At 42.0% G+C, this 57671-nt stretch carries 48 protein-coding genes (1 of these 48 running past the window's edge); 24 read left to right on the top strand and 24 right to left on the bottom strand.

The window, feature by feature from the left end; genetic code table 11:
- The 8 genes from PseudUWO311_RS17640 to PseudUWO311_RS17605 all read left to right on the top strand — a co-directional run.
- A protein-coding gene (locus tag PseudUWO311_RS17640) for a response regulator (protein WP_142656546.1) crosses the window boundary here: on the top strand, nucleotides 1-866 show its 3' portion. It extends 676 nt beyond the left edge of the window; only the last 866 of its 1542 coding nucleotides appear in the window; the start codon falls outside the window, past its left edge; it ends in the stop codon at nucleotides 864-866.
- 274 nt (nucleotides 867-1140) lie between these two features.
- Nucleotides 1141-1881: a phycocyanobilin:ferredoxin oxidoreductase gene (locus PseudUWO311_RS17635; protein WP_142656545.1), complete on the top strand. Its 741-nt coding sequence runs from the start codon at nucleotides 1141-1143 to the stop codon at nucleotides 1879-1881.
- 474 nt (nucleotides 1882-2355) lie between these two features.
- On the top strand, nucleotides 2356-3627 hold the full coding sequence (locus PseudUWO311_RS17630; protein WP_190303550.1) for a choice-of-anchor I domain-containing protein: 1272 nt from the start codon (nucleotides 2356-2358) through the stop codon (nucleotides 3625-3627).
- A 926-nt stretch (nucleotides 3628-4553) separates the two neighbouring features.
- A complete protein-coding gene (locus tag PseudUWO311_RS17625) occupies nucleotides 4554-5072 on the top strand; it encodes a phycocyanin subunit beta (RefSeq protein ID WP_142656543.1) in 519 nt (172 codons plus the stop codon).
- An 83-nt stretch (nucleotides 5073-5155) separates the two neighbouring features.
- A complete protein-coding gene (cpcA, locus tag PseudUWO311_RS17620) occupies nucleotides 5156-5644 on the top strand; it encodes a phycocyanin subunit alpha (RefSeq protein ID WP_103667082.1) in 489 nt (162 codons plus the stop codon).
- 218 nt (nucleotides 5645-5862) lie between these two features.
- A complete protein-coding gene (locus tag PseudUWO311_RS17615) occupies nucleotides 5863-6681 on the top strand; it encodes a phycobilisome linker polypeptide (RefSeq protein ID WP_142656542.1) in 819 nt (272 codons plus the stop codon).
- 95 nt (nucleotides 6682-6776) lie between these two features.
- Nucleotides 6777-7640: a phycobilisome linker polypeptide gene (locus PseudUWO311_RS17610; protein WP_142656541.1), complete on the top strand. Its 864-nt coding sequence runs from the start codon at nucleotides 6777-6779 to the stop codon at nucleotides 7638-7640.
- Between the two features lie 131 nt (nucleotides 7641-7771).
- Complete coding sequence (locus PseudUWO311_RS17605; RefSeq protein WP_142656540.1) at nucleotides 7772-8002, top strand: phycobilisome linker polypeptide; 231 nt, start codon at nucleotides 7772-7774, stop codon at nucleotides 8000-8002.
- A 190-nt stretch (nucleotides 8003-8192) separates the two neighbouring features.
- Here PseudUWO311_RS17605 and PseudUWO311_RS17600 read toward each other — a convergent pair whose 3' ends face one another.
- Nucleotides 8193-8639, bottom strand: a complete 447-nt coding sequence (locus PseudUWO311_RS17600) for a hypothetical protein (RefSeq protein WP_142656539.1) — start codon at nucleotides 8637-8639, stop codon at nucleotides 8193-8195.
- A 214-nt stretch (nucleotides 8640-8853) separates the two neighbouring features.
- Between PseudUWO311_RS17600 and pyrE the strand changes: the two genes are divergently transcribed.
- Nucleotides 8854-9414, top strand: coding sequence for an orotate phosphoribosyltransferase (gene pyrE / locus PseudUWO311_RS17595; RefSeq protein WP_142656538.1), 561 nt, complete (start codon nucleotides 8854-8856; stop codon nucleotides 9412-9414).
- 61 nt (nucleotides 9415-9475) lie between these two features.
- Here pyrE and PseudUWO311_RS17590 read toward each other — a convergent pair whose 3' ends face one another.
- Nucleotides 9476-10285 carry a prohibitin family protein gene (locus tag PseudUWO311_RS17590; RefSeq protein WP_142656537.1) on the bottom strand — a complete coding sequence of 270 codons (810 nt, stop codon included), beginning with the start codon at nucleotides 10283-10285 and terminating at the stop codon, nucleotides 9476-9478.
- 140 nt (nucleotides 10286-10425) lie between these two features.
- The gene (locus tag PseudUWO311_RS17585; RefSeq protein ID WP_142656536.1) at nucleotides 10426-15393 is read right to left on the bottom strand and encodes an AAA family ATPase; all 4968 of its coding nucleotides are present in this window, start codon (nucleotides 15391-15393) and stop codon (nucleotides 10426-10428) included.
- Nucleotides 15394-15735: 342 nt separating this feature from the next.
- Between PseudUWO311_RS17585 and PseudUWO311_RS17580 the strand changes: the two genes are divergently transcribed.
- Together PseudUWO311_RS17580 and PseudUWO311_RS17575 are read left to right on the top strand one after the other, a co-directional pair.
- Nucleotides 15736-16227 carry a DUF4079 domain-containing protein gene (locus tag PseudUWO311_RS17580; RefSeq protein ID WP_142656535.1) on the top strand — a complete coding sequence of 164 codons (492 nt, stop codon included), beginning with the start codon at nucleotides 15736-15738 and terminating at the stop codon, nucleotides 16225-16227.
- Nucleotides 16228-16485: 258 nt separating this feature from the next.
- Nucleotides 16486-18951, top strand: a complete 2466-nt coding sequence (locus tag PseudUWO311_RS17575) for a hypothetical protein (RefSeq protein ID WP_142656534.1) — start codon at nucleotides 16486-16488, stop codon at nucleotides 18949-18951.
- 47 nt (nucleotides 18952-18998) lie between these two features.
- Here the strand turns inward: PseudUWO311_RS17575 and psb32 are convergent, their stop codons facing one another.
- The gene (psb32, locus tag PseudUWO311_RS17570) at nucleotides 18999-19712 is read right to left on the bottom strand and encodes a photosystem II repair protein Psb32 (protein ID WP_142656533.1); all 714 of its coding nucleotides are present in this window, start codon (nucleotides 19710-19712) and stop codon (nucleotides 18999-19001) included.
- A 956-nt stretch (nucleotides 19713-20668) separates the two neighbouring features.
- Here psb32 and dnaN point away from each other — a divergent pair.
- A complete protein-coding gene (gene dnaN, locus PseudUWO311_RS17565; protein ID WP_142656532.1) occupies nucleotides 20669-21823 on the top strand; it encodes a DNA polymerase III subunit beta in 1155 nt (384 codons plus the stop codon).
- A 104-nt stretch (nucleotides 21824-21927) separates the two neighbouring features.
- Nucleotides 21928-23955 (top strand): DUF3769 domain-containing protein, encoded by a 2028-nt coding sequence (locus tag PseudUWO311_RS17560; RefSeq protein WP_142656531.1) that lies wholly within the window; start codon nucleotides 21928-21930, stop codon nucleotides 23953-23955.
- A gap of 144 nt (nucleotides 23956-24099) precedes the next feature.
- Here the strand turns inward: PseudUWO311_RS17560 and PseudUWO311_RS17555 are convergent, their stop codons facing one another.
- Nucleotides 24100-24339, bottom strand: coding sequence for a hypothetical protein (locus tag PseudUWO311_RS17555; protein ID WP_142656530.1), 240 nt, complete (start codon nucleotides 24337-24339; stop codon nucleotides 24100-24102).
- Between the two features lie 242 nt (nucleotides 24340-24581).
- Here PseudUWO311_RS17555 and PseudUWO311_RS17550 point away from each other — a divergent pair, with 242 nt between their 5' ends.
- Complete coding sequence (locus PseudUWO311_RS17550; RefSeq protein WP_142656529.1) at nucleotides 24582-25442, top strand: Rpn family recombination-promoting nuclease/putative transposase; 861 nt, start codon at nucleotides 24582-24584, stop codon at nucleotides 25440-25442.
- A 213-nt stretch (nucleotides 25443-25655) separates the two neighbouring features.
- Here the strand turns inward: PseudUWO311_RS17550 and PseudUWO311_RS17545 are convergent, their stop codons facing one another.
- Complete coding sequence (locus PseudUWO311_RS17545) at nucleotides 25656-30065, bottom strand: CHAT domain-containing protein (protein WP_142656528.1); 4410 nt, start codon at nucleotides 30063-30065, stop codon at nucleotides 25656-25658.
- 266 nt (nucleotides 30066-30331) lie between these two features.
- On the opposite strand from PseudUWO311_RS17545, the gene PseudUWO311_RS17540 reads away from it, so the two are divergent.
- Nucleotides 30332-32050, top strand: a complete 1719-nt coding sequence (locus PseudUWO311_RS17540; protein WP_190303549.1) for a ShlB/FhaC/HecB family hemolysin secretion/activation protein — start codon at nucleotides 30332-30334, stop codon at nucleotides 32048-32050.
- Between the two features lie 86 nt (nucleotides 32051-32136).
- On the opposite strand, the gene msrB is transcribed toward PseudUWO311_RS17540, so the two are convergent.
- From msrB to PseudUWO311_RS17525, 3 genes are all read right to left on the bottom strand, one after another.
- The gene (gene msrB, locus PseudUWO311_RS17535; protein ID WP_142656527.1) at nucleotides 32137-32661 is read right to left on the bottom strand and encodes a peptide-methionine (R)-S-oxide reductase MsrB; all 525 of its coding nucleotides are present in this window, start codon (nucleotides 32659-32661) and stop codon (nucleotides 32137-32139) included.
- A gap of 210 nt (nucleotides 32662-32871) precedes the next feature.
- Nucleotides 32872-33357, bottom strand: coding sequence for an allophycocyanin subunit alpha-B (gene apcD / locus PseudUWO311_RS17530; protein WP_142656564.1), 486 nt, complete (start codon nucleotides 33355-33357; stop codon nucleotides 32872-32874).
- 129 nt (nucleotides 33358-33486) lie between these two features.
- Nucleotides 33487-35805 (bottom strand): DUF3488 and DUF4129 domain-containing transglutaminase family protein, encoded by a 2319-nt coding sequence (locus tag PseudUWO311_RS17525; protein WP_142656526.1) that lies wholly within the window; start codon nucleotides 35803-35805, stop codon nucleotides 33487-33489.
- Between the two features lie 334 nt (nucleotides 35806-36139).
- On the opposite strand from PseudUWO311_RS17525, the gene PseudUWO311_RS17520 reads away from it, so the two are divergent.
- The 7 genes from PseudUWO311_RS17520 (at nucleotide 36140) to PseudUWO311_RS17490 (ending at nucleotide 40693) form a co-directional block, all read left to right on the top strand.
- Complete coding sequence (locus tag PseudUWO311_RS17520; RefSeq protein ID WP_223807622.1) at nucleotides 36140-36631, top strand: DUF1772 domain-containing protein; 492 nt, start codon at nucleotides 36140-36142, stop codon at nucleotides 36629-36631.
- Entirely contained in the window at nucleotides 36624-37874 is a 1251-nt protein-coding gene (locus PseudUWO311_RS17515; RefSeq protein ID WP_142656525.1) for an RNA polymerase sigma factor, read from the top strand. Before PseudUWO311_RS17520 ends, PseudUWO311_RS17515 begins: the two co-directional genes overlap by 8 nt.
- A gap of 137 nt (nucleotides 37875-38011) precedes the next feature.
- Entirely contained in the window at nucleotides 38012-38389 is a 378-nt protein-coding gene (locus PseudUWO311_RS17510; RefSeq protein WP_142656562.1) for a YciI family protein, read from the top strand.
- 56 nt (nucleotides 38390-38445) lie between these two features.
- Nucleotides 38446-38925 carry a DUF1579 domain-containing protein gene (locus tag PseudUWO311_RS17505; protein WP_142656524.1) on the top strand — a complete coding sequence of 160 codons (480 nt, stop codon included), beginning with the start codon at nucleotides 38446-38448 and terminating at the stop codon, nucleotides 38923-38925.
- Nucleotides 38926-39027: 102 nt separating this feature from the next.
- Entirely contained in the window at nucleotides 39028-39384 is a 357-nt protein-coding gene (locus PseudUWO311_RS17500) for a YciI family protein (RefSeq protein WP_142656523.1), read from the top strand.
- Between the two features lie 270 nt (nucleotides 39385-39654).
- On the top strand, nucleotides 39655-40086 hold the full coding sequence (locus PseudUWO311_RS17495) for a YciI family protein (protein WP_142656522.1): 432 nt from the start codon (nucleotides 39655-39657) through the stop codon (nucleotides 40084-40086).
- Between the two features lie 196 nt (nucleotides 40087-40282).
- Nucleotides 40283-40693 (top strand): VOC family protein, encoded by a 411-nt coding sequence (locus PseudUWO311_RS17490; protein WP_142656521.1) that lies wholly within the window; start codon nucleotides 40283-40285, stop codon nucleotides 40691-40693.
- 83 nt (nucleotides 40694-40776) lie between these two features.
- On the opposite strand, the gene PseudUWO311_RS17485 is transcribed toward PseudUWO311_RS17490, so the two are convergent.
- From PseudUWO311_RS17485 to PseudUWO311_RS17465, 5 genes are all read right to left on the bottom strand, one after another.
- Complete coding sequence (locus PseudUWO311_RS17485) at nucleotides 40777-41235, bottom strand: glutaredoxin family protein (protein ID WP_190303548.1); 459 nt, start codon at nucleotides 41233-41235, stop codon at nucleotides 40777-40779.
- 284 nt (nucleotides 41236-41519) lie between these two features.
- Nucleotides 41520-41966, bottom strand: a complete 447-nt coding sequence (locus tag PseudUWO311_RS17480; protein WP_142656519.1) for an HNH endonuclease — start codon at nucleotides 41964-41966, stop codon at nucleotides 41520-41522.
- Nucleotide 41967: 1 nt separating this feature from the next.
- On the bottom strand, nucleotides 41968-42228 hold the full coding sequence (locus PseudUWO311_RS17475) for a hypothetical protein (RefSeq protein ID WP_142656518.1): 261 nt from the start codon (nucleotides 42226-42228) through the stop codon (nucleotides 41968-41970).
- A 225-nt stretch (nucleotides 42229-42453) separates the two neighbouring features.
- On the bottom strand, nucleotides 42454-42636 hold the full coding sequence (locus tag PseudUWO311_RS24925; protein WP_142656561.1) for a DUF4926 domain-containing protein: 183 nt from the start codon (nucleotides 42634-42636) through the stop codon (nucleotides 42454-42456).
- 39 nt (nucleotides 42637-42675) lie between these two features.
- Nucleotides 42676-42927 carry a type II toxin-antitoxin system Phd/YefM family antitoxin gene (locus tag PseudUWO311_RS17465; protein ID WP_142656517.1) on the bottom strand — a complete coding sequence of 84 codons (252 nt, stop codon included), beginning with the start codon at nucleotides 42925-42927 and terminating at the stop codon, nucleotides 42676-42678.
- A 196-nt stretch (nucleotides 42928-43123) separates the two neighbouring features.
- Here PseudUWO311_RS17465 and PseudUWO311_RS17460 point away from each other — a divergent pair, with 196 nt between their 5' ends.
- On the top strand, nucleotides 43124-43366 hold the full coding sequence (locus PseudUWO311_RS17460) for a type II toxin-antitoxin system ParD family antitoxin (protein WP_142656516.1): 243 nt from the start codon (nucleotides 43124-43126) through the stop codon (nucleotides 43364-43366).
- A 168-nt stretch (nucleotides 43367-43534) separates the two neighbouring features.
- On the top strand, nucleotides 43535-44308 hold the full coding sequence (locus PseudUWO311_RS17455) for an Rpn family recombination-promoting nuclease/putative transposase (RefSeq protein ID WP_142656515.1): 774 nt from the start codon (nucleotides 43535-43537) through the stop codon (nucleotides 44306-44308).
- On the opposite strand, the gene PseudUWO311_RS17450 is transcribed toward PseudUWO311_RS17455, so the two are convergent.
- From PseudUWO311_RS17450 to PseudUWO311_RS17405, 10 genes are all read right to left on the bottom strand, one after another.
- On the bottom strand, nucleotides 44303-44536 hold the full coding sequence (locus PseudUWO311_RS17450; RefSeq protein ID WP_142656514.1) for a tetratricopeptide repeat protein: 234 nt from the start codon (nucleotides 44534-44536) through the stop codon (nucleotides 44303-44305). The genes PseudUWO311_RS17455 and PseudUWO311_RS17450 overlap by 6 nt on opposite strands.
- Nucleotides 44537-44635: 99 nt before the next feature.
- The gene (locus tag PseudUWO311_RS17445) at nucleotides 44636-45220 is read right to left on the bottom strand and encodes a glycine zipper family protein (protein WP_142656513.1); all 585 of its coding nucleotides are present in this window, start codon (nucleotides 45218-45220) and stop codon (nucleotides 44636-44638) included.
- A 292-nt stretch (nucleotides 45221-45512) separates the two neighbouring features.
- Nucleotides 45513-47843 (bottom strand): GTPase, encoded by a 2331-nt coding sequence (locus PseudUWO311_RS17440; RefSeq protein WP_142656512.1) that lies wholly within the window; start codon nucleotides 47841-47843, stop codon nucleotides 45513-45515.
- Complete coding sequence (locus tag PseudUWO311_RS17435) at nucleotides 47840-48271, bottom strand: DUF29 family protein (RefSeq protein ID WP_142656511.1); 432 nt, start codon at nucleotides 48269-48271, stop codon at nucleotides 47840-47842. Before PseudUWO311_RS17435 ends, PseudUWO311_RS17440 begins: the two co-directional genes overlap by 4 nt.
- Nucleotides 48272-48274: 3 nt before the next feature.
- Nucleotides 48275-48799: a hypothetical protein gene (locus PseudUWO311_RS17430; RefSeq protein WP_142656510.1), complete on the bottom strand. Its 525-nt coding sequence runs from the start codon at nucleotides 48797-48799 to the stop codon at nucleotides 48275-48277.
- A 141-nt stretch (nucleotides 48800-48940) separates the two neighbouring features.
- Nucleotides 48941-51757, bottom strand: coding sequence for a cyclic nucleotide-binding domain-containing protein (locus tag PseudUWO311_RS17425; protein ID WP_142656509.1), 2817 nt, complete (start codon nucleotides 51755-51757; stop codon nucleotides 48941-48943).
- Nucleotides 51758-51846: 89 nt separating this feature from the next.
- A complete protein-coding gene (locus PseudUWO311_RS17420) occupies nucleotides 51847-52299 on the bottom strand; it encodes a fasciclin domain-containing protein (RefSeq protein WP_142656508.1) in 453 nt (150 codons plus the stop codon).
- A 180-nt stretch (nucleotides 52300-52479) separates the two neighbouring features.
- On the bottom strand, nucleotides 52480-53796 hold the full coding sequence (locus tag PseudUWO311_RS17415) for a CO2 hydration protein (protein ID WP_142656507.1): 1317 nt from the start codon (nucleotides 53794-53796) through the stop codon (nucleotides 52480-52482).
- Between the two features lie 88 nt (nucleotides 53797-53884).
- Entirely contained in the window at nucleotides 53885-55408 is a 1524-nt protein-coding gene (locus PseudUWO311_RS17410; protein WP_142656506.1) for an NADH-quinone oxidoreductase subunit M, read from the bottom strand.
- A gap of 174 nt (nucleotides 55409-55582) precedes the next feature.
- On the bottom strand, nucleotides 55583-57418 hold the full coding sequence (locus tag PseudUWO311_RS17405) for an NAD(P)H-quinone oxidoreductase subunit F (protein ID WP_142656505.1): 1836 nt from the start codon (nucleotides 57416-57418) through the stop codon (nucleotides 55583-55585).
- Between the last annotated feature and the right edge of the window lie 253 nt (nucleotides 57419-57671).

Below are 57671 nucleotides of genomic sequence, written 5' to 3'. Positions count from 1 at the left end.
AGGTAGACGATGTCGTGATGCCAAGCCAAATTGAGTCTGCTAGCCGCAATTTACCTAAATTATCACAAGCAAAGTCTCAAGATAATCAACAGAAGCAGTATTTAGAATTCTTAAACCAAATTTGGATAGACACCAAGCCGAAAAGTCTTGAACAATTAGAAGTATTATTTGAAGCTGTCAGGAAATTAAAATCTGGCAAACTAGATCCACAATTACAAGCACAGGCTCAACAGGTAGCTCACAAATTAGCGGGAACTTTGGGAACCCTTGGCTTAACGATGGCAATGCAATTAGCGCGTCAATTAGAAAATTTGCTTACTAGCCAACCTTTACTAAAAAAACAACAGTTAGAAATTTTAGAAACATTGGTAACTTCTTTAGAAGAGTCAATTCAAAATACGCATCGAATTCAAAGCGCCCCCATCGCCGCGATCGCAGATATATCATCTTCAAGATTTGAGCTAGATCATTCTCAAATTGGAACTAAGGTGATGATTGTTGATGATGATGTCGATTGTTTGCGATCGCTACCTAAGCTACTGAAGCCTTGGGGATTTAAAGTAACGACTTTGGCAGATCCACAGGACTTTTGGACGGTGTTGCAATCAGTATTGCCTGATGTCTTGGTGTTGGATGTTAATATGCCTGAAATCAATGGATTTGAGCTCTGTCAATCTCTAAGGAGCAATCTCGACTGGCAGCGGTTACCAATTTTATTTCTGAGTGTGATGACAGATGTTAATACTCAAAATCTCGCTTTTAGTGTTGGCGCAGATGACTATCTATGCAAACCAATCGTGGGCATCGATCTAGCAAGTCGCATTCATAATCGACTACAACGAGTTAAAGCTTACCAAAATAGATAAATAGTTCGCAAAGCAAACCATTTATTGCTGTAAAAGCCCAATATTGGCAAAGCGGACTTCGCCAGTCTTTCCAATATTGGGCTTTTACAGCAATTTTCGATCAAATGAACCAAAAGAAAGTTTTTAAAAGTGTTGCTTCGCAACACTTTTAAAAACTTTCTTGGTTTGGGTTTGAGCGCAAAGCACTGTAATTGCACATATTTTGCACAAAAAATCAGTCATGGTCAGACAATAAATACTTTTTTTAAATTCACATATATTGAGATAAAATCGCATGACTCAAGCCACACAAGCGTCGCTGCGAGAGCAACAGTATCCCCTCATTCACGATTTAGCTAATTGTATCGAATCTGTATGGCGGGAAAACTTAGATTTATCGGATTATCAAGTTCCAGAAGATCTTGGCTATGTTGAGGGTGCATTAGAAGGTGAGCGCCTAGTAATTGAAAATCACTGCTACAGCACACCTCAATTCCGGAAGTTGCATTTAGAGCTAGCCAGAGTTGGCAGTGGCTTAGATATTTTGCACTGTGTGATGTTTCCTAATCCTGAATATGGCATTCCCATATTCGGAGCCGATTTAGTCGGAGGACGTGGCAGTATTAGCGCCGCGATCGCAGATCTATCTCCTGTCCATCCTGAACGCGCATTACCTCGTAGCTACCACAACGCTTTGTCAAGTTTACCTGAGATGCATTTTGAGCAGACTCGTGAGCTACCACAGTGGGGCGATATTTTTTCCGATTTCTGTTTGTTTGTGCGTCCAATGGGAGAGAAAGAAGAGGCGAACTTCCTGCAACGTGTGCGCGAATATTTGACTTTGCACTGTCAGCTAGCGGTGGCAACGGAGCCGTTAACGACTTCTGTGGAAATCGATCAGATTTTGGCGGGTCAGCGCTATTACTGCGAGAAGCAACAACAGAACGATAAAACTCGGCGGGTTCTAGAGAAGTCTTTTGGCACAGAATGGACTGAGCGTTACATGACGACAATGTTGTTTGATTTCGCCGCCTAAATCTAGAGCATAGCAGTCAATATTTTTGCAGCAAGTCTTAAAAGTCCTATTGCTAAAAGAACTCTTAGTCCGCTTCGACAAAAGAATCCTGCAATCTTTGCTTAATTGGACTTTCTGCACCTCACTAGGCGCAATCAGTGCCTTCATTCTTCAAATCAGAGATATCTGAATGTTGGTATAACGGTCTAGCTGAGACGCTATAGTCATGTGTGCATTTACAGATCCGAATCAGTATTTGAGATTAGCCAAAAATAGTTTGACTAAAGAAAAAACGGGTGCGTTAAATTTCATTAACGCACCCTACAAGATCCGTGATCGCTGTGTAATTCCTAAATACGATTGAATCGCTGAAACGTAGTGAAATGAATCATTTTCAGCGCCAGAAACTAAGAATCTGAAACAAGCTTAATCTTTGCTTAAGATTTGTCTTGTAGTATTTAGCAGTCTACCATTAGCAATAATTTACTCAACTCCATGTACGGATTGCGTTCTGCATACATACTGCCTGCTATGGCTCTAGTAGCCTTTACTACCGCTACCGCAGCGATCGCTCAACCTGAAGCTAAGCTTTCATCTATAGTGCGATTCAAACCCCCTGGCTCTGCCCCAGAAATTGTTGCAGCTAGTCGCGATGGTAATAGAATTGTCTATGTCAACTCCAAAGAGAATGATATAGGATTTGTCAATATTCAAGACCCTAGCAAGCCGAAGATGCTTGGTGTGGTTAGTGTTGCCAATGTGGGTGAACCAACTTCTGTAGTAATTACCCCCGATGCGAAGTATGCGATCGTGTCTATTTTTGTCAAAGAAAAACCAGGTCAACTCCTATTCTTTAACATGAGCGATCGCAAGCAAGTAGCTAGTCTTACCCTCCCTGGTATTGGTCCTGATAGCATTGCCATTACCCCTGATGGGAAGAAATTAGTAGTTGCGATTGAAGATGAAGAAAATACCGATAAGTTGCCAGGTAAAAGACCGGGAACAGTTGCGATCGTTACCCTCGATTACAATAACTTATCCAAGTCATCCATTCAAAACATCGCCATCAACCTCAAGGGGATTTCTGGGGTGAATTTCCCTAGCGATCCTCAGCCAGAATACGTGGCAATTTCTCCCGATGGCAAAATGGCTGCTGTAACCTTACAAGAAAATAATGCGATCGCCTTGATTGATATTAAATCAGCCAGCGTAACTCGGATTTTTTCAGCTCGCACAGTTACTCAACTTGCAGACCTGAGCGACGATGACAAAGCTAGCTTGACAGAGAAATTCACTGGTCGGCGCGAACCCGATGGGATTGCTTTTACCGCTGATGGTCTTTTTTTGGTTACTGCCAATGAGGGAGATACGGAGCGCAAAACTTTTGGGGATAAAGTCTATTCTGGTGGACGCGGCTGGACTATTTTTGATCTACAAGGTGCAGTCGTTTATGAAAGCGGCAACTCTGTAGAAGCGATCGCTATTAAAAATAGTTTTTATCCTCTCAAACGCTCTTCAAAGAGAGGTATTGAATTGGAAGGGGCAGTAGTTTCAGTTGTAGACGGCAAACAGGTTGCTTTTCTAACCTCGGAGCGTGGCAACTTCTTGGTTGCTTATGACATTTCGTCTATTCGTATGCCGGTTCTTTTAGGGGTTGTGCCGACTGGCAAAAATCCAGAAGGATTAGTAGTGATTCCTAGTCGGAATTTGGTTTTAACTGCCAATGAAGCGGACGGTACAATCGATATCATTAAGATCAAGCCATAGATATAGCAATGTAAGCTTTGCTTAGGACATAAAACCCAAAAGATGGCAGAGCTTCGCTCTGCCATCTTTTGGGTTTTGAATTGTCCTATCTATCTCTTACGTTGCTATATATAAGGCTTTAAGTTAAATCATAGACAGAGGAACTGGTAGATCTAAACATTGAAAGTTTCTCTGTTTCTTTATCTATACTTTGCTTCTTGGTCAAGGATGACTCTGCTGAACGGATACTCACGAAACCATCGCCCAGCACTAAGAATCTGCTTTTTAAAGATTTTTAGTGCTGCCATTCTCAATAGTTGCCACCAGATCAAGACAAAGTTTTCATAATGAGAATTACTGGTAGATGACGAATTACCACCCAATAATAAATAATTGTTAAGCAGATTATGTCGCAATGTTCTTAACAATTACCGATCTATTGGTTTGATTTTTAATTTCCGAAAGCGAAGTCACACCTCGCAAATTGGCATTACGGACAATTCTAATAAATGAGAATGGCTAAAAATATTAGTTTGTTATCAATCTTTATATTAAGAAATAAGATCAAATAAAACGAATACTTTACAATTGCCGATTAGGTAGAAATCCCTAGAGTGATTTGCTGATAAAGGCTTGCATAACTTCTCCAAATTTTAAATTAACGCCTTAAACATCACTTCTTGATTTGCACAAAATCTGCACAAATTAGTTGTTTTAATCAATTCAATCCCAAAGCCATTTGAACAACTTCAACTGGCAAACAGTTAAGTTTTCGCTCTCTTAAGTAAATTGGATAGATTGGTTATCGTTTAATCAATTAAAACTTAGGAATCTATATATTTTGAAGATATTAATTGCAGATATTAATTGCAGTTCGATATCACAAAGTAATAGAAGGGTTGGGAGTCATAACAAAACTTATATATTAAACAAGGAGATTCTTTAGAATGCTAGATGCTTTTACTAAAGTAGTTGCCCAAGCCGACACACGTGGCGCTTTTGTATCTGATTCTCAAATTGATGCATTGAAACAATTAGTTTCTGATGGCACAAAGCGTTTGGATGTGGTTAACCGCATCACCGCTAGCTCTTCATCCATTGTTACCGACGCAGCTCGTGCTTTGTTTGACGAACAGCCTCAATTGATCGCTCCTGGTGGAAATGCATACACCCATCGTCGTATCGCTGCATGTATGCGCGACATGGACATCATTCTTCGCTATGTAACCTACGCAGTATTCTCTGGCGATGCAAGCGTTTTGGAAGATCGTTGCCTCAATGGCTTGCGTGAAACCTACAGCGCATTGGGCGTACCTGGTGGATCGGTTGCAGTTGGCATCGAAAAAATGAAATCAGCAGCGATCGCACTTGCTAACGATCCTAACGGCGTAACCCGTGGCGATTGTAGCGCTTTGATGTCTGAACTCGCTAGCTACTTCGACAAAGCCGCCGCCGCCGTAGGCTAATCGATTAATTTCTTAAATTAATTTTTCCCTTTTCCCTTTTCCCTTTTCCCTTTTCCTTTTAAAATCCTAGAGGTACATTAAGTATGAAAACTCCTTTAACAGAAGCCGTCTCTACAGCCGATTCCCAAGGTCGCTATCTTGGCGTTCCTGAAATGCAAGCTGCCTTTGGTCGTTTACGCACAGCGGCTGCTAGCCTTGATGCTGCTAAAGGATTGAGCGCTAAAGCTTCCAGCTTGGCCGAAGGTGCAGCAAATGCTGTTTACCAAAAATATCCCTACACCACCCAACAGTCTGGCAACAACTTCGCTTCCACCCCTCGCGGTAAAGCAAAGTGCGTTCGTGACATCGGCTACTATGTCCGCATGATCACCTACTGCTTGATTGCTGGTAGCACTGGTCCTATGGATGACTATCTAGTAAGTGGTTTGACCGAAATCAACCGTGCTTTCGATCTTTCTCCTAGCTGGTATGTTGAAGCTTTGAAATCAATCAAGGCTAATCATGGCTTGAGTGGAGATGCAGCTTTGGAAGCTAATTCCTACATCGACTATGCAATCAATGCCCTAAGCTAATCGGTTTTCTTCTAGAGATAATGATCGGCAAAGCGAATCGCCGCCGATCATTATCCTAAAATGTTAAAGCATATGAAAACCCCGAAAACGGTAAGTACGCCCTGCGGGGAGTGCTTACCGTTTTCTTTATTCAATAGGATATTTGTAGAACTTCACCAAATATCCTATTGAATAAAAGCATTTAAAAAAAATTGTTAAAAAAATTTGGGAGCTTAAATATGACAAGTTCTTCGGCGGCAACCCGTTTAGGGTTCGAGCCTTTTGTGAATACTTCTCCTGTAGAGTTGAGACCTAACTGGACTGGAGCTGATGTCATCGCCGTAATTACTGCGGCTAATCGGCAGGTTTTTGGTAACGATCATTTGATGGCATCAGAACGACTAGTTGGTGCTGAGTCATTGCTTGCTAGTGGCAATATCTCGGTACGCGATTTTGTTCGGGCTCTAGCGCAGTCAGACCTTTATCGGACAAAGTTCTTTTCCACTGTTCCAAATACTCGTTTTATTGAGTTGAACTTCAAACATCTTTTGGGACGTGCTCCCAATGATGAAGCAGAGATCACAGAGCATCTCGATCGCTACATTGAACATGGATATGAAGCAGAAATCAATTCATATATTGATTCAGCTGAATATCAAGATAATTTTGGCGAGTCGATTGTTCCCTATTTCCGAGGGTTTGCATACCAAACTGGACAGAGAACCGTAGGGTTTACTCGCATGTTCCAGATTTATCGTGGCTATGCCAATAGCGATCGCACTCAATCCAAAAACAAATCAACTTGGCTAAATGAGGGGCTTGCACAGAATACAGCCAATCCAATTCGTACGCCTCACTATGGTCAAGCGCTGACTGGTACTACTGGTGATGATCGCGGACAGATGTATCGTGTACGCGCTATCCAAGCTGATAACGGACGGACTACCCAAATTCGCCGTAGTGTTAGTGAGTACGTGGTTTCCTATGACCAACTTTCACCAACTCTACAAAGGTTGAATAAACGGGACAGCCGCATTACGCAGATTTCTTTAGCTTAATGCATTAACCGAATTTGTTAAAATTACTGCTTAGCAGTAATTTTAACAAATTCGGTTAGATTTCTATTTGCTTAAATATTAAAGGAGAATAAAATATAGTGATTACCAATGCTGCTTCCCGTTTGGGAATTTCTGCTTATAGCGATAGCAGTCCAACAGAACTCCGTCCTAACTGGACTCCAGAAAATGCCAAGATTGTTATTAATGCTGTCTATCGCCATGTGTTGGGCAATGACTACATCATGGCATCAGAGCGTTTAACCGCCCTTGAGTCCCTGTTAAATAATGGTCAAATCACCGTTCGTGATTTTGTGCGTGCAGTAGCAAAGTCGGAATTGTACAAAAACAAGTTTCTCTATCCTAACTTTCATACCCGTGTGATTGAGTTGAACTTCAAGCATCTATTGGGACGAGCTCCTTATAATGAAGCTGAAGTCGTCGAGCATCTTGATCGCTATCAAAACGAAGGCTATGACGCTGATATCGATTCTTATATTGATTCAGCCGAGTATGAAGCCAATTTTGGCGATTCGACCGTACCTTATTATCGCGGTTTCGAGAACAAAGTTGGCGATCAAACTACTGGATTTACCAGAATGTTCCGCCTCTATCGTGGCTATGCCAACAGCGATCGCTCTCAAATTGAAGGCAATAATTCCAGATTAGCGGCTGAACTTGCTCAAAACAGTGCTTCTGCGATCGTTGGAGCTTCTGGTAGCAACGATGGCTGGGCATATCGTTCTGCAAAGGGTGCAATGGCTACTCGTGCATTTGGTCGCTCTTCTACAGGTTCAGGCGATCGTCTTTACCGCATCGAAGTTGCCGCAGTTTCTCTGCCTCGATACCCTAAAGTACGCCGCAGTAACCGTGAGTACATCGTGTCCTATGAGCAGTTGAATAGCACTTTGCAACGCATCAATAAAATGGGTGGCAAAGTTGCCAGTGTAACGACTGTTTAAACAAAAAGTAATCCTATTAGGGTTTTGAGTTTTCATTTTGTCTACTGCAAAATGAAAACTTCAATAGTATGTGTATCTAAAAGGTACATATATTAATCAATTTCAACAATCTATATTGAAAATTTGTTTTTATGATACCTTCCCCTTCCGCCTCAGATAATCGCTACTTTGTCTATGAAGTAGCGGGGCTTAATCGCTACCAACAACCCGACAATAGTAATTATGTTATCCGCCCTAGCGATAATGTTTTTATGCAAGTTCCTTATAATCGCATGAATGAAAAAATGCGAAGTATCGCCCGTCTCGGTGGCACAATTGTGAGCATCCGTCCACTCAATGAGCATTTGTCTCAAGGCGAGTAACTTATAGCTCTTTGGAAATAAAGCCAAAAAGAGTAATGGCGGCGCAAAGCGCCGCCATTACTCTTTTTGGCTTTGAGCAAAAAGTGCCAAAATCCCCAACAATAAAGGCAGCGCTAGAGGCGCTGCCTTTATTGTTGGGGATTTTATTTTAGACTCAACACAAAAAACTTAATTAGGGTAACTAAACCAATTACCACAAAGCAGGAACAGGACGCGATGGTACTGTTGGCTCAAATCTAGGCGTAGGAACCGCAGCAGCAGGTTCTTCAGGAGCAGCACAAGCATTAAAACCTTCACTCAGCAAAGATGAGCAATAAGGACTTGGCAAATCACGAGTGCGAATAGTCGCATCGCTAAGAGTTTGCAAATCCATCATTTCTCGATTCATCGCTCTAAAAGCGTTTGCTTGACGCTCAATCCATTGATCCCTAAAGGGTGCTTGAATATAAGCGTTAGGCAGATTAGGATCAGAAGTCATATCCAAAACTTTGTTCTGTGCCTGAGGATAGGTAGCAGGAAAGTTTCGAGGAAATTGCTCTTGATCCGTAAATGTGGGGTCAGCTAAAGCAGCACCACTAGCCAGCAGCGTCGAAGCTGCAACTAATGATGAGGCAAGCCACGAGAACTTAGTACTCATATAAATATGCATCCTCACAGTTGGACGCTGACTAATGTAGCAGATCCAGTCATAAATTGACTGGTTTTAGAAAATTGGGCGTGAAATACAAAACTCAAAAAGAGTTGGAGACGCTTCGTGCCAACAACTCTTTTTAGGTTTTGTATTTTTATATGTTAAGCGATCGCTATACACTACAAAAGTATTTATTAAGCTCAAAAACAGAATCAAAATTGTGGAACATCCAAATCGCAAAAAGTTACTGGATCTCTTTTGTCGTCTTGCTTACAAGAGCGGCGACTTTACCCTATCGTCTGGACAAAAAAGCACCTATTACATCAATGGAAAGTTAGTCACACTACATCCATTCGGTGGTTTGTGGACTGGACAGGTGTTATTGGAGATGTTGCCAATAGGAACAGGTGCAGTAGCAGGACTGACATTGGGTGCTGATCCAATTGTTAGCGCGGTAAGCGTCGTCTCAGCCTATGAAAACAAGCCAATTCCTGCGTTGATTATTCGGAAGCAACCGAAAGGGCATGGGACAGCAGCATGGATTGAGGGGCCAGAGCTTGCGCCAAATACAAATGTAGTAGTACTAGAGGATGTAGTCACCACGGGGCAGTCAGCGTTATTTGCAGTCGAAAAGTTACGTGATGCAGGTTATACAGTAACCCACGTATTAACACTAGTCGATCGCCAACAGGGTGGGGCTGAGCTTTATGCCAAAGAGGGACTAAAGTTTGGCTCAGTATTTGATATCAGCGAAATTCAGAGTTACGCGAAGGGGCTGTAATTACAGCGCTTGACGCTCAAAAGTAATCAAAAAAGGGGGCGCGAAGCGCCCCCTTTTTTGATTACTTTTGAGATTTTGTAATATCTAGATTAAGAAATGGAACTGCACCATTTCCACCCAGTACTTGGGGAAACTTGCCATCCCATTTTTCGATCGCTTGTTTTTGTAACAACTCGGATGTCAGTGTTTCACGCAACAGTCGCTGCGCTTCAGCCTGTCCCTTGGCGCGGTTGATGGTAGCTTCAGCTTCTTGTTCGGCTTCTCTCGCAATATACACAGCTCGCTGAGCGCGTTGCTCGGCAATTTGCTTTTCTTCTACCGCCTTAGAAAACTCAGTCGAGAAATTTAAATCAACGACACTGGTATCTAAAACAATAATGCCGTACTTACTTAAGCGCTGACTTAAAGCTTCATCAAAATCTAGCTTTAGCTCATCACGCTTAGTGATCGCCTCTTCGACAGTACGCCTTGCTGCGGCGACTTTAAAAGATTCTTGAGTTTGCGGTGCAATAATTTTAGAAACAATATTTTGCAAAGTACCTTGAGTACGACGAATAGTCACGACTTCAATCGGATCAAGGCGAAAGTTAATCGCAAAACTTGCCGTAAGCTGTTGCAAATCCTTGGTCGAGCTTTGGGCTGGGACTTCAAACTTCTGCACAGTCAAATCATAAACATCGACTTGAGAAATTACAGGCGGCTTAAAATGCACTCCTTCCAGCAATACACCATCCTTGGCTTTTCCCAATATGCTCAACACGCCTGCTTCGCCAGGATTGATAATTATAAATGAGTTAAAACTGATAACCGCGAGAATTCCTAATATGGCAACTAGGACTAAGGACTGCCAGCTAGTTTCTTGGTCTTGCATTACTTTTTCCTATGATCTATGGCTTTCGATCATATCTCATTATAAAAATTGGTTTTGTTGAAAGTACACCTGCGGAGTACTTTCAACAAAATTGCAGCGCCAAAGGCACTACAAACACCAAATTAGTCAAATTAGTTTTTTTATTGCTTACAGATTTGTTTTTGCTCTAGAGGCAATGTGGGTGTGGATTCAAGATAGTTATCAAGTAAGTTACAACCCCTCTGCACTAATTCGTTAAAATTTAATATCTCCGCATTCCATAATTTCAGGGTATTGTCTCGACTCGCAGAAACAATATTTTTACTATCAGGGCTGTATGTTAGAGCATAAACTTCCGCTGTGTGACCAGATAGGGTTTTGAGTAGCTTGCCACTGGCTCTATCCATAATTTTGATAGTCTTATCGGCATTTGCCGCCGCGATCGCCTTACCATCAGGACTAAAAGTCATCCCATAGATCCAAGAATCAGCCGTAACCGTAATCACCTGTTCTAGAACGCCTGTTTGAGCGTTCCATAGTTTTAATTTGCCATCTTTACCAGCCGATCCAATTTGTTTGCCATCGGGGCTATAGGCAACGGCAAGCCCTCCATTGCGATGCGCCTCCATCGTATAGATATTCTGACCATTGTTCACATCCCAAATTTTCACCGTTTGATCGTTACTCGTCGAGGCTAGTGACTGATTATCGGGACTAAAGGCGATCGACCAAACAGTTCCCGTATGTCCTTCCAGTACATGCAATAATTGCGGATTATCATCATCATTCCATTTCCATAGTTTAATTTTTTTATCCCATCCCAGTGTCGCTAAAATCTTTTGATCTGGGCTAAATGTGGCATAGATCAACTTCGCTCCATGAATATTTAGTGAATGTAATAGCTTGCCTGTGGCACTATTCCAAATCTTTACAGTTTTATCATCACTTGCCGTGACTAGCTTCGTTCCATCATTATTAAAACTCACACCATAGACTGTGTCTTCATGCCCTTTGAGTTCCTGTCTGTAAGTCCCATCAGCATTCCAAAGACGTACTGTCTTATCAACGCTGCCAGATGCAAACATTTTTCCGTCAGGACTAAATGCAACTGACCAAATACTACTTGTATGCCCATAGAGATTATTGAGTAATGTGGCCTTAAGATCCCAGAGGCGCACTGTGCGATCTTTACTAGCAGATAGAAGATATTGACCATCAGGACTAAAGTTAACGTCAAAAATACCATCGGTATGTCCACCTAACTTCATTTCTAATGTTCCATCAGAATTAAGGATTTGGATCGAACTATCTTGAGCACCAAGCGCAATCCGATCGCCATCAGCACTGAAATTTAAGCTCAAGATATCAGTTGACGTTCCTTTCAAGGCCCGCACAAATTGAATTTGACGATTCTGATCTTTAATTTGCCAGAGCTTCACGGTTTCATCTCTACCCGAAGTTAACAGTTGCTGACCATCGGGATGAAACTTCACGGTAAAAAGTTCTTGATCGTGGGCGATCGCACTTGTGAGTAAATTACCTTGCAAATCCCAGAGTGCAATCGTGGTGTTTTTAGCCGTCACAATCAAGTTGCCATCGGGGCTAAAACTTGTATCTTGAATAGAGCCTGCTTCTTTCTCAGAAGATTTATTGCCAACATTTTTAGGGTTTAATGTCAGCAGCTCAATGCCGCGATCGCTATCCCAAAGTTTTACTGTGCCATCCTTACTGCCAGTCAGTAATCTTTTACCATCAGGATGAAAGTTTACCCTCAATATGTCATCTTGGTGAGCATAGAACTTGCTAATCAACTTACCAGACTCACTATCCCAAATCCGCACACTTTTGCCTTGCCCTGTGGATGCAATTTTTTTGCCATCAGGACTAAAACTTAAACCTCGAATATCCCTTGCCTGCAAACCAACTAACTGCGTGATCAATTTACCATTACGTTGATATAGATCTACGCTGCCATCAAAACTACCAAGGGCGAGAATATTACCGTCGGGGCTAAATTTCGCAGCATAAAATGGAGCATCTCTTTTTTTGGAAAAAAATCGATAGCGCTCACGGATATTATAGATAATGGTTTGCAGGTTTTCAAAGGTTGACTGAGTAATTCTAGTTTTGTCAGTTCCATCATCCGTATACTTTAACTTTTTCGCAGATTGGATAATTGTCGCTAGTGATTCCAATTGACGGTTGAGCAAAAAGCTAGAGTTTGCGGAAGAAATCAAAGCTTCGATTTCACCAAACTCTGCAAGTTGACGCTGACGATTTGCCTGAAATGCCAAACCTGCCATCACAAATAAGCCCACAACTGTCCCCACTAGAGCACCCTTAGTAAGGCGGCTAAGATTGGCTTGGCTACGTTGAGCCGAAAATTGGACTTTGCGTAACTCATTTAGCAAGCCAGTTTCTTGGTTAGCCCGAATAAATGAAACTAGGTAGTCATGGACAAGTTGATATCGATTACTCGGCACTTCAGACAATTGGAAGATTAAGCCTGAACCAATTAAAATCTCTAAAACTAGATCGAGCTCTTCAGTATTACTTGAATAAGACAATAGCCCCGCTCGCAATTCATTGTAAGTACGCAATGGGCGTTTACCTTGCTCATCAGTCAGCAAAATCAATACCTGTTGAGCAATAAAGGACGCATTACCACAAGATTGAATTACTTCTTCGACTGATTGCTCAACAAGACTCTGCTTAGATCCCGCAGCCTGATAAGCCGAGAGGGTGGTGATATTGCGATCTTGGAGTTGAGAGCCAACTAGTTGCAGTTCAATTGGGCGTACTGATCCGCGATCGCCTGCGAGATCGCGCACCAACTCATCCACAAGAATCGGCTCAAGAGTAAAATTGGCATGTTCGGTAAGATTTTCGATTAGTGATTTAGCATCAGAGGGAGAAAGATTACCTAAGGCATAGCGAAAATTGCGGCTTAAGATATCAACTTCTGGATAGGCTGATTCTAGTTCTAGAAGCAAATAGAGATAGTCTTCACGGAGTGAAATCACTATTTTCAGCAAAGGAATTTTTAGACAATTTTGCCAAAAGTCAATAAAAACTTGTCTTTCATGCGATTGAGTACAAGTAGAAAAGAACTCTTCAAATTGGTCAAAAATTAAAACAACCTGAGTACCATTAGCTGCTAGTTGTCTCAGTTTGTGTAATAGATGTACGACATCGCGATCGCCATTCTTACGACGATCTTTCCATTCATTCGATAGTAGATCTGCTTTCTGGAAAACATTGGTGTCAGGAATGAGATTTTTGTGAATGGCAAGAAAGATAGCATTGATCCAGTTTGTATAAACATAAATTTTGATTGGCATTAATTCTTGACCTGCCAAAGATCGCTGCAATAATGCAGGAATTAGTCCAGCGTTGACTAGTGAACTTTTACCAACGCCAGATTCACCGTGGATTACGGTTAGTTGATGCTCAATTGAGGTTATCCTTTCTACTAAACGTTCTACATCTTGAGTACGCCCAGAAGCCGCGATTTCCCCCGCATTAACATCAAACCTAATCGAATCTAACTCCGCAATACTAGAATTAGGAGAAAATTGTTTTGGTTGCAGAGTACCAGCTCCGACAAAGGCTCTCAGTCCATATTGCTGCTCTAGCGATCGCTGTCTTTGCCTCGCTTGGAATGCCTCAAGATAACGTCCTTGGGCAAAAGCAATATCATGAAAAGTATCAAGAAACCGAATATAGAGCTTCGGTTCATAATTCAGATTAAAGCTAGCAATAGTTGATTCAATTACATTTGCAGCAAGTTCCAGTTCTTTAAGCTGAAGATAACTCTGGGTGATTAAGAGTTGATATTGACCTCTCTGAATATGGCGCATCCGCAACCAATTATGGTTAAGGCTTTCTTCTTTAAAACTAGGAACTTGATCTAAAGTAGCTAGTGCTTTAGATGCATAATCTTTAACTTGCTGCCATAATCCCCTTTCTACAGATATTTTGGCTAAGTATCCATAATCTTGAGCAAGTTCAAGAGGCATCTGCTCATGCAATGGCATCAATGACCCGATCCAGATTTCTAGTTCTTGCCATTGCTTAAGTTGTTCAAGAACACCACTATAAGATCGACTATATTTGGCAATTAAATCCAACTGATTTTCTTGTTTAAGAGCAGCGATCGCTTCTTGAAAAAATTGTTTTGCCTTGTGCCAAGAATCTTGAGCCTGTCGCCCATTCACAAAGGAATTATGCCACCACAAATTACCTAAATAAAATAAAACAATCCCACTCTCGATTGAGCGATCGGCTTTTTGCCAATAGGCAAGGCTGCATTGATAATAGATTTGAGAAACACTATGTACTTCACCCTGAGATTCGGCATACACATCACTAGCAATTGCTTCCTCAGATCGCCACAATAACCGTCCAAGGGCAAGGTCTAATTTTGCTTCCAATTCAAGAGAAATCTCTTGCTTAGTTTTGTACTGAGCAAGTCTCAGATCGCGTCTTGCTAGCTCTAGTTCACTATAGGAGAATGATTCACGATCAGCATCGATTTTAGTATCTTGCCAAAATAAGGGAATTTGAGGATCTCTGGCAATCTCAAACAATCGATCTACTTGTTGATGAACTTCTGCATCTAGTTGTTCAGGATTCAATCCAAAGTTGATCGGCGGTGCAGCCAAATTTGCTAGTTCAGGAGCATTAATCCATAACTGTTGCAATTCACGATCATTCAGCCACAATACCAATGGACAGTTAATCTGTTGCTTCAAGCGATCGCGAAATAGGTTAGCTTCTAAAAACAAATCTTCTAAATGTTCAGATCTAGTTTGTTCTAAGCCCAAACACATTAGGGCAGAAATATGCTCAGGCTGACCATCACACCCAAAATTTTTCCATGCATTTTGTAATTTATCATAGAGAGTCTCATGGGGTTCTCGCCACCAAAGCTCACGATATGTAGAGACTGTTTTTGCTCTTAACGCTATCAACAGTTCTTGTCTAAGACGGCGATAATTGCAATTAACAATAATCAACAAAAATGATCCCTGAGATCGATTGATCGTTCTAGCCAATATTTCTAGCGATCGCTCATTTAGGGAATATACATCTTCCAACTTTCTGATCGACTGTTCGACCTGAATCACTTGTTTCGTTTTACCGTGATCACGATACCGTCATTTACACAGACATCCTACTACAGTCGAAGCTATCAAAGAAACCCAGCAATTCTTAATATGAAACCAATTTTGGTGTTTCCAGTGCCTGCGGCACTGGAAACACCAAAATTGGTTTTTTGAAAGCCCGACTTAGACAGGCTTTCAAAAAAAACAATTTTCATAATGAGAATTGCTGACCGAAACCCAAAAGATGAGAAGCGTTTCAAAGCAACATTTCTCATCTTTTGGGTAAAAAACGCTACAATTGTTAAAAATTGTAAAGAGTTTTGCGATTTTCAACAAATTTTCCTTCTAAGTTACTCCAAATCTATGACTGAATTTGCTACTAAACTCGTTGAGTCACTCCAACCAATTTCCGATCAATTTAAATCCCTCAATGTGCCCGAACCAGTTACCCATTGGGGGCATCCATTTTTTATGGGGATCGTCATTGTGGCGATGGGATCGTTTGTGGCAATTTCAGGGTGGCGCAGCCGTACGACCACAGATCCAGAAGTTGCGAACAAGAACAAAGCTGATCACCGCAAAGTTGCCCCGCTCATGACCGTATTCTTGGCTACGGGCTACACAGGTGGACTGCTATCACTTGTCATGCAAGGCAAGCCACTGCTAGAAAGTCCCCATTTTATTACAGGCTCAGTAGTACTAACTTTATTAGCGATCAACGGCGCAATTTCACTCACTGGTTTTGGGGGAAATAAGCCATTACTTCGCAATGCTCATGCCTATCTAGGTAGTGCAATTGTTATGCTTTTGGTAGCTCATGCCTTTCTAGGAATTAAGCTCGGTCTTTCTATCTAAATATCTAAGTTCACAAAAAAATTGTAAGGTTGCGCCCTTGCAGGATTCAACCTTACAACCCGAACCAATAAATTTTTAAAAGTGTTGCAAAGCAACACTTTTAAAAATTTATTGGTTCGTCTGATCGAAAACTGTGGGAAAACCAAAGATATACTGCTTCGCTGAACATCTTTGGTTTTAATTGCTATACAAGCCTAGATGGGTTAGTATTTGCGATAACTAAGCACACTTTACCGCCTTAACCCGCGATCGCCGAATATGGAAAACTGGGAGTTTTTGCTACAACGCAAAGGTGACAAGTCCTGGTTGCCCCTAGAATCTCCAACTGTAGAGATTTTGGAGGGGCAGTACCGACTTGCTGCACGCTCTGCTTCAGCAAATGCGCTAGTTGCGATCGCGATCGCCTATCGCCCTCTCGCAGATGTGCGGCATCAGCCTTTACAACAAAAAATTGCTAAACGCATCAGCCATGATGGGTTGCTGATCGTCATGCCATACACCAACTTTGTACCAGGGATATGGCAGATTGACTGCATAGCTACAGAACCGAACCAAGAATCTGGCACAGGATCAGAAAGCACCAATTTAATCCCTGCATGGAAAAAGACTGTCAAGTTTGATGTAATTCAAATTTCAGCAGAAGCTGGCTCCGAATGGCAATATAACGAAGTTGCAGAAGAAGTAGAAACTCCTGCCGAACTTGCCAATGAGTCACATACTAATGCATTGGGAATCATTCAAACTGAGCCAACCCCTCTAAGTTATAGCTCACCAATTCTCGATATTGCTGAGCAAAGATCAACGGAACTCGTCGAATCTATGTTTGAAGAGTTTGCACTCTTTGATGATGAGGATGATGGAGACGAAGAGATTGATGGTAATTCTAAAAATATAGAACTAGAAACAGAATCTCTAAGCGATCACCCTAATGTCTTGGAGCTGGTAGAAGCATATAGCCCAAATGATTTAACTGAAGAAACAGATGAACCATTTCAGCCTCGTATTTTATTACGTTTAAAACAGCCTCAATATATTCTTAATGAAAACAATAGCTTCCATCTCACAGGAGAAGTCTATACTCAAGGAGAAATCGAAGTCAGCCTCAAAGATCCACAGACCCTTGATATTGTCGTAAATCAGCGCTTCGAGATCACGAATTCTGGCGATCGCAATCCAGCAACTGGCGCAATCACCTTTGCGTATCAGATCATTGTGCCGCCACCTTCAGAAATTCAAGTTCTCATCGGTGAAGTCCAAATTCATCCCCATCAAGACTTTCAACTAGATAGAGATTTGTATGTGACGCAACAGGCGATCGCAGTTTCCTATCCTGCTGCGAGAGTTCTGCCCGAACTCATTAAAGAAGCTAAAAAACATTCTTCTCAAGAAACAACTCTCAATTCTCAAACGACGGAAACAACCAGAGATCAGTCTAGTTACCAACAATTTCCACAGAGTTTTCCACAGGTATCAACACCAACGGAAAATAAGTCTAGAAGTCTATCACCAAAGCCAAAACCAGCCAATTCGCTTAGTCTTCCACCCATACCTTCTAACAGATCTAAAGCTAATCAGGGAGAAGCATTAAAGCAACAAACACCTGCAAATTCTTTGTCATTACCACCTTTACCATCTCAACAAAATAGGAGCAGTAATCAGATTTATACTCCCCCTAATCCTGAAATAACTGATGATTATCCTCAAAGTTTTCCACAGGTAGAGACAGATATTTCTCAAGAAACTGAGACGCACTTTGATCTGAGAAATATTGATGATTTAGCCGATAGCGATCGCCAAATTTCATCAAACTCTGAAGAAGAACCAGAACTACTTTATAGTTTTGAAGAAGAACTCCCTCACAACTATGAAGAGCTACTAGAGCAGCCGTGGCAAGAAAATGCATCAGTCACCAATCAATCAAAACCCAGCGGAAATCGGTTTCTCAATAAACTACAAACTCTATCTGCTGATGCGATCGCATCCCAAAAAGCCAACCAACGTACCGAAGAACTATTACTCGAAACCTTCCCACCCAGCGATCCATTACTAGAAAATGATTTATCGAGTACTTTAACTAGTGCATCCATAGATCTAAACAACCCTGAACAACCACCAAGAACGATCACCGAAGCCACCAGCCTCGCCGAACTAGATCTCGAACTTGATGTTGAGCTGGATCGATTATTAACTTCTGAACCTGATTTGATTTTAAATGAGTATGTTTGGGAAGATCCTATAGATCCAAACACTTTCCCAGTTAGCACTGTCTCAAGCCAAAATTCTGCTGCTTCTAATTTGGCTGAGACAGCCCAAACTATTCGCAATCTTCAAGAATCTTCAACCCAGTCTTTTTCTGAACAAGAACCAATTCCCATACCTGAAATTCTTATTCCTACTGGTGAGCTAATTTCAGGAACACCAATGTTAGTAACCGTTCGTCTCCCAGCACTTGCTCCTAAATTCTTTGTGAAATTCTGGATTAAAGATTTGCAAACGCGGATGATTGTAGATGGACCACGTTGGCTCTTAGATTTTAGTACTGTTCCCAATGCCGCGTTTATTGAAGCCCGCACAAACATCTCGATTCCGCTCAGTAGTATTGATGTTGCTTTTGAAGCGATCGCGATCGAAGCTCAAACCCAACGCGAAAGCCATAAAGTAAGAGTCACTCGCTCTGTAACTCCACCCAACCTAGCACAAGACACCGATTTTGATGAACCATAACTCAAAAAGAAAGAGGCGGCGCGATGCGCCGCCTCTTTCTTTTTGAGTTATGGTTGACTTTGTAACCAGTAATAAGTCGCCATAGGTAACAACGTCGCCAAAACCAGTAGAATAATTACCACCACATTTGATGAACTTGCCTCAGTTTCCTCTCTAGTAGCATAGTTACTCGTCTCAGTCTCTTCTACTGCTAATAGGGGCGCACCTGGGTCTGGATTACCTTTCAAAACAGCCTCTAGACGAGCAAGTCCCTCATTTACAGATTGATTATAGTTTGCCTTACGCGCAGGATAGAGCATCGTCTCATCGGCAATACTATTGGCAATGCTATCAGGCAGGACTTCTTTTACCTTTTCGCCAGTCTGAATAGCAGTACGGTGGTCTTCTGTCGCCATAAATAGCAGTACTTGATTAGCCTTCTCAGATCCAGAAGGGAACCATTTATCAAATAATTCTGCCGTAAATTCTGATGCAGGTTGACCTAAATCAATGCGGCGAATTGCCACGACATGAACTTCGATCCCCGTTAATTCTGCTAATTTTTCAGCTTTGCTGATGATCGCACTTTTGGTCGAAGCACTTAATACCTCAGAATCATCAATCACCCAAGTTTGGTCAGTCAGGGTCTTAATTTCGGATAAGTCAGGAATATCTGACACTTGCAAAGCCAATGCATTACCAGTCAATAAATTAAAGCTAATTAGTAAGGCGATCACCCCAAAACATAGGCGGCAAAATAAATTTTTGAGCAATATTTCCATCACAATTTTTTAAACCTATATTTTAAAACTCAAATCAATCAATTTCACTTTTCATCACTATATCAATCTGCAAGGAATCGTAGAGAAAATTTAGCGATCGCCCTCAGCGACCGCACACCATTTTCAGCAATATTTTAGAATTTCCAGTTCAAACATGCCGTTCAAAATCACTAAATCAAGTCCTAATTTCCCAAATTCTAAAATTATCAAAAGGATTACAACTCTTAATAAGTTCTGGTTATTTAAGTATTATTAAGATTTTGACAATAAATTTCAAAAGAGTTTTCCGTGAACATTTTTGATATAGATCTGTTGATAAATCTAGATGTTTATTTTTTACCTGTGGAAAACCTGTGGATAACTACTATCTTTCTGTGGAAAAGATGGAGATATCTGGGGAAAACTTTTGCATAAATGTGGAAAACTTTTGATAGGTATTTATACCTTGTGGAAAACTAGCCAGTTTATCCACAGGTTTATCCACAGGTAAAAAATGCTAAAAAGCTTATTTTATATAGTTCTCTTTGAGTTTTCCACATTTTCCACAGCCCCTACTACTACTATTAAAGATTTATTATTCTTTAAAGAGTAATAATTAGTTCAAACGAAAAATGAATGAAAAAATAAATTTGGATTTTGATATTGTAAAAAATTCCAACGATGGTATGATTGGCTTCCACAAATCAAAAAAATCAAAATTAAAAAGCTTTTCAGAAAAAGTTTGTTTTAAAAAATTTCATTTAAACTGCGTTTTCAAAAAATATTAGCAAAGTAATCTTAAATACATTTTTTGTTTCTTTTAAAAATCTTCAAACCTTAAAAAATACTCAAATTTTGAAATCTTCTAGAATTTTCCCTTCGAGCCTTAACCGCACTTTTTAGAATCTAAATTCATTCAAAATTTAACGCTGTTTCTTTCCTCTCACCCTCAAGCTTAGAAAATCTTCTATCAAACTATGCGACTAGTCTGTCCCCAAAACCAACTCGCTGCTAACCTTGCCCTTGTCGGTCGTGCGGTCGCATCTCGCCCCACCCATCCAATTTTGGCAAACATTCGATTAGATGCTGACGGCTCCAATCAAAGTCTTGGTATGACTGCCTTTGATCTCAATCTAGGTATTCAGGTCTCATTTCCTGCTCAAGTCGTAGAGGCGGGATCGATTACTCTGCCAGCAAAGTTACTTAACGACATTGTGTCGCGTCTTCCTGATGAAGACATCACGATCACTGTGGACACAGACAACACGATGGTCTCGATTGTCTGTGGTTCAGGACGTTATCAAATGCATGGTTTACCTGTGGAAGAGTTTCCTGAGTTACCTCAAATTGGCGAAGATGGCGAAACTACCTATTTGCCTGTTGAGTCAATGCTGAGTGGTTTGTCCTCAACCCTGTTTGCCACTTCGGCTGATGAGACCAAGCGTATTCTCACGGGTGTGCATCTGACTGCTACTGCCGATCGCTTAGAGTTTGCGGCTACCGATGGACATCGCTTATCCGTTGTGCAAACTGGATTTTTGGATGCAGATGAGCCTCCTGTGACGGGGGATACCGTGACTACTAATCTGGAGGTGACGATTCCTGCTAGAGCCTTGCGTGAACTAGAACGGATGCTCAACCAACAAACAGAGGGTGCGATCGCAGTTAAGTTTGATCGTGCCAATATGATTTTTCAAAGTGCTAATCAAATCTTAATTTCCCGTTTGTTAGATGGCACCTACCCCAACTATCGCCAATTGATTCCCAGCCGCTTTGAACGTCAAGTTACAGTCGAGCGCAAATTATTTTTATCCGCTCTAGAACGCATTGCTGTATTGGCAGACCAAAAAAATAACATTGTCAAAATTACAATTGACTCTACTGGGCAGGAAATTTCGCTCTCTGTTGAAGCTCCTGATGTCGCCGCAGGACGTGAATCTCTGCCTGCCCAGATTTCAGGTGAAGATGTGGAAATAGCCTTTAACGTCAAATATTTATTAGATGGCTTAAAAGCTCTACCGAGCAATGAAATCCAAATTCAGATGAACAATCCAACTAGCCCTGCTGTGCTTGTACCAATTGGGGCAACCAAAATGACTTATTTGCTGATGCCTGTGCAAATCCGCAATTAGGCGAGCATTGTTATAAAGTAAAAACCACGCGCAGCGTGGTTTTTACTTTATTCAGTAGTTTATCGCTATATCTCAGAGAAAAATCCTGTAAACTTAGTTGAAGTATGGATTTCTTACCACTGCCTTCAACTCAACTGCCACCTAGCACCTATGCTGAGGTGAGACAGGCTAGCTCTAGCCAAACGTTGTCGTCTTCGTCAGCGTTTAATGGTCGTATTTCTAGATTGCCTACTGAATTGCCAATAGAGGTGCAATCTCAGCTACAGCTTTTTTTAGAGAGCTTGCCTGATCCCGATGCGATCGCTCAGCAAGTCAGAACAACTCTGATCTCTCAAGCTGGCCCCATCAAGCCAAATAGTTTACCGAAGCCAAAGCCTAAAGATAAGCCACGCCCACCCTTACCGCCGCGTGTAGGGGAAAAGCTAAACGTGGTTAGCGATCGCCAAGAATATGACATTAATACTCAGGTGTTTGTCGCTGAAGGCAATGTGGTAATTAATTATAAAAAATCGGAACTCAAAGCCGATCGCGTTCAATTAAATACCAAAACGCAGGAAGTTGTTGCCGAAGGTAATGTGTTTTTTACACGCGGTGACCAGAAGATACGTGGAACAAAGCTTACCTATAATTACGGGACTGTTAAGGGCGATCTCCTCAACGCATCAGGTGCTGTTGACCTTGGCACTCTTCAAAGTTCTGAAGTGTCGCGATCGCCATCAGAACTGGCTACTAACTCGATCACCATAGCTCCTATTGGTTCTGGAAACTCTTCTGAAGGACAAGTGCGCCGTATTGGATTTATTGCCGAGCGTTTAATAATTGATGGAGATACTTGGACAGCCGAAAATTTGAGGGTTACGAACGATCCTTTTAGTCCTCCTGAACTGGAACTTACTACCAGTAAAGCTACCTTAACTCCGATTTCACCAACTCAAAATCGACTAGATCTGGAATCTCCACGCATTGTTTTTGATCAGGGATTTTCTCTGCCATTGCCAGTCAATAGTATTACACTTGATCGTTTTCAACGCTTTGCTCCTGCCTTAGTTGGTTTTGACCGCCGCGATCGAGATGGTGTTTTTTATCAACAAAGCTTTGATGTGATCACTCAATCCAACTTGAATTTTCAATTGTCCCCCCAATTGCTTCTACAACGTGCTTTTTCTAGTCAGAGTGGATTTTCAGGTGTTGATATTATTGGGGTTGTTGCTACCTTAAATGGAGCCTTTGATGATGGCTCAAGCTTATCGGCAAGAGCGAGTTTCTCAGGTTTAGATTTTTCTAAGATTGATTCCTTATTGCGTTTTAATGCTAGCTATCAGATGCCAGTGTTTGGTAACCATACTTTGCTCTCACAGTATGCTTTTCGCGATCGGGTATTCAATGGTTCGCTAGGCTTTCAGGATGTAAACAACATTTTGGGAACAACTTTGTTATCTCCCAACTATGTTCTTGGAGATTCTCAAATTTCTTTTAGTTATCAAGCTTCTGCTCAGCTCGTTGGGGCGGTACGAGATGACATCCAACCCAGTACAATCGGTTCATTAATTCGTGTGCAAGGTGCTGCTGTTCTCAGTCGAGCTTTTCCCCTGCTACGAGGTGAACCATTAGCAGCCGAAAAAGAAACGGGATTGCGCTTCTCTCCCAAACCAATTGTGCCAAGACTAGATGCTTTTTTGACCGCGCAAGGCGTAAATTCTTTCTACTCTAATGGAGCTAATCAAGCTGTTCTTTATGGAACTGTTGGTTTAGCTGCGGAGGTTGGTCATTTTGCTAAAGACTTCCTTGACTATACTGGCTTAACCCTTAGCTATACTCAAGCATTTGCTAGCGGTAAATCGCCATTCTTATTTGACCGCGTTGCTGATACGCGATCGCTGACCGCAGGAATAGTTCAACAAATCTATGGGCCATTGAGACTTGGCATTCAGCAGAGTTGGAGCTTGGATACTGGCAATTTATTTGATTCTGTATATTCCTTAGAATACGCAAGGCGTACCTATTCTGTATTGATTAGATACAATCCTAATCAAGGGTTAGGAGAATTTTTAATAAGGATTAGTGACTTTAATTGGACTCGTCCACCTTCAAATGTAACGAATATTCAAAATGGAATAGAACAGCGCAACTAAAACTCAGGGTTTATTTTTTGTAAGTAGGAATGGAAGTTGTCTGAGCAGTGGCGAGAGATGGGTCAAGACAGAGAACTTTTATGAAGCTAACTTCTAGATCTTGATTATCTAAATCTTGATTATCTAATCTTGGTGTGAGTCCTTCTAAATCCTCTCGACTAGGAAATAGCCAAATATATTCACAACTTTCTTGGTTGCTGGTAAAGCTGCATTGGTCAGTGAAGATGATGTGGGGTTAAAACCAGTACCTTCAGACACAATGCTATCGCCATTCGTGAGATTGTCCGATGCGATCGCAGTTCCTGCCCGAGTCGGTGCGATAATCTCCAAACCAGCAAGTAGTTTCGGCAAATCAATTCCTACGATCGGTTTGGTAATGCCCAATTCTTGTTGAGTTGCGATCGGCAGATCGAGGCTAAGAGGAATACCTTCAGGCGTAATCCGTACATATTTACCATCAGGTACTGCCCCGATATTGATGTTGCCATTGGGAGTTGAGATTGTCCATGCAACAAAATTAACCTGTTTTAACAGATTTTAGCTCTGAACAACGCACTTGAGTGTAAGGCGATCTCGCGACGATGGAGAGTGTTAGGATTAATTGAGATAAGATCTAACTGAAGCATATGAAATTTATTAGTCCAAAAACTGATTTTGCCTTCAAGAAAATCTTTGGCTCCGAACAAAGCCATGATGTCTTGATCAGTTTTTTGAATGCGATGCTTTACGATGGTCAGAGCAGAATCTCGCAATTAGAAATCCTTAATCCTTATTTAGCTCCACGCATCCGAGGTGTTAAGGATACCTATCTCGATGTCAAAGCTAAGCTGGATAATGGCACAAGCGTAATTATTGAAATGCAGGTGTTAAATATTGAAGGATTTGAGAAGCGGATTCTCTACAATGCTGCCAAAGCTTATTCCATTCAACTCGGCATCGGACAATCATACTCGCAACTTAATCCTGTGATAGCGCTGACAATTACTGATTTTGTGATGTTTCCCGAAATAAATCAATTGACTTCTCGGTTTATTTTAAAAGAGAAAGATTTTTTGATTGACTATCCTATCTACGATCTGGAACTGGTATTTGTCGAGTTGCCAAAATTTGATAAAGCACTGATGGTGCTAGAAACCTTGGCAGACAAGTGGCTATATTTTCTCAAACATGCGATTGATTTAGATGTTGTGCCAGAGAGTATGAATCTTGTGCCAGAAATTAAGCAAGCCTTTGAGTTTGCCAGAGAAGGAAATCTTTCGCCTGAAGAATTAGACGAGTTACAACATCAGGAGTTCTTTATCCAAGATCAACATAATGCGATCGTCAAGGCTCTCAAGCAGGGCTTGGAGCAAGGTAAAACGGAGGCTATGCTAGAAATGGCTGGGAAATTGCTGGATGTGCTGGATGATGATGCTATTAGTCGGGCGACTGGGCTAATCTTGACAGAATTTGCGGAATTGAGAAGTATGCGATCGCAAGTTCAATAAGTCCGTAAATGGAATATACCTATAATGCGTAGGGGCAGGTTTAGAGACAAATCTATTGGTAAACCATTGACTTGTTTCTAAACCTGCCCCTATTGGGATTTTGTTCTATTTTTTTGATTGATTGGATGCAATTTATTCTCTTTTGAGTTCTCATGAATAATGCAGGTTAGAATCCTTATGGGAATAAATAGGAATTGTTGATTTAAAGGTATGTTATAACCAACTGCCAATGAGTACAAAAGAAGACCAAAAATATGGGTGGTTTACATCTTTTGGGCTATCTGAAGGTAGAGAAATTATTGGTAAGCCAGGAATACCAATGATTTTGTTGTTTTCGATTTTAACTTCGCCTCTTATAATTGATAACTGGGCTTTTTGTAAGGCAACCGCTTTACTTGGGGCATCGGAAAAGCGACTGTAAAAGCTCAATATTAAAGGAACAGTGCCAGCATCACTGACTGGCCAGAGAGAAGCTAAAACACTACGAACACCTGAAGTTACAGATAGTCCTCCAAGACCAAGATTTTTGCCCACTGCGGTCTCACAAGCGCTCAATGTCAACATTTCGACTTGAGGTTTATCAAAATTGAGTTTAGGAATTTGTCTGATATTAAGGCGATCGTCAAAAAATTGAATGAATGCTCCGTCAGCTTTATTGCTCAAAAACTGAGCGTGTGTAGCTAGATGAATGATGCCGTAATCTTGTTGTTTTCTCTGTGCTTGCATATTCATCAGGGTAAAGTCTTCGTTAATAAAAGAACTACCTGTTAATAATGATTGAGCATTATCTTTGCTGACAATATTGTTAATCTCCGTATTTACCGCAGGTAATGCTGAAAGCCCTTGCACAGATTGGGTTAAGCCCATCGCCAGTACACGACTGTTTTTACGATCTCGTTCTTCTAATCTCGCTAAGCTAAAGCTGGGTACATTGGCGATCGCATATTTCTCAACCAGAAACTTTTCGCCATCATGGAGAGTCGCTGTTGGAATTACTCGTAAGTCTCCATCCATCACAAAAACAATAGTACCTATTTTTTCTGATTGCAGCGTTGTTTCAATTGGCTTGACAATCCAATCATTTAGCTTTTGAGCTTCACCCAGATAATCTTGTGAACTGGCATCCCGCAGGTTGGCTCGAAAGTCTGAAATTACTTTTAATAGAACCTGTTTAGAGATATCTGCGTTGGTTTTTTGGACTATCTTTCCACTTGGAGATATAACCAAAATCTCAATACGGTCATCAAAAATCACGGGATAAACTACCGCAGTAGGGCTATTCGTGATTTTTGAGGTTCTTTTTAGTTCGTTTATAATATTTGCAATAATCTCTTTGGCTTTAGTAGTTGCGCCAGTTAGAGTAGTTGAAGTTATGTCAGTTGAAGTATTAGTAGTTGTGCCAGTTGGAGTAGTTGAAGTTGTGCCAGTTGAAGTAGTTGAAGTTGTGCCAGTTGAAATAGTTGAAGTTGTGCCAGTTGGAGTAGTAGTAGTTGTGCCAGTTGGAGTAGTAGTAGTTGTGCCAGTTGGAGTAGTTGAAGTTGTGCCAGTTGGAGTAGTTGAAGTTGTGCCAGTTGGAGTAGTTGAAGTTGTGCCAGTTAAACCCGTTGTGGATGCTAAAGGTATGCCAGTATAAGCCTCTAGCTCTGAAATGTAGCTAGATTCAAGACTGACTATTGCTTCTGTTATGTTACCAGTTTGGAGGAATTTATCGGCTTGCTGATGTTGAGATGTGGCTAAGGCAGATTTTTCGATAGAGAATGTCTGGTCAGTCGCAGTTGATAGTATGGGAGTCACATCAGTTGGTAAGGAAATATTTTGCGCTGGGCTTTGCCGACTCACTACAGATGGGTCGATATTAGGAGTTGAAATCGGTGATGGTGATGGAATTGGAGATGGAGTTGGGGTTGCTACAACTAAGGGAACTTGAGCCTCAAACGCACCAATATCAACCGCGATACCAGAGATACGGGGTAAGCCGCGTTGATCGTTACCTACTGGGGCGTTGGCGTTATTCCCTGCATTTAGGGCTGGGCTGTTGGGTAAAAGGGCATGGGTTAGAGTTGGGCCGCCATTGTTGGCAAGGGGCGCAAGTTGGGGATTGACTGGTGCTGCGATCGTGCCGATGAGGGCGCTAGGTGCAAATGTGGCGGCAAAGCCATCGTTTGCTCCGATTAAGTTATTGCCGCCATTAGTAAAACCTACTCCTGCAACATTACTACCCAAGTCAGGAGCCTGCAATCCTTGGTCAAAATTACCTGCAATAATCGAATTTATAATTGTAAATGTGCCGTTGATCTCGCGGAAAATACCGCCACCATTGCCTGAACCATTGTTATCTGCATCGGCAGTATTGTTTGTAATAGTACTGTTGGTAATTGTGCCTCCATTCAAGCCAAAAATCCCACCACCATCAAAAGTTGCTGTATTACCCGACACTGTACTGTTGGTTAGGGTCACAGCTCCAAAGCCTACAATCGCACCACCACCGTCCCCCGTATTACCTGACACAGTGCTATTGGTGAGCGTCACATCTACGCCAAAAATCCCACCACCAGCATCATTAATAGCCGTATTACCCGACACAGTGCTATTGGTAAGCGTCACTGATCCATCGCTATAAATCCCACCACCTGAAACCACAGCCGTATTACCCGACACAGTGCTATTGGTGAGCGTCACTGATCCATTGCCGAAAATCCCACCGCCGAAAACCACAGCCGTATTACCCGACACAGTGCTATTGGTGAGCGTCACTGATCCATTGCTAAAAATTCCACCACCAAAGTTAGAAGCAGTATTACCCGACACAGTGCTATTGGTGAGCGTCACAGCTCCGCCGCCACTGTTATTTATCCCTCCACCATTGCCTGCTACTGTTCCATTAACAATCCTTAAACTATCAAACGTGGTATTGCCAATACCCGTGATATTAAACACGCGCACCGCATTATTGCCACTCACCGTTACATTGCTGGCTCCAAATGCACCACTGATGGTTAGACCTCCAGTAAAGGTATTAATATTCAAGGTTGTTGCTAAAGTAATCGCTGCTTGAGCACCATTAAACACATTCGGGTCAAACCGAATGTCATCAGCACCTAGTGAAACATTAGCATCAAAAATCGCTTGTCTCAAAGACCCTGCGCCAGCATCATTAATATTTGTAGCCGTAAAGGTAGCCAGACGACCGTTATAACTATTCTGAGCATCGTTACTAAACGCCACACCCGTATTCAGTTTCCCAGTCTGATATTCCAGATTCCAGTTACCACCAAGCTTACTGCTACCCGTCAAGTCAGTCGAAGCCGCTACCTCACGCCCCGTATAGTGTTTCACTGCTTGCACAAGCGCCGCCCCATTCTCTCCACTAGCCAAATTACAGGCATAGAGCAAAATATTCGCCGCAGGTGATAAAGAAGTTTTCCATGCTTGAAGATCGTTGGCATATCTAGCAATATTCTCAGTACTGACAAAATCTTTACCCAGCCAGAAATTACCAACATCACCCTCAGACACAATATGCAAACTATTCGCACCAGTCACCGTAGCCAAAGTTGCCGTGACCTGAGCAATCCCATATTGGTCTGGATTAATCACCGTCACACTACTACCGCCATTAGTGCCATTTAGTAATGTTTGATAATCCTTAACCGTGCTGTCAATAAACACAAAATTCCAACCTTGTTGGATATTCGCAGCATTCAGAGAAGCTTGAGTCGTGTCATAGCGATTAGCAAGGACATTGATATTAGCGGCCGTGAGATTACCTGTTGCGATCGCCTCCCCTGCCTTTGTCGGTGCAACAATCCCCGAACCAGCCAGCAACTTCGGCAAATCAATCCCTGCGATCGGGGTCTTACTGCCCAACTCCTGCTGAGTTGCGATCGGCAAGTCAAAACTCAGCACACCACCTTCAGTCGTGATCCGCACATATTTGCCATTGGGTGCTGCCACAATATTGATATTGCCATTAGGAGATGCAATAGTCCCTGTATTGATCACAATCCCACCAACGAGAGTAATGCTTTTTCCTTCCGAAACGTTGAGATTGCCTTGATTGACAATTACTCCTGATGTTTGATTTTGGACGGTAGTAGAAGGACTAGTGAAAGCAAAAGCATTAGGAGTTCCTGTCAGATTCTTGAGATCGCTGGCGATCGTATTCATCCCAAACCAACTATTCCCAACTTGGATTCCATTGGCAGTCGTAGCAGTAAAAGAAGCAGGAACGTTTAAGCTCGCATTGGTTCCCAAAATCACACCTGCGGGATTCATGATGTAGAGATTAGAATTTCCGCCTGTGAGTTGGATTAAGCCATTGATAACGGAAGGATCACCGCCAACGACGCGACCGAGAATATTTTGAATGTTTGGTTGACTCAGGAAGTTGGCAATTTGTCCTTGACTTAAGCCAAATTGCTGAAAGCTATGGAAGAGATTGGCTCCTGCTTGAGTGCCGCCTGTAATGTCAAACTGCTGTCCATTTGGCAATACGACGGTGTTCATTCCATCTTGCGCAGCAGTGATTGGTTGTGCTGTGACGGGCGCTGTCAGCAATGCTGGAGACATTGCGATAATTGCGGCAGTGATTGCCCAATACTTTCCCCAGGTTGGCTTCATCATAATCTTCAACCACACACCAAAATTTGACTGGGATTTAATAAGATAATTTTATACTATGATTTTTCAAAAATATCCAAATTAAGACGCGATAACTATATTTTGAGCCATTTCTCTTAGGTTGTTTGAGCTACCTGAAGTGTAAACTGCTTATCAGTGCAGTATGAGAAATCAGGGCTTTCAGACTTTTAGTTGCACATCGCGTAATTGAGACTGAAATATACTAACTTTTTGGCTGTCGGTGAGGAATCAATGTGAAGATAGTAACCATGCAAGTAAAAACAACGAAATTAAAGTTCAAGATAGAAAGAATCCATTCAGTATTATTAGGACTTTCTACCCTTGCATTGGTAGCGACAGATGGCAGGTTATCGGTTAGTGCTAATCCAGTTTCTACAGCATTAACATCTTCCCCATCAATTAGTTCTATCCCTTCAAAAGAAATAGCTTCTTCTCCTTTAACTTCTCCTTCTCAAACTTCTCAAACTGAAATTTCTCAAGCAATTCCCATTAAAAAAATTGAAGTTATTGGCAGCACAGTTTTCGATGCGACTAAACTCGAACCCATCATCAAACCACTCGAAGGTAAATCAGTTACCGAAGAACAACTAACAGATGCTGCCAATGCCATTACTCAACTCTACATCAAGAATGGCTACGTCACCTCTCAAGCCCTATACACACCTCAAAGCGTCGTTGATGGCATTGCCAAGATTCAAGTTTTAGAAGGAAAAGTCGAAAAAATCGAAATTATCGGCGTTAATGCCCTTAATCCAGACTACGTGCGATCGCGAACTGAGCTAGGAATTGGTACTGCCCTCAACACCAATAAACTCGAAGATCAACTGCGACTCTTACGTGCCGATCCCAATTTTAAAAGTTTTGATGCTAATCTCAAAGCTGGTAGCAAAGCTGGCTTGAGTATTCTCACAATTACAGTAGTGGAAGCAAATCAATTTGCAGGTTCTGTCAGTTTCGATAACTTCTCTGCTCCTGCGGTTGGGTCTGAACGCATGGGAGTAGGGCTAAATTATCGCAATCTCTTTGGATTGGGAGATGTATTTACAGCCAATTATTCCAGAACCACAACAGGCGGCTCTAACCAATATGATTTTGGTTTTAGTGTTCCCGTCAATCCGATGAATGGAACTGTCTCGCTACGGTTTGCACCTAGTAACTATCGCATTACCCAGTCACCATTTGATGCTTTCAATATTCGCGGCAATAGTGAAGTTTATGCTGCAACTTATCGCCAACCCTTAATTCGCTCTCTCCGTGAAGAATTTGCACTGTCTCTAGGTTATGAATATCAAAGAGGTCAGACTTTCCTATTTAACGATCTAGCTGTGCCATTTGGAATTGGGCCAGAATCCGATGGAACTAGCCGTACTAGTATATTTAAGTTTGGGCAAGACTATACTAGTCGTGATACTGAAGGAGTTTGGTCTTTGCGATCGCAGTTTAGTCTCGGTACAGGGCTATTTGGTGCAACTTATGTTACCAGTCCCAGTGCTGCTTTCTTAAGCTGGTTGGGACAAATTCAACGAGTTCAGGTTCTGGGAACTGATACGATTTTGATCGGTTCTTTAGATACTCAACTCTCGGCTGATCCGCTTTTACCATCACAGCAGTTTGTGATTGGTGGTGGTCAATCGTTACGTGGCTTCCGTCAAAATGCGCGATCGGGTGACAATGGGATTCGCTTGTCATTGGAGAGTCGATTTGTGGTGGCGCGAAATGAGGATGGTCGTACAGTTCTCCAGTTAGCTCCTTTTGTCGATCTCGGTACAGTTTGGAATAATTCTAGAAACCTCAATTTGCTTCCTAGTCAAAACTTTTTAGCTGGTGGTGGATTGGGCATTCTATACGAGCCAGTTAAACGGCTAAACCTACGGCTTGATTATACACTTCCATTTGTTAACCTTAGCGATCGCGGTTCTAATCTGCAAGAGTCTTCTCTCTATTTCAGCATCGGTTACCAATTTTAGAAACCATAGAAAGCAATTCTTAAATGGAAACTAAAACCAAAAACGTAGTGCTTTGCACTACGTTTTTGGTTTTAGTTTCGCTCAGGCTAAGCAGGAACGAATTTGAGAGAAACTCCATTCATGCAATAGCGCTGTCCTGTTGGCTTTGGTCCATCATCAAAGACATGTCCTAAATGTCCACCACATCGGCTGCAATGGACTTCAACTCGCTTCATAAACAGAGAATTATCAGTTGTAGTTGCGATCGCACCTTCAATTGGTGCAAAAAAGCTCGGCCAACCAGTGCGGCTGTTGAACTTGGTGTCAGAGGTAAATAGTGGTAAGTCGCAACCAGCACAGTTATAGGCTCCTTTGCTATATTCCTTATCGAGAGGACTGCTAAAGGAGCGCTCAGTGCCATGTTTTCGTAAAACACGAAACTGTTCTGGAGTAAGAGTTTGTTTCCATTCTTCTTCGGTTTTCATGATTTCATATCTCTTAGTTGCTTTAGTTGAGTCTACTGCGATCGCTGAGTCTGTGGGTAAAGAATCGGTGGATTTCTGCCAAAATTGGTATAGCCAAGCCCCCCCAATGAGCGATACTCCAGTTAGTAACAAATCTCTTTTTTTCATGGTTGGTATGACAGTCTAATAACTTTGTACTTTTTTATTGCTGTACTTAAATTTACGAAGATTAATAGCTATCTGGATGACTAGCTTTTCATGGCATTTTTGAAAGGTAAACCAGAAAGGCATTGGCTCAAAACTATAAAAGCCCCGTCTTGCGGGGCTTTTATAGTTTTGCTCTGAGAGAAGGCTCGCATAGCGCCCTCCCTTCATTTTCTAAGACATGGCTTGAATGATGTAATCAAAGTAAGGCTCAGTGGTCGCAGCATCATCTTTGCTGAGTAATGCTAAAGATGCATTCTTGAGGCAGCGAACTGCATCAGCCATACCGACTAAAGGCACACCGAGAGAGCTGTACATTTCACGGACACCAATGATACCGATTTTTTCGATAGGGTCTTTGTCGCCTGCCAATACACCGTAAGTCGTCAGACGGATGTACCATGTAAAATCTCTTAGACATTGGCTGCGTTGCTTTTGACCATAGGCATTACCACCTGGGGAGATGTAATCAGGATGAATTCTAAATAGTTCTTCAGTGGCTTTTTTGACGATTTTATCTTCGCTTTCTGCCAAGGTTGTGGCAATTCTCACCCTTTGAGCACCAGTGGCAAGGAAGTTTTGCACACTTTGCAGCTCAGAAATGCTGGGATAGCGGAGTTCTTCGTCTGCTCTTTCTAAAACTTGACTAACTACACTCATAATTAAAATAAAAAATTTAATATATTCGCCATCTAGTCTACCAAAAGCGGTGAATCCGCCAAGAATTTGTAATAAAATCACAAATCTTCATAATCAAAAGATAGGGTTGCGGCGCTTTGCGCCACAACTCTATCTTCTGGTCTTTAATTGCTTGAGCAGCATTTTTAACTCTGTGGCAAGGTTATAGCCGATCGCCCGATCGCCATAGCGCCAGTCTTGGTAGATCTGCGTAATTTGGGCGATCGCAGAGGCTTGTTTCTCAGAGACGCGATCGCTAAGACTCGCGACATATTCTTGAGGGGTTTGGTAAGAAGATTTAGGCTTACCTTGCTCAGATAGCCATTGCAACATTTGCTGATAGGTACGCTGCGGTATCGGCATTTTTTGTAAACGTTGCAATTGCCACCACCAGATTGCAAATTGCCACAATGCCCAACCACCAAGGCAAATACCAAAGGCGATCGCTAAGCCAAAAGCAATACCAATCCATCCCATTTCAATCAGCCAATTCACCAAACCGCCTACAAACTTACCAATACTGTCAAATAGCGATGCAAAAAAGTTATTGACTGGACTTGGCAAAAATTGAGCGATCCAATTCCAAAAGGTCTGCATGACCCCAAATGTCCGATTTTCCTCAATCGACGGGGGAAACAGAGGACGATTTGGCACAGGATCAAAGGCAACCCAACCATAGGCTGGGAAGAAAACTTCCACCATTGACTGTGTATCAATGTTCTGAACCTCGTACAGCCCTGTAAATGGGTTAAATTTTCCTGGGGCAAAACCAACTACATAACGAGTAGGAATGCCCAGCGATCTCAGCATTACCGCCATTGTTGAGACAAAATGACTCTCCTCACCCCCACCTTGCTCAATAAACTGTGATACGAGATCACCCTTAGACTCATCAAACTTTAGCGGTTTAATCGCGTAGTTTTGCTTGATGCTTTGGGCGATTTGAACCACGACATCATAGGCATTATCTAAAGCGATCAACTTGCCATTAGGATCTTTGGCACTGGCAATCATTTCGAGAGCCGAACTGCGAACTTCAGACGATAAATTAGGCGGAACTTGCAAATAATAGTCCCGAACTGATTTCGGATATTCATTAGGCAATAGCCGCAATTGCTTAGAATTGCGGGCAACCACGCTGGAAATCACAGTATAGGTAAGATCTTCTGGCAAAGGGCCAGGGCCACGAATCATCCCTTCGGGATCTATGTCTAACTCTTCACTAGGGAAGAAGATCTGTTTCGGTGTAGATGCAGCAGGTACAAGGTTAGGGAAATTGGGTGATGTAATCGTATAGGTTTGGACTACTTCTCGACTCTCGATCGGCTGTATTAATTTTTTTGTGGAGCCAGTCGATGCATAGGGTGGCATGGCAACAAAAAACTCATAATTGAGGGGATTGCGTCTAACTGTGCGGATCTGGCTAGGATCATTGCGCGAAATACGCCAGCCTTTTCCCGTAAATTCGTCATAAGCCATCACTCGCCAAAATAACTCTGCTTGCGATCGCACCCGCATCACCAATTCAGGTTTGCGTTGATTATCCTTTTTAGTCCCAGAAACCGTGTCAATCTCAGGGGCAAACAATGGCGGCAAAGTTTCTTGCTCGTTATTACCACTATTTCCTCCAGTGCCATTTGGGCTAGTGCCATTTGGGCTAGCCTGTTGCTGCTGTTGCTGCTGCTGTCTCGTTAAAATATCTCCTTTGGACATCTCTCGCTTCACGGAGAGATTGACGCTGACAGGAAAGTTGCGTAGCTGAAAACCTGGTAAGCGGGGCAGAAAAGCAAAAATCGTCAGACCTAATACCAATACGATCGCTAGTAGCCCCGATAAAGGTAAAAGGGAAATCCCCATTTTTTCTGGTTGAAACCCGTTAGTTTGCACACCCAAACGAGAGCGGTGATCGAGCAATAAAATTGGAATACCAACTAATAAAAAGGCGATGAGCCACAGTGCAAACACCATTGTTTGGCTTAAAGTTGCCGCCAAAGCCATCAAGATCAATCCGATCACAATCGAATAGCCCAAGTCTTTGCGGCGTGGTAAGTCAAAACTATGCAAAACCTGCAACTGGATTAACAATCTCGCCAGTAATAGCCGCGTTTCATCGGTATTCCGCACCAGATCTCCGAGAAATACGACTAACATAGCAATCATGGCGATCGCAATGAATAATTTCACGACTACATTGCGTTTGCGTCTTGCATACCATGCCCAGACTCCTGCGATCGCGCTTAGAGGGATTGCCCAAGCACTATTTCCCGAACTCGCCACCGAGTCCATTGCCCCAATACTGATAAACACAAATATTTGCACCAGTACCCGCAATGGAATCGAATCTTCAACCCCCGCGATCGTAAATTCTGAAGCTTTTTGCAATTTATCAAATGCACCGATCTTGGGTCGAGGCTGTCGAATCGTATCCATATGGCTCTGAAATTAGAGAGTATTTGCATTCAACACCTAGTATAAACAGTGCAAAGCCAAGTTGAGAGGAGTAGAGCTTTTCAAGTGCAATTACCCAAACCCGTAAGGTTGCGCCCCGCAGGGACGCAACCTTACGGGTTTGGGTGTGCAACTAATTAAGCGTGTCTACTTATATGGCTATAGTTTGATAAAAACCCAAAAGTAGAGTTGCGCCGCAACTCTACTTTTGGGTTTACATTCTGACTTGATTGGCTATAGTTGTCCCAATCCTGAAAATGGCAACGCCATTTTCAGGATTGGGATAAAATCTCTTAACTGATTGGAACGTAGGACAATGCTGCAATTCATTCAACAACATGATTTCGCCTTGAAGCTTTTCTCCGCATTGGGCTGTGGGCTGATGGCTGGAGTCTTCTTCGCTTTCTCAACTTTTGTAATGAATGCTCTTGCCCGACTCCAACCAAAGCAAGGCATTACCGCTATGCAATCGATAAATATTAAGGCGATCAATCCGTTATTTATAGGTATATTTTTAGGAACGGCTGCGGCTTGTGTCTTTCTGGCTGGATCTTCGCTGTTAAATTGGTATCAACCCCATGCAGTTTACCTGCTCATCGGGAGTCTGTTCTATCTTGTTGGTACATTGGGTGTGACAATCCTCTGCAATGTGCCTCTAAATGATGCGCTAGCGATCGCCGATCCAGATAGTGCTAACGGTGCGAGTCTATGGGCTAACTATCTTACCAATTGGACAATGTGGAACCATATTCGGACTATATCAGCACTTTTAGCATCAGCAGCAATTACAATCACGCTCCATGAATGAGAACATTGCCAGCCAGATCCGCGATCGCGTTAATGATATCTACCGTAAAGAATCGCGTAGTATTTTCGCCACCCTGATTCGCTTGATCGGAGATTTTGACCTTGCAGAAGAGGCAATGCATGAAGCCTTTACCGTGGCTATAAAGCAATGGCTCCGCGATGGCATACCCGCCAATCCTAAAGCGTGGCTTGTCTCGGTGGGGAGATTCAAAGCGATTGATACCATTCGTCGCCGCACACGTTTTGATGCATCCTTAGCAGAACTCGCTCAAAATTTCGACACATGTGATACCTCTGGCAAAGAAGATGCGGATGAGGATGTTGAAGACGATCGCCTGCGCCTGATCTTCACCTGCTGCCATCCATCTCTATCACGAGAAGCACAAGTAGCCTTGACACTAAGAGAAGTCTGCGGACTAACCACTGAAGAAATTGCTAGCGCTTTTCTGATCACGCCCCCTACATTGGCTCAGCGAATTGTCCGAGCTAAAGCAAAGATCCGTGATGCAAGAATTCCCTATCAAGTGCCAGAGATCGCAGAGTTGCCAGATCGCATAGATACGATGCTGCAAACGATTTATTTAGTATTTAATGAAGGATATGCGGCTTCATCAGGTGAATCTCTAACAAGAACCGACCTCTCTGAAGAAGCAATTCGCTTGGGGCGACTAGTAGTAGAACTATTACCAGATGCCGAAGCGATCGGATTGTTAGCACTGATGCTCATGCAAGAATCGCGACGTACTGCTCGTACATCTCTCACAGGCGATCTAATCCTTCTAGAAGATCAGGATCGATCGCTCTGGAACCAAGCATATATTGCGGAAGGCAGGGCACTTGTGCGGCAAGCGCTATCATCTTCACAGTTCGGCTCATACACAATTCAGGCTGCGATCGCGGCAGTACATTCTGAAGCAACAAGTGCTGAGGCAACGGACTGGGCACAGATTGTCGCCTTGTATGACTTACTCATGCGAGCAGAGCCATCACCAGTGGTCGATCTAAATAGAGCCGTGGCAGTAGCGATGCGGGATGGCTTTCTAGCGGGATTGCAACGGATCGATAGCATCTTATCAAATGGTGATTTAGCTGATTACCACCTAGCCCATGCCGCAAAAGCCGATCTCTGTCGGCGCTTGGGCAGAAATTCACAGGCAAGAGAATCCTACCAACGTGCCCTTGCACTCGTGAAGCAAGAACCAGAGCGGCGGTTTCTCGAAAAACGTCTCCAAGAACTAAGCTAACAAAATATCTAGAGGCGTTGCGGAGCAAAGCCTCTAGATATTTTGTAAAAATATTTTGCCGTGTTGTCGATTTACAGCTTTACTGAACGACTACTAGATGAAGGCAACTAATTTGAGATAACACTCTGGAGGTAATGATGAAATTTATATGCCTTGGATATATGGATGAGGCGCAATGGGATTGGATGACCGAAAGCGATCGCACAGCGCTGATGGAGGAATGTTTTGCCTATGACGACGAGCTACGTCGAGGCGGACACTTTGTTGGTGGCGAAGCTCTCCAAAGTATCCGCAATGCCGCAACGCTAAGGTATCAGAACGGTAAGGTTACGATTACCGATGGTCCCTATGCCGAAACGAAGGAACATCTGGGCGGTATCCTCTTTCTTGAAGCTAGAGATCTGAACCATGCAATCCAGTTAATGTCCCAACACCCTGGAGTTCGCAACGGAGCCTTTGAGATTCGAGGCGCTGATGAGCAGATTAACGCAATGGTTGCCGCAAGAAAGCTGTAAGTGAAGGCTTGAAAAACTTGATTAACTAATCTTGATTAACTATTTAGGAGCAAAATATGGACGCTGAACCTCAAAAAGAACATCAATGGCTCGATAAATTCGTTGGCGAATGGATTTCGGAAGTCGAATGTATGATGGGACCTGACCAACCACCATCGAAGAATCAAGGAACTGAAATCGTCCGATCGCTTGGCGGACTTTGGGTCGTGGCAGAAGGTGAGAGTGAAATGCCCGATGGTAATCGTGGTACGACCATTATGACGTTGGGCTATGACCCAAGAATCAATCGGTATGTGGGAAACTTTATCGGCTCAATGATGACGCATCTCTGGATTTACAATGGCGCTCTTGATGAGTCGGAAAAGATTCTCACACTTGATACAGAAGGACTAAACTTTAGCCAGAGTGCGATCGCGAAGTATCAGGACATCATTGAGTTTGTTAGTGATGACCATCGGATCATGCGATCGCAGATTCTTGGTGATGATGGCAACTGGCAGCAGTTCATGACAGCGCATTATCGGCGTAATCATTAGCTCGCAACAAATATTTCGCGATCAATCCTGAAATATATGTAGCTCATGCTATAGATTGAGCTATGATTACCGTGCAATAATCATAGCTCTAGAGGATCAATCATGAAATATATGTTGCTCATTTACAGTGACGAAAACGCATGGACAGAAAATGAGAGAGAGCAATGCTACACGGAGTCAGTGCATCTCACCCAAGATCTGAATGCGAACGGTCAATACTTGGGCGCTTCACCTCTGCAATCTGTTGTCAAAGCAACTAGTGTGAGGATTCGTGACGGAAAACGACTAGTGACCGATGGTCCCTTTGCCGAAACGCGGGAACAACTTGGCGGCTACTTTTTGATCGATGCGACCAATCTCGACGAAGCGATCGCGATCGCCGAACGCATTCCCACAGCATATAAAGGCACTGTTGAAATTCGCCCGATTGTAGAGCTGTCAGGTCTGCCATCAGAATAGTTGTTAGAGGTATACGCACTCAACATTGCCCATCAGCTTATAAAAAACTTTTCTAGAAAAATTTGCTCAACTTGTCGATCTCCTGCCAGTCTGTTCGACTAGATAGTAATACCAATTCACGAAAGTGTGACAACACTTTTGTGAATTAAAAACTAAACCCAGTAAGGTTTTCCAAATCAAGAAATGGCTATGCCATTTCTTGATTTGGAATAAAGCAAAGGTTGAGACTCTCTTAACTCTACATAGCAATAGTAAACAGGAGATTGAAAGATGAAAGTCATGGTTATGGTCAAAGCGACCAAAGACTCAGAAGCTGGCGTGATGCCCAGCGAACAACTGCTTACTGACATGGGTAAATTCAACGAAGAATTGGTCAAAGCAGGGATTATGCTGGCTGGTGAGGGTCTGCATCCTAGCTCAAAGGGAGTGAGGATAAGATTTTCAGGAGCAAATCGTAGCGTCATCGATGGGCCATTTACAGAGACAAAGGAGCTAGTGGCTGGCTACTGGCTCTGGCAAGTACAGTCAATGGAAGAGGCGATCGCATGGGTCAAACGGTGTCCCAATCCCATGCCATCAGAATCAGAGATTGAGGTTCGTCCGCTTTTTGAGGCGGCAGATTTTGGCGATGAATTTACACCTGAACTTCGGGAACAGGAAGAATGCATCCGTGCTGAGGCTGAGAAGATCAAGAATTCCTAAAGTGTGTATTTTGAGAAATCCATGTGCGATCGATACATACAAATTCATAGAAACAGTTTATTCTAGCTGTCGATCGCACAAACTCCAGTTCGACTAGATTGTTGAGCGATGATTAAAACTTGGTTAGCTAAACCGAAATCTTGCTTGGGATCTCAACTCCACTGAAAAATCAACAAATAAAACAAAGGAGTCCATCATGAAATTAAGTCCATATCTCTCTTTCAACGATGAATGCGAAGCTGCGTTTAAGTTCTACGAACATTGCCTAGATGGCAAAATCGATGCGATGATGACCTTCGGAGATTCGCCTATGGCGGAGCAAACGCCACCTGAAAAGCTTGATAAAATCATGCATGCCTCCCTAACCGTGGGTGATACGGTACTGATGGGCTCCGATGCTCCGCCTAATTACTTTGAAAAACCGCAGGGTTTCTCTGTATCGCTCGTATTAAACGATCCCGATGAAGCAGAGCGGGTTTTTAATGCTTTGGCAGAAAATGGAACAGTGCAAATGCCAATCCAAGAAACCTTCTGGGCTGCTCGTTTTGGGATGCTTGTCGATCGCTTTGGCACTCCATGGATGATTAACTGCGATCTGGCTGCCTAGTTATACTAATTCCCGAAGGTATGACTACAGCTTAAACCCAGAAATGGGAAGCGGCGCATTGCGCCGCTTCCCATTTCTAGATTTTATTTTCTTGCTGAAATTACTTCCGTTACATCGGGACGGATCATGACCTGCTTATTGACGGAAATAACTGGTAAGCTGACTGAAGAAGAAGTATCCTGTCCAGCGAACCTCAACGCAGTCCACATCTCGTCTGACATTGCATCATTATCGACATCCCGATATTGATAGGGAATACCCAATTGATTGAGTTCCTCTAGCATTTGTTGAGTCCATCCACAGGATTCTCTACCATATACCAAGACTGTATTAGATGCGTTCAGTAATTGTTGTGAATTTCTGATCAGAGAACCCTTGTATATAACAAAACATTCCGTCTGACCTGTTTTTGGATTTACCCAATAGTTGGGACAATCTATTGATTGGGCTGATACTTTTGTGGGCATGGATGCGATCGCAATGGCTACACATATACCAAATAGAGGTAAGCGAGAGATCTGCACTGAAGTGAGGTTAAACATAATTTGCTGCTTCCTGATTTGAGATGCTATTGAGGATGTATATCTCGCGGTCAGATAGCTATGCAGATGTGATCCCAAAACACAAAATGGCGTATCCATTTTGTGTTTTTAAAACCCTTACAGGGTTTGGTTTTTAATTCACGAAAGTGTAGCCACACTTTCGTGAATTGGTATGAGAGGGCTTTGTGCTTAAATCTGCACCAATAAAGTTTTGCTAGGTTTTTTCTGTTGCTAAAGTGTGGTTAAGTTATGGAAAAGATAGTAGCCACGAATGAATTTCAATATTACAACTTGCAGATTCTCTTTTTTGCTACGTCTAAAGGATATCTATCAACTTTTATTAATAACTGTCTTTCTAAGACTCTTTCTTCATTATTGAAATCAAGGATACGTGCTGTTACTTCGCCAATATCTGTAACTGACTGAATCATGGCTCCATCCAGTTGAAAGTGTTCTCCCCAAAAATCTCTGCGAGGATTAAAGAATCTGACGAGTTCGCCATTTCGCCAATTAATCGATCCTAAATCTGTTCCTTTTTGTAGATTACAGAATGTGCAAGCATAACAAAGATTGTCTGGTGTAGTATCTCCGCCATGCTTAACACTGATGATATGGTCAACTTGGCAACCAGAAGATCTATCTGCTGAAGAAATTAAACAATATTCACAGATGCTGTCAGCACGTTCAATGACTAAACGCCTTAACTGAACGCTAATATAGGTGCGCGTCATTTTATTTAGGCTCAGGATTAATGTATTTATAAGCTTTGGCTTTAGCTAAAGTCAAGATATGTTCTAGGGTCAAGAAATTATCTAATTCTCGCTTATCTTCTTTGGTAAGCTCATTGTTTTTGGCGCTGTGAATTAAATCCTCTAATCGATCTTGTGCGGTTTCGGAAAGGCGAAAGTCAATTAAGCTTTGGGGTGTAGTGCCAGCAGCAATAAAATCTACGATTTCGTCGTAAACTTTGACCGTTTTGACTGATGTATTCATAGCTGTGTCCTTTTTCTTAATTTTAAACTATGTAATTTGTTTTAGCGATCGCTATTCCTTGAAGTTCTCGGCAAGTTTAATCGCATAGTTCATCAATGTTTGCTTTGACATAATCTACCGCGATCTGATGCGTATTATTTTTAGCTTAATCCTATGTTTTGAGACAATATCAACCAACAAAAAAACAAATCCACCTTTTTTCCTTTTCCTTTTTCCTTGATCGCATTAGGCAGAAACTAATTGTCTTTCTTGGATGGGGTGATGATATAAAACCATTAACTGTCTTTCTGTTAGGGTTTCTATGGCATAGGCTCTTCCATTGAGGTCGCTAAATTCGACTTCAAAGACTTTGGGTTCGTAAAATTTCTTGGAGTTTCGCTTTTTGTTTAGATGTGAGTTCGCTGATATCTTTTTGAGCTTGTTTAGAAAAGAGGACTCTGTAGATTTTCATCCAAAGACTTGCTCCATAGAGAGTGCTTCTCCTGCTTGATATTCTTGGCGTGCCGATGCAACTTGGTTGAGCAGGTTTGGTAGTTGCATTAATTCCGCAGTTTCAATTAGAGATTCCCATTCTTCTTGAGTAATCAGAATATAACTACGATTTTCACGAACGATCGCTACTCCTTCTGGTTCTTGACCTGCCCGATCGCATAGTTCATCAAGGTTTGCTTTGGCGTAATTTAGTGTGACTTGATACATATATTTTTAGCCTAATCCTATGTCCTAAGATAACATCAACCAACACAACTCAAAAAATCCACATTTTTTCCTTTTACCCTTTTCCTTGATCCTCTGAAGCCAAATGATCGCATTTTGAGTCGTCGGATGGTCTGATCCTAGTTCTTGACTAATGCTAAAATCGTTGATAGTACTTTAATTCATCTTGAAAAGGTTTATGAATGTAAGTTTTCCAATACCAAAGGAACTTGAGTCCTATGTTCAAGGACAGATTCAGTCTGGAACTTATAATACTGTGGCGGATTATTTTCTGTCTTTGCTGAACCAAGATCGTCAGAGGAAGGAGGCTCAGACAAAACTAGTGAGTTTGTTACAAGAGGGGTTGAACTCAGAGCCTGAACTGGTAACTTCAGCTTATTGGCAAGATCTGCGGTTGTCGGTACTTGGAACAGAGCTGTAGCAGGTATAGCTTTTCCGATAATTGTTCGCGATCGCGCAACCCAAGATATCAGGCGACAGGCAAATTATATTTTAGCGATGGGAAATCGAGATTCGGCTGAAAGATTTCTAGAATTTGCTGAGTATGCTTTCGCTCAGCTAATGATAACTTCTATTTTATTGTTTTCTCATGCGAACTGACACGATTTTTTATAAACTCTTTCAAACTTTTAATACGCTGCTGTTTGAACTTCTCAATCAACCGTTTGAAGAGGGATATGAGTTTATTTCAGTGGAAGTGAAAGAGAAGGCTTTTCGATTTGATGGCATCTTTGCTCCTGATAGGATAGACAAGCCGATTTACTTTGTAGAGGTACAGTTTCAGAAAAAAGCTAATTTCTATTGGGAATTTCTCAGCGAGATTTTATTGTATCTCAGTCAATATGAGCCAGAAAATGATTGGAAGGCAGTTGCAATATTTGCCGATCGCCAAGTTGCTCCCACCAAATTATCAAGTTTTCAGCAAGAGTTGATTGATAATCAACGTTTAATACCAATTTATCTCGATGAGTTGGGTGAGTCTGAGTCAGTGGCGATCGCTATAGTTCAGTTAATTACAAGCCCAGAAAGTGATGCGCCGAAAATTGTGCAGGGTTTGAAGCAGCAAAACTTAAATCCTGATATTATGGAATTAGTCGAAGCTGTGCTTGTGTCCAAATTTAAAAACTTAAGCCGCGAGGAGATTGAAGCGATGTTTACACTCAGTGATATAAAAAATACCAGAGTATATAAAGATGCTTTGCGAGAAGGCGAATTAAAGGGTTTGCAAAGAGGACTAAGAAAAGGCTTGCTAAAGGGTCGCCAAGAAATCGCTCTAAATTTGCTGAAGTCTGGTATGGATATTGAGCAAGTTGCTCAGGTTACTGGCTTAAAAGTTGAGCAGGTGCGTCAGTTGCAATCATAGAGATGCCTCACGGATCGCCTGAAGCCAACTGAGTGCTGCTTGAGTATTGGGATGCTCAGTGCCAAGTTTTCGTTCGTAAATTTGGATGGTGCGTTGGATGGATTGCAGGGCTTCGGGATGACGTTGGGTATTTTTATTTTGATAGAGGGCGGCTAAGTTGAATAGACTGGCGGCGACATTGGGATGGTCTGTTCCTAGTTGGCGTTCCCTGATAGAGAGCGATCGCATAAAGAGAGGTTCGGCTTCGTTTTACTTCCCTTGCGATGAGTAAGTTTTTTGCTTGCTACTAAAGTTTGATTGAAAATAAAATATTTTATTTTGATTATTTTAAAGTTTTACAAGAAAGTCATTACACCATGTAACCATTTCTTCTTCACTTAATTCAATCAAATTATTTTTTTCACTGCAATATTTAGTTGTGTTTTTAAGCAAAGTCTTTATTTTATGCCAATCTAGTTGTCTCCTGTATTCATCTTCAATTTTATAACCATACTTTGCATAACCACAAAATAAACAAGCGGATAAATAAGCCAAGCAAAAACTAGAAATACAGTTTAAGTTAGCTGAACTCAAATTAACCTCTATTTTTGTGTCTTTTGTTGTTAAATAACCTATCCCTGCTCCTATCAATGACCCTGTTACTGCTCCTATTGCTGTTCCTACCAATGGAACTGCACTGCCAATTACAGCGCCAAGTCCTGAAAATATTGCAGTCTTAGATGCGGCTTCATTAGAAATATGCGTGATGTTAAAATCATTCGCTGAGATTACTTCTTGAATGTCTGAGTGTTTAATGTTAACTGCAATTTCAAATTCTTTTTGTGTTTCTTCGATAAACTTTCTTATTATTGACAAAGCCATTTTAGAGCAGTCTTCTTGAGCGTTCTCTCTTTCTTGTTCAGTATTTGCCACTTGAAACTTAATTTTTCTACAATCAATTAAACAACTAGAAAATTCGGTACAAATTTTTTTTAATTTTTTTAATTTTTTGTCTTCATAAATTTCCAGCGCAGAAGCAAAAGACTGATTCTTTTTAAAATCTCCAGATAAGCTCTCTGAAACAAATGAATATAGTGAATCTATTTTTGATGGTTTATCCCAAAAACAATCAAAATCGAGATAATATTTGACATCTTGATCTTTAAAGAATTGCTTCCACTTGGGTATTCTATTTTTCTTGTCAGAAGATATAGAATTAGACTGATTAATAATAGCTATAATTTTTTTTGTTTGTATTTTTAATTTCCTCGATCTCTCTTTGTGTTACCTCATCGTGAAGATTTTCTAAACTGACAACATAAATAACTATGTCAGATATTTTTATTTTGTTAATTGCTTTTTCGCATAGATCAATTGTTTCTTCTGTCCATTTGTTTTTGCTTAATATTTCTCTTTTAGAGAGTAATTTCTCCTCTTTTTCTCTTCTGTAAGATTGGTATTGATCAATACTGATAAACCCTGGACAATCGACTAGCTTTATATTAGTCAAGCATTCGTGTTCTTCTGGCTCTATAGTACTTCCTGCTTTATCTTCTACAATTCCAACTTTGTCTCTAACTAATGTTCGGATAAAACTTGTTTTGCCAGTATTACGATAACCAACAACAGCTATCTTAATTTCTTCTTTTACAGAGTTTAATCTCTTTTCTTCTTTTTGTTTTGCTTGTTTGTCTTCTTCTTGTCTTAATTCTTTGATTTCATAACGCAGATCATAATCATGCTTATCATTAGATAAATTCTCACTTTCTTTTTCGTGCTTTTCCAAATCAAACTCATAATATATGTCTAACTTAAAGTTAAGTCTTGTAGCCTTGATCACATTCTTTATCTCTTCACGCATTTCACCTGCCTTTTTGTATTTTTGAATAGCTTGCTTAAAATAATCAACTGCGTCATTATATTTTTGATTCATATTGTAGATATGTGCAAGCTTGCTACAATCTTGAGCAATATCAGAATGCTGCTCACTATAAAACTTTTTTCTGATCTCTAAGCTTTCAATTCCCCAATCCTCTGCAATAGAATATGAGCCTATCTTCTCATAGTAATCTCTAAGGCTACCAAATCCACGTAATACATCTTCTATAAATTCATTATCAGATTTACAGATATCAAATATTTTCTCTCTGTCTTTAAGAATTCCTAAATGTGGTTTCAAATAACTGGTAGCAATGTTTGATGAGTTTTCATTATTAGATAAATTATTGCAAAACTTAATTAAACTGCAAATCAATTTATCCTTGATATTTGACCATTCAGAATGTTTTTGGTATTGAAATTTAAAATACTCTCGTAGTAATTGATGTAAATGATAAAAATGGACATCCTCTAGAAAGATTACTTGCAATAAATTTATATTCAATAATTCACCACGAGCCTTTTTTAAGTCTTCTTTTGTTATTTTTGGATTATTTTTTTTCAAGGTTTTATTGATAAATTTAGTCAGGCGGCTGCTTTGTATATTTTCTAAACCATTGATAAATTTAGTCAGGCGGCTGCTTTGTATATTTTCTAACTTGAAGAGTGCTGCATTTTCAGCTAGTTCCCAAGGAATCGGCGCTAAGGCAAACAAACCCAGCATACAAGCCAAACGTTGAGCCAAGGGTGACAACTCTTGCCAACTCAAGAAAAATGAAGCCGCCACATTTAGATTTTTGGGTAATAACTTCCTTTCTTCATCAGTAATTTGCGAAAGCTGCACCATACATTCTCCTTGCAAGCGTTGCAAGATCTCAGAAATACCAGTATCTAACTGATTCGGCAAAGCCAAATACCGCCCCACCAACTCGATCGCTAAAGGCAACCGCCCCAACCACTCACAAAGCCTCTCGATTTCCGCATCATTCCCCCGACGCGGATCGGCTTCAGGTAAAAACGACTTTAGTAAATCCACCGCCGCCGCCAACACCAACACATCTAACGTGTATTGCTGATCCCATTTCCCCAATACCAACCGCGTCGTCGCCAACACCCAAAACTTTCCATTCTGAGGTGGCAAAAATGGATTCACGTCGTCAGAACTTTTCACATCATCTAACACCACCAACATCTGCCCCTCCAAGCGATCCGAAAGCCGCCGCCAGCAATGTCCCGCCAACTTTTCGCCACTATCTAACCCATCGGGCATCATTTCCCCAAGCTGTATCTGTACAAAATCCTGTAATTGGGTCGGCAAAGTCCCCTCATTTGCCCGTAACCAACAGATTCCACCGCTATAGTCCGTCAAAAAATGCCGTAGCGAATATTGAAGGGCAAGTTCTGACTTCCCCACACCCCCCATCCCTTTCACAAAAGCTACTGCCGCCACCCTCTGATTTTTCTGTAAAAGTTCATGTACTTTTTTCAGGTCATCATCCCGTCCCGCAAAAAAAGTCACATTAGTCTGCGGCAAATTGATCAGGCTGCCCCCCGTCAGTTTTGCCTCTTGAATAATTTGGTTGTAGTTGATTGTCTGTGCGAAGTTACCAATTGTGAGGTCGCGCGCCACATCATTACCTTGTAAAGCCGACTGTTGATTTTTCGGATCTGTCGTCATGTTGCCTCACCCAAAATTAAAGCGATCGCCTGATTAATAATAGCCTCGCAATCGACCATCGCCGCTAGTTGTATGACTGTATAACAACCACCAAAAGCCTCAGCCGCCGCACCTGATATCGCCACCCGATAAGCATCGCTGATTGCTTCCCGCAATTCTTCCTTAGTCAGATAGCTCCCTCCTGCTTTACGGCGACGATTTGTTTTCTGAATTTCATAAACAGCATTTTCAATAGAAGCATCCCACGATCTCGTTGTTCGTCCTTCCGCTTGGCGCTTGATTAAATGCAATAGGAGAATCTTGGCAAAACTGGAAATTTTATTTAATTTGTCATCTTTGCTCATTTCTGTCATCTCCTCCACCAACAGCAAAGCATCAGAGATATTGCCACTGAGCAAAAATCCCTTTAGTTCTAACAACTCTTCCATCGCCTAAGCCTCCTGAGTTAAATCACCCAAATCGATATCATCCGTTACTTTGACATTCTTTAGCATCGTCTGCTCAACTGAGCTACTGCCAGATGGCGCTGTTTGCTTCATTGATTTTGCTCGAAGGTTTACGCCCTCAATATCACTAGCCATCACTTGTACAATTTTAGGCGCAATTATAGCCTGTGCCGCCAACTCTTCAACCCTAGCTGCTAGCTCTTGATTACTTTCCAAAAGCGATCGCACCTCATCCAATAATTTCACCACATCAGGATCATCCGCGATCGCCTCGACATCAATCACTGCCTGCTGGTAATCAATCTCTTGCCCTTTACCAAGTTTCTTTACCGTATCAGTGTTAGGAGATTTCCGCTTTAGCATTGCCCATAATCTCTGTGAAATATTACCAACCCCATCAGTAATATTTTCACCAATCTTAGTCGTTGCTCCATCACTAACTCTACTCAATACTCCAGAATCAACAATAATTTTGATCGCTGCCACAAAAATAGTCGTAATTGCATCCATACTTCGATCACAGATTTGCCAATATTTCTATTTTATATCAACAAACTTCATCTCTAGGAATTGAGCGATCGCTAAACTTAATTGCCTTAAAGCAGAAATGTTTTATGGCGCGGTAAAGGCGCGCCATAAAACATTTCTGCTTTATCTTGTAGTCTGGAACGATCGCATAAATTTTTGCAATTGACGGCTTTCTAGTTCGAGAACACGACGGGCAAAATCGCGATCGCGATCGAGAAAAGCATCAAAGGCATCAACAGGAACCGCCAAAATTCGCGTGATTTCACTATCTGCAATGATTGTATTTTGAGAATCACTATGGGCTAAAACCTCTAGCTCATCTAGGGTTTGTCCAGACTTCAGATGCTCAACACGCACTACCTCACCCTGAGAATAGAAATTAATCTTCGCTGAGCCAGTGATTACCAGCAACAACTCACGACAAGTATCACCTGCTTCCGTAATCACCTCATTCGTCGTAAATGCTCTCACCTCAGCGCGATCGGCAAGCCCTACCAACGTTTCACCATGCATCCGATGGAAGAAATCGCTATTAAAGAGATGCGCTACTTTCTCTAACATCGGAAATGCTGTGAGCGGTGGGGAACTATCAGACAGTGAGAGTACGATCTTGGCGGTCTCCTGCACTAAGATCGAAGTTTGCAGACTGTAATTACGAGCGATCGCCTTACTTTGCTCAAGATTCAGTTGGGCGGTGATATACAAACAAGCAGCTTGCATCAAAGGATTTTGATCATCCAGTAAAGGCTCTAGCGATCGCAAAATCTCCTCAATAGAATAATCGAGCTGACAGACAGTTGCTTGTCCCTGCGATGGATGTAAACATTGCAGGATTTCTGGAGATAAGCGATCGCTCCAGCTCTCAGATTCTAAGGCTTCCACCAAAACTGATGGTGCTAATTGTCCTAACTGTTGAGCAACTGCGATCGCATCGGCATCATTTGGGAAAGTCTCCAGAGTTCCTAAAATAGTCCGCACAATTAATTCCTTTTTGTGAGTAATGCTATCCCACAAAAGTCTCAGTACAGTCTGATGTTCTTGAATGATCGGCTGATGTAAAGCTCGATAACAGAAAATCAAAGATGGTAACTGGGCGACTAAAAACTCGGCTCTACGCAGGTTTCCCGATTCTGGAGAAATGCCATCCAAAATCCAAGCTTCTTCCTGCGGATTAATCGCATATTGGCGGCGTAAGGCTCGTACTTGAGCTGAGTTCTGCTCAAGTAAAGTATCGGAAGAGTTATCAAACTGTTGCTTTTGCAATAGCATCAATCGCTCCATTGATTTGCGATAGCCCGTCAAGCGAATTTGATTTTCTAAACTACGTTTATGATCAGGGTTTAGCAACTGTGGATCTTCAATGCCTAGTTCTTCTAGTACTTCACGGTGTTCATCATCAGTAATGCCAAGTTCCTGACGTAATTGTTGCAAGACCTCTAAACTGCTGGAAGAATCGACATATCCTTCTTCCAAGGCTTCACGCACCACTCCTTTATAGGCAGTGTGGCGCTTTTCTCTAGTGAAGCTAGGCAAAACCTTTGCCAAGATATAAACTTCATGGGTATTCAAATCGCTGAGCGATCGCCCTTCTAAAAACTGGGAAACATTAAGTTGCAACTTCTCTAATTGCTTACGGAAGCGACTGGCTAAATTCTCCCGTGAATAGAGGTCGGGGCTACGCTGCCAAGTTTTATACACCCAAAGCGTACTGAGCAGAACTAATCCCAAATCATAGATGTATTGGCCCCAAAGTGGCATCAAAGCGACTAACGGACGACCGCCAAAAATAAAGAAGAAGTTGAAAATTGTAAATGTACAAATAGTAAAAATACGATGACGAATGACTTCCCTAGATAGCTTGAGATGGCGATCGCCGCTGTAAATCCTGATCCTCTTTTCAATCCAGCGACCTAAGAAATAACCAACTGCGGTAAAAATGCCCAGCGTTAAAGGTACAGCAATTAATTTAGGAATATTAACCGCCTGTCCAAATAGATAGAACCCTGCACTAAACAAGGTTGCCAATTGGTCAGTTTGCCTTGCCCATGCACCAGAGAAATAATAGTCCCAATTACCTGCATAGAGATAGTAATAGACAAAATAGCCAGTCACTAAACCGACATAGCCATATCTCAGAAATGATTCTTCAGGTTTGCTCAAGCCATCCCAATACACCCGCTCAGAGTCGATATCCAAGCAAGGATTTTGACAAGCCACACAGGCACTTTGCTCTTTGCCATCGGGCATTACAGTTCGACACATCGATTGCGTAATCAACTGATCGCTAGTGTGAGCACTGCTGCTAAATAGTCCCCCTGGTTCACTGTAAACGCGCTGTACGGGAGCCATCGGACAGAAGTAATTGCACCAAGACTTACCGCCATAAAGATAACCAACTGCGATCGCAGCAGCAATCGTCGTCAATATCCATAGAGCCAGCACCAAGCGATCGGCATTAAAAAATAAAATCCGACCGCATAGCCCTGCGAATAGCCAGCCAAACTGCACATAGGGATAGTTTTTTCCTAGCCAAGAGTCGGGCTTTACTTTGGCTAACTCATAGCGAACCTTGCCAGTTTTGGCATTTTCGCGTTTAAATTGACGCTGCCAACCCAAGGCGCGAGGGATTTGTGATAAAAATGAGAGCGGACAAATCCGCCGCCATAACTCATGCCCAAACACCAACAAAATGAAAATCGCCGCAGGGACAACCGCACCCCAGAATATAGTTGTACCTAGGGCATAGGGCTGTTCTACTAAGCAGTTACCTTGTACCGAGATACAACTATCAGTTAACCTTAATGGACTCCAAGGATGATTGGAGACTGTAAATTGAGGAGTCCAAGGATCGTAAAATAATGACGCGATGATCAGTAACCATGCGATCGTTAAAATCCAGCGAATCAAATGCATTCGCCGTTCAGATAGCTGTCCAAACATAAATATTTTTTTGATAAAGAAAGAAAAAAGTTCAATATAAAAAAGCGTTAAAGATCCTGCACGGCAGGATCTTTAACGCTTTTTTGTGATTACACAACACCGACTTTGCCAGATTCCATAATTGGATAAAACCAATGAGGACGCATCAGCATGACGTTATCGATTACATGAATCACGCCATTCTCAGCTTCAATATCAGCAGCTATCACCGTGGCATTATTTGCCTCGAAGCTTTCTTCGGAGACATCAATATCAATTTGTGTGCCTTCTAAAGAAATCAACGATTTGACACCGATTAAATCTTCTTTTTTGTATTTTCCTGAAACAACATGGAATGTCAGAATCCTTGCTAGTTGAGGAATATTCTGAACTAATGTGGTGATTGTTCCATCAGGTAATTTGGCAAAAGCATCATTAGTAGGTGCAAATACGGTAAAAGGACCTGGGCTTTGTAATGCTTCCACTAAGCTCGCAGCCGATACAGCGGTGACGAGTGTGGTGAATGCTTCGTTACTAACAGCAATATCAACAATTGTGGCCATATTTAATTCCTTTTATTAATTACTTTTTAACAACTTATGACTTACACTGCCCTGCACTCAAGTGTGGGCTAAAAGCTTAAACCTTTTGCAACGGGTTGCTTGACAGTATTTTGTAGTCCACTTCAGTGGACTTGAGCTTTTAGCCAAGAACTTGAGTTCTTGGCTTGTTTTGTGTAAGTTCTACCGATAATTTTGATCCTGAACCATCCCTATTCTGGCAGCTTTATCCATGCCATATTTAGGATTACAGAATCGATTCAGTTGTCCTTCAAAATAATGACGATTTGCCAAAAGATGTTTAGGATTAGGATCATCTAAGGGATAAAGCAACGCCGCTCTTCCCGCCTGAATTACTGCCGAAGTCACGTTGTACATCGATCGCTGAAAACTGACAGCTAACTGAATTAGCATGTCATCTTCACCGCGACAATGTTGTTTGTAATAGTCAATCAGATATTGCGGCAAGAAGTGGTACATGTCTTGATGCAGCAATGTGGGCGGAATACCTGCGGAGCCCACAGGGAACTTATCCGCGTACAAAATTCCAAAGTGAAAATCATTCTGATCGTTAGGCACTTCGTGAGCTTGAGCATTGTAAGACTTCGTACCACGGAATGGGGAAGTGCGGTAAAACACTGCCTCGACATAGGGGAAGGCTGCCTCATAGAGCCAAGTAAATCCCTTGGATTTGGGGACAATATCAATCCATTCATCGCCAATCTTCACGCGGTGATAAATGGGACGACCCGCGATCGCAAAGATGCCATTTACCAAGAAATCCATCGCATCAGGCACGCCCTTAAAGCCACCTTCATCGTAAATATCCGACATCTCAAAGAACACGGGAGCCATGATTTCCCAAAATAGCCCAAGCACCGAAGTCATGGTTGATTGGCGACATTGCTCCATGAACATATCAGGAAAAAGTTTGTATAATCCCAACATCACTGGATTATTTTTAAAGAAAGCCCGAATGGCGCGATCGGCATTCTGCTTATATTCTTCAGAATCCATGTAAGGCTCTAACTCGCCGCCCATGCCTCGATGCCAGAGCATTGCGCGCATACATTCTTCCGCAAACTCCATATTGATGCGATCGTGATAGAGATGATGAAAAATCTTGGGAATTTTGGCTTTGAGTTCTCCCTTATCCATGAATTCTAATAATTCTGGATGAGCCGTCGCTTCGCCTCGCCAAAACCGCAAATCAGCAGTATCGCCAGCATAGTGATTAGGCAAATCTAAATATTCTTGGGGAAGAAAATATTTAAAGGCAGGAATTGGCTCTAAAAATACTTGTTCAGCTATGTATAGTAAATCCCGCCAATAGAAGTCCATCGGTACAGCATATGCTTTGTAAAGTCCGATAATCTGCATGAGATTTTCGGGCGTATCTGGCAGCATTGAGCCACCTGCTTCGAGGCGATGAATGACTTCTGCGTAGGGATGGGTGGAAGGCGGTAGCTTGGTTGTGGGTTCCGTTAAAGTAGCTGTCATCGTTGATTACCTTTTATATATCTAAATGGTTGATTCTAAAATTGCTTCTGAACTTGCTGCTAATAAATCGACATCTTCATAAATCGCACTAATTGCGATCAGTTAAAGAGTTGCTGTCTTCATTGATGAGACTTGTACTAGCTACAATCGCTGTGTCAGGAACACGAGCGATGATCTGAACGGCACTTACTTCACTCCAACGCACTAACCAAGATGGTTGCACTCCTAAAATCACAATTAATGCAGTCAAAATCAGTGCTGGCAACTGCTCAATACCTGAAACTTTAGGGTAGTAAGCGGTGTGATTATCCAATTTACCAAAGCAAGTACGATTGAGCAGAATTACGAAATAAACAGCTGTAAGCCCTGTACCGATCATCGATAAGATCGTGGGGATAGGGAACTTGCTAAAACTACCTTGGAAAATCAGAAACTCTGAGATGAATCCAATCAGCCCAGGAATACCCGCGCTTGCCATACCACCTAAGATTAGCAATGCACTGGTAGAAGGCAAACCGCGTATGGGATTAAGTAAGCCATTCAGAACATCGAGATCTCTTGTACCAACTTTTTCTTCAATCACGCCGACTAAATAGAACAGCAGTGATAGAACTAAGCCATGACTTACCATTTGAATGATCCCGCCGACCATGCTTAGAGGTGTGGCAGCAGCAGCAGCAAGGAGAATGTAGCTCATGTGACCGATGGAGCTATAGGCAACCATGCGTTTGATGTCCTTTTGCGCGATCGCAACCATTGCGCCATAGAGAATTCCTAAGCCTGCCCAAACTGCAATCCAAGGTGATAGTAAAGCCCAAGCATCGGGGAATAAACCGACACAAAAGCGAAACAAACCGTAGGTTCCTAATTTAGCAACAATGCCTCCGAGCATCATTACCGTTGGGGTTGTCGATTCTACATAGGCATCGGGTAGCCATGTGTGGAATGGTACGAAAGGAGCTTTAATCGTAAAGCCTAGTAGCAATACCACTAGGAGAGTGACTTGAATCTCAATCGGTAACGAAAGAGTTTGTAATGTCGCATAGTCAAAAACTGGCGTAGGATTTGCCGATAGCCATCCTAAAGCTAGGAATCCGACTAAAACGAGAATCCCTGAAATAGCAGTGAAGATCAAGAACTTCATCGCCGCGTAACTACGTTGTCCGCCACCCCAAACTGCGATGACTAAATAGAGAGGAATTAACTCTATTTCATAAAACAGCACAAATAGCAGCGTATTGGTGGAGAGAATTGCGCCACTTACACCAGCATGAATCAAGAGCATTAATACATGAAAGAGTGTATTGCGTTCTTTGATCTGCCGATCGCAAAAACAAACGATCAACCAAGTGAGCAACCCATTTAGAACCACTAGTGGTAAAGATAGCCCATCAACGCCAAGGCTGTAGTTTAAGCCAAGATTTTCTAGCCAAGGCAAATTTTCTGTTAATTGGAAACCCGAAATCTTGATATCGAATTGTCGCAAAAGGATGAAATCAAGAATTAAGATCGCCGTTGCAACAATTGCCGATCCTTTTTTAACTTGACTTTGCGGGAGAAAGGCGATCGCTAATGCCCCGATCACAGGCAACCAAATTAGAGCGCTGAGCATAGTGTTATTCCTAAAGTAGAGATTCAGATTTAGAAACCATTTAAGAATTACTTTCTAAGGTTAAAAGGTCTAAGAGATCTCCCTCAATCCCCCTTAAAAAGGGGGAAGAATTGATTCTCCCCCCTTTTTAAGGGGGGCTGGGGGGGATCTAAATAAATTCTTAAATGGCTTTGCTTAGAGAGTCCAATTGAACAGTAATAAAAGTAGAACGCCAATGCCGACCATAATCGTCAGTGTATAGAGCTGTAACTGACCAAAGGTGCTGTAGCGGAGATTTTGACCACTAAACAGAGTCGCTAATCCAAAGAAATTGCCTACTCCATCGACAAAAAAGCGATCGAACCAGTACATCCCTTTCGATACACCATCTACTAGTCCCACAATTGTGACCTTGTAGAGTTTTGGGGTGTAGAAATCATTGGCAAAGAAATTCTGTAAGCCTAACCAAGGTAAAGTTACAGGCTTAGGAACTTGCTGATTGAGATAGAGATATGCACCTGTAGCCAGCCCTGCAACACTTGAGCCGATTAGAAGCAGGGCATCAGGACTAAGCATCTGCGTCCAGTTAGGAATAACGCCCCAAGCGATTAGCATTTGAGGAACATGCAATACTACACCTGCCATTATGGTCATTGGTATGACAATCAACCATAGGGGCTCTACGGACCGTTCCGTCATCTGCTTGGGTTTACCTCCCCAAATCAGACCAAATACGCGCATAAGACTGAAGGCAATCAAGCCATTAATTAATAGCAGCAATTCTGCTAAAGCAGGGTTGTCTTGCCAGAGAGAGTTAAGCAAATCAACCATAGCCCAGAATCCACCCAATGGAGGCAATCCAATCAATCCGATCGCACCCACTAAAAAGCAGATTCCTGAAATCGGGCGGCGATTCCATAGCCCACCCATCAAAGTTAGATCTTGACTAATGTTGTTGGAAATAATGCTGCCTACTGACATTAGCAAGAGCGAGATCGCTAAAGCATGGGACAAAATCAAAATATAGGCACTATGGGTATTGCCAGTACCAACGGAGATAAAGATTAGTCCCATAAAGGCACTGGTTAGATATGACAGAGAGCGTTTCACGTCAATCTGCCCAATCGCAATTAGCGTTGCACCTAATGCAGTTGCTGAACCAACGGCAATAATTGCTTGTTGAGTAAAAGGTGACAATGCAAACAAAGGCTGAAGTTTGATCAATACCCAAGCACCTGTAGCGACAACTACTGAATTCCGCAGCACAGTACTTGGTAAAGGCCCCTCCATCGCCTCATCTAGCCAAAGATGTAAGGGGAATTGGGCGCATTTTCCCATCGGACCAACCATCAGGGCTAGGGTGACTAAGGTTATCGTCGTTGGGTTAACATCTGTAGTCTGAGCCCATTCGGCTAGCTCCGTAAAATTCCAAGAGCCAGCTAAGGGCAGTAAACCAACTACGCCTACTAGTAAGAATAAATCTCCTACTCGCTTAGTCAAAAAAGCATCTCTCGCCCCAGTTACTACCAGTGATTGGTTGTACCAAATACCGACAAGGAGATAAGTTCCAAGGGTCAAAATTTCGAGAATGACATAGCTGAAAAATAGGGAATCACATAGAACCAAGGAACACATCCCTGCTTCAAAAAGTGCCAGTAGCGCATAAAAGCGACCCCAGCCCCAATCCATTTCCATGTAACCGACCGCATAAATCTCGGCAAGCAGGTTAATCCCAGTGACCAAGATGATTGCGCCAATAGTGATTTCTGAAATCTGTAGGTCGATTGTAAAGTCTAGTCCTCCGACCGTAAGCCAAGGAAAAGATAATAAATGTGCTGGCTGTCCCCAAGCTACAGTCAAAGCGACGATCGCATGAACTAATGAGCAGAAAGTCATGAAAATATTGATGTAGCCTGCTGGTCTGGGTCCCGTTTTGCGCGTGATGCTGGGAAACCAGATGATCGATAGCATTGCTCCTATCAGGGAATAGCAGGGAATCAGCCAGATCGTGTCCAGCCAGTTATTTATCATATTAAGTCTATCTATTTACAAAAGATCGTAATTAAATTTCTATGATTATTGCAAAGATATCTCTAAATGAAAATAGGGGTAATCATCAATCTTTATCTATGATTACTATAAGAAAAGTTGAAAACGCCAAAAAAAGTGCAATACGAACACTGAGGATCATAGGAATTATACAATCAGACCCGAACTTGAGGTTTATTTACTGTAGCCGTAACTCTTATGTGATTTTTTATTTAAAATTTACCCCACCCTAACC

It is taken from the genome of Pseudanabaena sp. UWO311, from assembly GCF_006937785.1.
Taxonomy (GTDB): domain Bacteria; phylum Cyanobacteriota; class Cyanobacteriia; order Pseudanabaenales; family Pseudanabaenaceae; genus Pseudanabaena.
The sequence above is the reverse complement of the archived record's forward strand: the minus strand, read 5'-3'. Positions and strand labels throughout refer to the sequence as shown.

What these genes read in the sequence shown, in the direction of transcription:
- PseudUWO311_RS17575 (WP_142656534.1), top strand. Translation starts at nt 16,486, where the DNA reads ATGGAAAACTGGGAGTTTTTGCTACAACGCAAAGGTGACAAGTCCTGG.
- PseudUWO311_RS17605 (WP_142656540.1), top strand. Translation starts at nt 7,772, where the DNA reads ATGATACCTTCCCCTTCCGCCTCAGATAATCGCTACTTTGTCTATGAA.
- PseudUWO311_RS17630 (WP_190303550.1), top strand. Translation starts at nt 2,356, where the DNA reads ATGTACGGATTGCGTTCTGCATACATACTGCCTGCTATGGCTCTAGTA.
- PseudUWO311_RS17525 (WP_142656526.1), bottom strand. Translation starts at nt 35,805, where the DNA reads ATGGATACGATTCGACAGCCTCGACCCAAGATCGGTGCATTTGATAAA.
- PseudUWO311_RS17420 (WP_142656508.1), bottom strand. Translation starts at nt 52,299, where the DNA reads ATGGCCACAATTGTTGATATTGCTGTTAGTAACGAAGCATTCACCACA.
- PseudUWO311_RS17625 (WP_142656543.1), top strand. Translation starts at nt 4,554, where the DNA reads ATGCTAGATGCTTTTACTAAAGTAGTTGCCCAAGCCGACACACGTGGC.
- cpcA (WP_103667082.1), top strand. Translation starts at nt 5,156, where the DNA reads ATGAAAACTCCTTTAACAGAAGCCGTCTCTACAGCCGATTCCCAAGGT.
- dnaN (WP_142656532.1), top strand. Translation starts at nt 20,669, where the DNA reads ATGCGACTAGTCTGTCCCCAAAACCAACTCGCTGCTAACCTTGCCCTT.
- PseudUWO311_RS17485 (WP_190303548.1), bottom strand. Translation starts at nt 41,235, where the DNA reads ATGTTTAACCTCACTTCAGTGCAGATCTCTCGCTTACCTCTATTTGGT.
- PseudUWO311_RS17490 (WP_142656521.1), top strand. Translation starts at nt 40,283, where the DNA reads ATGAAATTAAGTCCATATCTCTCTTTCAACGATGAATGCGAAGCTGCG.
- psb32 (WP_142656533.1), bottom strand. Translation starts at nt 19,712, where the DNA reads ATGGAAATATTGCTCAAAAATTTATTTTGCCGCCTATGTTTTGGGGTG.
- PseudUWO311_RS17460 (WP_142656516.1), top strand. Translation starts at nt 43,124, where the DNA reads ATGAATGTAAGTTTTCCAATACCAAAGGAACTTGAGTCCTATGTTCAA.
- msrB (WP_142656527.1), bottom strand. Translation starts at nt 32,661, where the DNA reads ATGAAAAAAAGAGATTTGTTACTAACTGGAGTATCGCTCATTGGGGGG.
- PseudUWO311_RS17465 (WP_142656517.1), bottom strand. Translation starts at nt 42,927, where the DNA reads ATGTATCAAGTCACACTAAATTACGCCAAAGCAAACCTTGATGAACTA.
- PseudUWO311_RS17615 (WP_142656542.1), top strand. Translation starts at nt 5,863, where the DNA reads ATGACAAGTTCTTCGGCGGCAACCCGTTTAGGGTTCGAGCCTTTTGTG.
- PseudUWO311_RS17590 (WP_142656537.1), bottom strand. Translation starts at nt 10,285, where the DNA reads ATGCAAGACCAAGAAACTAGCTGGCAGTCCTTAGTCCTAGTTGCCATA.
- PseudUWO311_RS17515 (WP_142656525.1), top strand. Translation starts at nt 36,624, where the DNA reads ATGAATGAGAACATTGCCAGCCAGATCCGCGATCGCGTTAATGATATC.
- PseudUWO311_RS17455 (WP_142656515.1), top strand. Translation starts at nt 43,535, where the DNA reads ATGCGAACTGACACGATTTTTTATAAACTCTTTCAAACTTTTAATACG.
- PseudUWO311_RS17450 (WP_142656514.1), bottom strand. Translation starts at nt 44,536, where the DNA reads ATGCGATCGCTCTCTATCAGGGAACGCCAACTAGGAACAGACCATCCC.
- PseudUWO311_RS17520 (WP_223807622.1), top strand. Translation starts at nt 36,140, where the DNA reads ATGCTGCAATTCATTCAACAACATGATTTCGCCTTGAAGCTTTTCTCC.
- PseudUWO311_RS17440 (WP_142656512.1), bottom strand. Translation starts at nt 47,843, where the DNA reads ATGACGACAGATCCGAAAAATCAACAGTCGGCTTTACAAGGTAATGAT.
- PseudUWO311_RS17540 (WP_190303549.1), top strand. Translation starts at nt 30,332, where the DNA reads ATGCAAGTAAAAACAACGAAATTAAAGTTCAAGATAGAAAGAATCCAT.
- PseudUWO311_RS17415 (WP_142656507.1), bottom strand. Translation starts at nt 53,796, where the DNA reads ATGACAGCTACTTTAACGGAACCCACAACCAAGCTACCGCCTTCCACC.
- PseudUWO311_RS17580 (WP_142656535.1), top strand. Translation starts at nt 15,736, where the DNA reads ATGACTGAATTTGCTACTAAACTCGTTGAGTCACTCCAACCAATTTCC.
- PseudUWO311_RS17545 (WP_142656528.1), bottom strand. Translation starts at nt 30,065, where the DNA reads ATGATGAAGCCAACCTGGGGAAAGTATTGGGCAATCACTGCCGCAATT.
- PseudUWO311_RS17510 (WP_142656562.1), top strand. Translation starts at nt 38,012, where the DNA reads ATGAAATTTATATGCCTTGGATATATGGATGAGGCGCAATGGGATTGG.
- PseudUWO311_RS17410 (WP_142656506.1), bottom strand. Translation starts at nt 55,408, where the DNA reads ATGCTCAGCGCTCTAATTTGGTTGCCTGTGATCGGGGCATTAGCGATC.
- PseudUWO311_RS17500 (WP_142656523.1), top strand. Translation starts at nt 39,028, where the DNA reads ATGAAATATATGTTGCTCATTTACAGTGACGAAAACGCATGGACAGAA.
- PseudUWO311_RS17480 (WP_142656519.1), bottom strand. Translation starts at nt 41,966, where the DNA reads ATGACGCGCACCTATATTAGCGTTCAGTTAAGGCGTTTAGTCATTGAA.
- PseudUWO311_RS17505 (WP_142656524.1), top strand. Translation starts at nt 38,446, where the DNA reads ATGGACGCTGAACCTCAAAAAGAACATCAATGGCTCGATAAATTCGTT.
- apcD (WP_142656564.1), bottom strand. Translation starts at nt 33,357, where the DNA reads ATGAGTGTAGTTAGTCAAGTTTTAGAAAGAGCAGACGAAGAACTCCGC.
- PseudUWO311_RS17425 (WP_142656509.1), bottom strand. Translation starts at nt 51,757, where the DNA reads ATGTTTGGACAGCTATCTGAACGGCGAATGCATTTGATTCGCTGGATT.
- PseudUWO311_RS17435 (WP_142656511.1), bottom strand. Translation starts at nt 48,271, where the DNA reads ATGGAAGAGTTGTTAGAACTAAAGGGATTTTTGCTCAGTGGCAATATC.
- PseudUWO311_RS17635 (WP_142656545.1), top strand. Translation starts at nt 1,141, where the DNA reads ATGACTCAAGCCACACAAGCGTCGCTGCGAGAGCAACAGTATCCCCTC.
- PseudUWO311_RS17560 (WP_142656531.1), top strand. Translation starts at nt 21,928, where the DNA reads ATGGATTTCTTACCACTGCCTTCAACTCAACTGCCACCTAGCACCTAT.
- PseudUWO311_RS17600 (WP_142656539.1), bottom strand. Translation starts at nt 8,639, where the DNA reads ATGAGTACTAAGTTCTCGTGGCTTGCCTCATCATTAGTTGCAGCTTCG.
- PseudUWO311_RS17405 (WP_142656505.1), bottom strand. Translation starts at nt 57,418, where the DNA reads ATGATAAATAACTGGCTGGACACGATCTGGCTGATTCCCTGCTATTCC.
- PseudUWO311_RS17430 (WP_142656510.1), bottom strand. Translation starts at nt 48,799, where the DNA reads ATGGATGCAATTACGACTATTTTTGTGGCAGCGATCAAAATTATTGTT.
- PseudUWO311_RS17475 (WP_142656518.1), bottom strand. Translation starts at nt 42,228, where the DNA reads ATGAATACATCAGTCAAAACGGTCAAAGTTTACGACGAAATCGTAGAT.
- PseudUWO311_RS17550 (WP_142656529.1), top strand. Translation starts at nt 24,582, where the DNA reads ATGAAATTTATTAGTCCAAAAACTGATTTTGCCTTCAAGAAAATCTTT.
- PseudUWO311_RS17495 (WP_142656522.1), top strand. Translation starts at nt 39,655, where the DNA reads ATGAAAGTCATGGTTATGGTCAAAGCGACCAAAGACTCAGAAGCTGGC.